The organism is Streptomyces sp. NPDC017993, from assembly GCF_044328065.1.
Taxonomy (GTDB): Bacteria; Actinomycetota; Actinomycetes; order Streptomycetales; family Streptomycetaceae; genus Streptomyces.
In genome coordinates this window covers 1-57671 of record NZ_JBIRGO010000031.1, presented here as the reverse complement: position 1 = coordinate 57671, position 57671 = coordinate 1, and the positions used below count along the sequence as shown (strand labels likewise).

Sequence of the window (57671 nt, the reverse complement as noted above, 5' to 3'; positions counted from 1 at the left end):
TGCAGTGGAGACAGCTGCCGGTCAGCCGGAGGATGCATGCCGGTACGCCTGCCTCGCCCTCGACCAGCTGGAGATCACCTGGTACGCCACGGGCATGGAACGGGTCCGGGAGGTGCGCCGAGCACTCGCCCCAAACCAACACGAGCAATGCGTGCGCGACCTGGACGAGCGGCTTTACGGATGGGCAACGACGGTCAGCGCGCTCGCTCGTTGACCTGGTGATCGCCTCCGGCAACAGCGCGTGCTGGGATGGCGGGATGACGCCGAGACGGAGCTGGCGTTCATGGCCCGTTTCGTCACCGATCAAGGGCATCATGTCTACGAAGGGGATGCCCGGTTCTTGATGCCGTTCTGCGAGCAGTACCACGTGGGCGAGGATCTGGCGTTCACGCAGGACGAGTGGGGCCGCCTGCCGGGCTGGACCAGCTTCCGGGGCGCGGACCGGGAAGACTTCAACGCTCACCTCGGGGCCGCTGTCGACCAGTTCACCCAGCTGCTCGGGCCCCCCGCGCTGGACATCGTTGTGGAAGAGGCAGATGTGTCTGGTGGGCGGCGTTACGTAGCCTGGCGCTGTGCCGGCAATGCACTCGTCGTCGGGCAGGGGCCGGAGCCCCTCTGCTTCTTCGGCGGCGAGGAAGGGCGTGTATGCATCGGCCCGCTGGGCTCGGACGAGCGGTTCCCGCCTGGGGCCGAGCTGGGCGCCTTCCTGCAGTTCTGACATAGCGCCGAAACCCGGCGCGAAGGTCCTTAACGCGCTCGACCCTCTGCGCACCGAGACAGGCCACAAGTGAAGGCCGCCATGCGACTGTCGCCAGCGGCCGGGCGAGGGCGTGAGCCGCGCTGCTGGTCCCTTCATGTCCTTGGGCGTCGTGGCCGATGGCCGATGACGAGCGCACGAGTGGTGGCCGAGGCGTACCGGCCACCGGTCCTGGCCGATTTGCTGCGGCGCTGTGATGGCCGTTTCCGGCACACAGCGGATACGTCCTGCTCACCGGCGGGGATCCGGGTGGGTAAGCCTTCGGGTATCCGCTGTGAGGCGATCTGGCTCGGGGTGTCCGGGACGGAAGCAAGGCCGGGTATGGGCGTTAAGGAAGCAGGCTCGCTGGAGCGGTGCCAGAGGTCATCCTGGCCGATCCACAGCTGTCCGACCGATGGATGCTCCCGCGGCCAGGCCTCGGTCATGGCGCGGGGCCGCTGGCACGCGGTCTACCGCAGTTACTTCGTCGTGCGTCACCATGTGGCCTGACGAACCGTTGAGGAGGGGGCCGTTGTGGGCAAGCACGAGAAGCCACCGCCGGAACCATCGCAGGGGAAGCCTCCGCCCGGGAACTCAGACGGGCAGGTGCCGCCTCCGCCTCCGTCCGACGGCAAGCACAAAAAGTAGAGAGTAGTGGGAATCGGTGTCCGAGTTCGTTGAGCAGCGTCGGCGCCTGACAGCCGAGATGGAGCGGCGAGGTGCGTGGCCTGCCCGTTCTCCGTGGGTCCGCCAGGCTGCTGAGGCGCTTCCGCGGCACAAGTTCGCCCCAGAGAGGCTCTGGCGCTGGGACGGTCACGCCTATGTGCCAGTAGACCGGAGAACGGACCTGGAAGGTTGGGCCATCGAGGTCTATGGAGGACCGGACGCACCTGCGGTCACCCAGGTCACCGACGGCTTGCCGTCCTCGAGTCTGTCGTGTGAAGCCGTTGTAGTGGACATGCTCGACTCCCTCTTGCTGGAGCCTGGCCATCGTGCGCTGGAGCTGGGCACCGGCACCGGCCGCAACGCAGGCCTGATGGCCTGGCGTGCAGGGCCAGGGCGAGTTACCAGCATCGAAGTGGACGCCGAGATGTCTGCGGCGGCGCAGCAACGGCTGGTCGCGGTGGGCGCCCAGGTGGTGGTGGAGGTCGGCGACGGCGCCGCGGGCTGGACGCCAGGAGCGCCGTACGACCGCGTGCTTTCTACGTATGCGGTCGATCGCATCCCGTGGTCATGGGTGACCCAGACGCGGCCGGGCGGCCGCATCGTTGCTCCCTGGGGCCCCTTGGGGCATGTGGCACTCACCGTCGCCGAGGACGGCCGGTCCGCGACTGGGTGGGTACAGGGCTTGGCACAGTTCATGCCTGCTCGTGGCACCGAGGCAGGCCGGGACTTCGGCCAAGTGCGCGGGACGGGACCGGCGGACCACGAGCGGCCGGTGTTGCGGGACCTTGAGCCGCTGCGCGACGACTGGCACCTGCGATTCGCGCTGCGCGTCGCGCTGCCAGAGCTTCAGGTTACGGCGGCGGTGGACGACGATGGCCTGAACGCCTGGCTCCACGACGGTGTGACGTCCTGGGCGACGCTGTCAGCTCAAGGGGACGGCAAGACCGTCGCGCACCAAGGGGGGCCGCGCCGTCTCGCCGACGAGCTGGAGCAGGCATGGGACGTGTGGCTGGCTGAGAACAAGCCGCAGCTGTACGACTACGGCATGACTGTCACGGAAGATCAGCAGTACGTGTGGGTAAGGGACGGCGCTACAGGCCACGGTGGCGGCTGGAGCGCACTCCGCCGGCCACGGTGCCAGGGTCGCTGACCCCTGACGCTCCTCCCGCACGGCTTGGACGCTCTGCTCCAGCGTGGCCATGAGGGTGCGGAGAGCACTTGATCTCCGATCGAAGAATGCGGACGTTCGCCGGTTCACCTCCGCTCGCGCGGAGACCGCAAACCGGCGAGAATGACGTGCACCATGTTCGTCGGTTCACCTCCGCTCGCGCGGAGACCGCTTGCGGTGGGCGCGGTATGCGGCGAGGGCCGACGGTTCACCTCCGCTCGCGCGGAGACCGCCCTTTGCGACCTGGGGTGTCAGGAGCGTTTTGCGTTTTCTTGACTCAAGGAACAGGGGCTGCGCACCTGTGTGAATCTACCCGGGAAAGTTCGCTGTCGAGCGGCCCCCGGTAGGGCAAGAACCACCGGGGGGCGACGATCAGCGGAGTTTCGGCCGGCGGCTAGATGTAACAGGCCGCATTCAGCTCGCGCATCAGTCAGCCTCCCCACGCGGAGAGTTCCGTCAGTGCCTGGGACCCCGGCTCACCTCCGCTCGCACGAAAAGCCCACCGCGACCTCGGCCACCGGTTCACCTCCGCCCTGCGCGGAGAGCACGCGCTCTTCGTCCACACCTGCACCGGGTCGTCCGGTTCACCTCCGCCTGCGCGGAGAGGCCGGTGCGTACGATGCCGCTGTACATAGGGCCTCCGGTTCACCTCCGCCTGCGCGGAGAGGCCCAGCGCCCGTACTGCGCCTCGGTCAGCCACCGCGGTTCACCTCCGCCTGCGCGGAGAGGACCCCTTCGCGACCTGCGGCGTTAGGGGCGGTTTGCGTATTCTTGTCTCAAGGAACTGAGGCTGCGCACCTGTGTAAATCTACTCGGGCAAGCTCGCTGCCGAGCGGGTTTCGTAGGCAAGGAGAACGGGGGCGGCCGTCAAAGTTCCGGCCGCCGACGGGCTAGATGGCAGCGGCGCCACGCGCAGAGCTCCGTCAGGCCTGGCGGGCCTTCGGTACGCCTCCGCTGCACGTAAAGCGCCCTCGGCAGTCTTTTCCTTGTCGCTACGCCACAGCCACGCCGGGTGTGCTGGCTGGTGGGCCGGGAAGCGCGGACTGACGGACTTACTGTCGGCTTCGCTGGGAGCCAATGCGAGGCCGCAACCCGTACCGGACCTTGGCTACGCCTTGTCTTGCGCTCCATAGCCGCGCACCCGATCGCATGAGCGTCCAGCCGCTGCCCTCGTACGGCATGAGTTCGCCGACGCTGAGCTGTCCCAGAAGATGGGTTAGCTCGCCTGCCATCCGTAGGTCATGCTCACGCTCGCGTTCGTCCGCGCTTGCGTACCCGTCGGCGCGAGCGGCGAACTCCTCGTAGGTCAGCTCACCGAGGCGACGCCGGTGTGCGAGCAACGCCTCACTTTCGACGTACGCGTCGGAGTACTCCTTGCCGAAGCTGCGTCCGTACTCGCGCACCCTCTGACGCTCTGCCTCAAGAATCTCGGGACTGATCTGCCGCTGCCGGAATGAGGCGATCTCGTCGGCGCGAGACAGGAGCCAGCTCAGAGGGGATGGGCACAGGAAGATCCCGAGTCGCTCGTATCCTTGCCATTGGCAGTGCGTGTATCCGACGGCTTGTGCAACCCACCCGTAGCGTTCGCCAGTGCTTGTGTTTGGGCCAAGGTTCTTGGACTCGATGCCGAAGGCGGGGTCGGCATCTTGCCAATTCTCCGGATCACGGGGCCTGAGCACTGCGTCTATTCGAGTCCTTTCGCCGGTCCAATAGCGCCCCGACACCTGCTCCTCAATGTGGAACCACTGATTCATCTCGTTGAGGACGAACGCGGCAAGTGCCTTCTCGTCAGGGAACTCGCCGGGTTTTGGCAGCAACGCCTTCTGTCCGTAGTGCACTTGACCGACTGTACGGCGACACGGCACCGAGCGGGTATGGGACGGTGCCCACCGGCTCACCTCCGCTCGCGCGGAGAGCACGGCGCCGGCCAACCTCGGCGCCCTACAGGCTGGCCATGGCCAAGGTGGTGACCAGCTGCCCGGCCTCAAGGTGGTGGGTGAGGTCGAGGCCGCTGTCGATCATGGTGAGGACGGCGTGATGCCGGGCGGCGGGGACGGCGGCGATCTGGTTGCCGTCGCGGTTGACCCTGATGGTCGCCGGCTTTTTGCCTGGGTGGGTCAGGGTGACCGGCCCGTCTCCGGTGCCCGGGCCTACCCGTGCAAGAGGGATGGTCACGGGGCGGCCTCGCAGCAGTTCGTTGAGCGGGTTGGCCGGCTTGCTCACGTAGTCGAGGAGGTCCTCGACCTCGTACGTGTTGGCCTTGTACGCGGTGATCCAGCCGTCGATCTGCTGATCGGCGAGCCAGGTGCGGAGCTCGCCGGAACTGATGCGGGCATCTGCCGCGGCGCGGCCGATCTGGTGGGCCAGGCGGCGGGAGGTGATGCCGGAGGTGAGCAGGGTGATCGCCTGCTCGGTATCGACGCCGTGCCGGATGTGCCAGGCCGTGTGTGCGAACAGGCGGGGCGTGGTGGGGGTCAGCAGGGGGTGGGTATTGACGAGGTTGACCAAGGCGCCGGCTGTCCAGCTGATCGCGTGCTCGAAGGCCTTGCTGATGCTGTGCACGGCCTGCTCCAGCGGCCGGGGATCGGCTGGCAAGCTGTCAGGCATCCAGGTGCGGGCCAGTTCCGGGATGGAGGTGCCGGAGATCCAGTCCCGGATCGCGCCGCTGATCGGCACGTCGGCGGCGAAGCCCCCGTTGCGTGTCCCGGTGAACTTCCAGCACCCGAAGGTCTCGGGCATCACCAGAAGGCTCTCGAAGACGTCTTGCTCGGATAGGAAGCTCAGGGTCTGCTCCAGCGGCCATTCGGGCGGCCCCAAGAAGACACTGATCTCGTCCAGGGTGTCTGCGGGGACCGCTTGGGCGACCAGCTGCTCCGCGAGGCGCTGGGCGATGCTGTCGAGGAAGCGCGCGGATCCGATGCTGGTACCGGTGCTGGCCCAGCGACGCGCGGAGCCGGGGTCGGTGGTGTCGTAGACCATGGCGACCTTCTCCGCGAGCGCCATCCAGCGGGCCGGGACCGACTCGTCATCGGCCTGTTCCATCGCGAGCAGTGATCGCACCGGGTCCAGCCGGTAGCCGGGTGCGTGGAGGGTCTCGGCATGGGTCTGCAGGACGAGCCACACGAACGCGGCGAAGTCGGCCGCGACAGTCCCCAACACGCCGAACAGGTTGTCGAGGGAGTGCTGCAGCTCCCGCTCAGCAAGTGCAAGGGCCCACAGCGCTTCCTCGCTGAGCAGTTCGGAAGTGACGGTGAGCTGCTCGGTGTCGGGGGTGAGTGTCTCGAACTCCGCTGGCCGGGGCGGGTAGGGGCGGGTGAGGATGACCCACCCCTCGCTCTCACGCCCCGCCCGGCCGGCCCGGCCGATGGCGTTCAACAGCTCCGCAGGACTGAGGCTGCGCTGGTTCCCGCGCGTGTGATCACCCTCGACCGTGTGACTGATGATGACAGTGCGTACCGGAAGGTTGACGCCGTCAGTGAGGGTGGTGGTGCTGGCGATGGCCAGCAGGTCCCCGTCGCGAAGCCCTTGTTCGACGGCGTGGAGGACGTCGTCGGGAAGGTCACCGTGGTGGAAGGCGACGCCGTGGCGGGTGCAGTCGACCAGGGGGTGCTGCTCGCCGAGGGTCTCGGCCAGGAACTCGGTGAGCGCCGCCGCCTCGGGGCGGACATCCAACCGCTTGGCCATGGCGTACGCGGCGTTCCTGGCGATGACTTTGCTGGCGACGACCATCAGGACGCTGCCCGCACGGGTCAGGGCAGCGGCGCCGGCGGCGAACACCTCGTAGTCCGAGATGCCACCGGTCAGCTTGGTGTCCTTGTTCCACTGCCAGGCGTTGGGGGAGGCGTACGCCCTGGTGCCGACGCCGGGGATGGTCAGACCGAAGGTGCCGCTGGTGGCGGTCGGCCGGACGTCGAGCCGGGAGGCCACCGGCACAGTGGCCCGGGTGGTGGAGGAGTGGTTCTTGCTCGGCTTGCGCCGGGTGCGCTCGGCCTGACCCTTGAGCAGCTGCGGGTACATGAGGCCGTGCAGCCGCCGGGGGCCGCGCCAGTCGTCGGTGAAATAGATCTCCTCCGCCGGCCGCGTCGGGTCCAGCCACGAAGCCAGGGCAGCCCGGTTGCCGACAGCGGCGGACAGCAGCACCAGCCGGATGTCGGGGCGGGTTCGCAGGAGGGCGAGCAGGCTCTCTAGCACGAAGCCGCGCCGTCCTTGCGTGAGGTGGTGGGCCTCGTCGACGACGATGAGGCTGACGTCGTCCAGCGCTCCGCCTGGGTTGTTGCGGATAATGTGCATGAGCCGTTCCGGGGTCACAACGTCCACGTCCCCGACGAGGGACCCGCTGCCGTCGGCGAGCGGGAAGTCCGGTTGCTCGGCGACGAGCTTGCGTTCCATCAGCCGCAGCCGGCCGCGCAGCGCGGCCCGCATCTCCCGGCCGAGGCTGCGCATCGGCGACACGTAGACCACGCGGCCGGGCTTCTGTGCCAGGTGGGAGCAGATGACCAGCTGGGCCATCAGCGTCTTGCCTGCGCTGGTGGGCACGCTGATCAGGCTCCGGCCGGTGCCGGGGGCGACCGGGTTGCCCCGCTCCAGGTTCAGCAACTGGCGCTGCGGGCGCCACAGGGTCATAACCGGCGGGTGGGACACCGTGAAGGTCCGGGCAACCGCATCCGGCGTCCCCTCCGGAAGCAGCGTGTACAGGCTGCTGGCGGCCATCTCGCCGCTCAGACCGAGAAGGTGGGCCGCGACCCACCGGGCGGTCGGGTCACCGCGGCCGGCGCGCCCGTCCAGCACGCTGCCCAGCAGGTCCTGTGCGTCGTGTAGACGGTCCAGATCGCCGAACGAGAGGAACAGGCGGAGGAGGTGGACCGCTTCGACGACGGCTTCGGCGGGTCCGTACATGGTGCCCGCCAGCGGTTCGTCGTTCATCAGCGTGCGCAACTCCGCGAACTGGCGGCGCCAGGCGGACAGGGCCCGGTTCAGGTCAGGCCGGTCGAATGCCAGGAACACGACGCCGGCCTCCAGGGCCAGGGTGTCGAGGTGCGCCGGGAGCGAGGAGGTGAAGTGCACCAGGTTCTTGACCTGGCGGTAGACGGCGGTGGCGTTGGGCTCTTGCTCGCACCTGCGGTACCCGGCCTGGGCGGCGAAGGCGATCCTCAGCCGCTCGGTGGGGGAGTGTCGCTCGTCGGCCAGGGCTAGGTCCATCACGTGCGCGCTGACCGCGAGGGCCTGCCGGATCCGCATCGGGTCGAACCCGGGCGTCTCGGGCTCGACCGCGGCCAGTCCGTGCAGGAGCCACGCCGTCGCCAGCACGTCGTCCGGGATCTCTTGGTCCCTGCCGAAGGCGGCGATCTCCAGTTGGGTCATGGCCGCCAGCAGTTCCTGCGCCGAGGGCAGGACCCCACCGGGGCGGTATTCGCCGAGGGCGGTCGCGAGTACAGCCGGATCTAGAGTGCGGTCCACACGTACTCCCTCACCTCATGGGCGAAGCCCTCGAGGTTGTCGATCGCCACCACCAGGCCCTGCAGCGCGCCGGGGTGCCTGTGGGTGGTGAAGTGCTCGTGCGCGAGGTGGAAGGCCTTCGTCGGGATCGCCGTGGTGTTCAGCGCGACGCTAACACCGCCGCCGGCCGACTCCTCCTCATCGACCCACTGCTCGGCCAGACTGCCCACGAACTCCCGGGTGTCGTCAGCGAGCAGCTTGTCGCCCCAGGAGAGCATTCCCAGGTAGGTCGCACCCTTGGTGCTGAGCTGCGTCCAGCCCTTGCGGATCGCCCCCTCCGGCCGGTTCACCTTCCCGGTGTACTTCTTCATCTCCCACAGACGGAAGGAGAAGCCCCGGGCCGTACCGCCTTCCCGGTAGACGATGAGTCCGTCGCCCCCTCCGTCGTTAACGGCGGCCTTCGGCGGTCCGAGGATCTCCACGGCGCGCGCTGGATCCTCGGGTAAGTCGCGGGTCAGGAGGTACCAGAGCCACTCGCCCACGTACCCGGCCAGCCCGTGGTTGCCCTCCTTCTTCGCGGCTGCCGCTTCGAAGACAGGCTCCGCGAAGGCCTTCACCAGGACGTGATCCGTCCCGGTCAGCTTCGCCCCGTTCAAGGTGGCCTCGCGCCACTTTCCGTAGGTCCGTGCGCGCCCGCCGGTGCGTTCCCGCATGATCTCGTCGGCGACGATCCACCCGGCGGCCGCCCGGTCCTCGGGGCTGCCGCTGAGGGTCACGACGAGCTCCCAGCGGCACGTCTGGTCGACTCCTCGGGGCTCCCGTCGTACCAGGTCGGCCACCCGCCCACCGACGGCCTTCGCTCGGGCCAGCGCCTGCGCGGGCGAAACGTCCGCCACCCGAACCCCCTGCTCGTCCCAGACCACCCGCACCGTACCGGTTGGGTGCAGGGGACCGAGGCAGACCTCGGCAGATCACCCTATCGAGCGGTCCGCGCCGGTCCTGGAGGGGGCCAAGGACGTGTTCGCATGCCTAGTAGTGCTTTGTTAGGACTTCTCGAGGCTAGCCGTCGCGTAGACGATGACCTCGTAGTCGCGCATGTAGTTGGTGTATCCGTGGTGCACGACAGAGTGATCGAAGGTCTCCTCCAGCATCTACTCGAGTACAGCGGGGCGCTGGGCGCCGCTGCCCTCAGAGATCGCCCGGACAAGTCCTAGATGCCAACAGCCGCTTTCAGTTCGCGCATCAGTCAGCCTCCCCACGCGGAGAGTTCCGTCAGTGGCTGGGCCCCGCTCACCTCCGCTCGGGCGGAGACGCGGCGGAGATGTCCGCCGTCTTGTCGAGTGCCGGCTCACCTCCGCTCGCGCGGAGAGCACTCGGCGTGCACCGATCCGTACACGCTTCCGTACCGCGGCTCACCTCCGCCTGCGCGGAGACCACCTCGACGGCTCCTGTGGCGCCGAGGGCTCGGGCGGTTCACCTCCGCTCGTTAGGAGACCACCTCCAACACCGCTTCCACTTTCGCCACGATTACGGTTCACCTCAGCCTGCGCGGAGACCACGAGGTACTGTCCTGGCGATCACTTCGTAGGGCGCCTCGATGGCACTTGGCCCGAGGTCTTGGGAGGGATGGGCAAACAAGTGGACGGTGACCTGCGGCGTGAGGCTGTCGTGGCGCTCGGAGAGCTTGGACAAAGTCACGATTACCGTGACCGGGCGGATGCTGGCCACGGTCTGGCAGGGTTCGCCGAGATGCAGGAGGCGCTCGGTCCGTTGCTGGAGCTTGTGCTCGACCCAGGTGACACCTTCGTCACACGGCGGACCGCGGAAGCCTTGCTTCGGCGACAGGACAAGGCCGGGCTGGCGATAGTCGCCTCCGCACTGGCCGTCGCCAACTCGAATCACAGCGAGTGGATCCACACCGCCATCCTCGATGTATTCAGCATCTTCTCCGAAGACCGGGAAAAGGCGCTACGGCTTTCCGAGGAGATGTCGCGGGACACCGATGCCCGCGTCGCCCTGGGCGCCCGTCAGCTGCACGAGATCCTTACAAAGATCATTCCTGTTCTTCGCCCCGCATAGCGCCGGGCCGACCACTGTCGTGAAGGGGCAAGCGCTCGACGGCAGAAAGGTGTCGTTGAGTGACGGCGAAACGGTGGAGCCGGTCGTACTCGTCCTCGACGAGCCCCCACTCAGGGAGTCCAGCCGGTCGTACTCGTCCTCGACGAGCCCCCACTCAGGGAGTCCATACGAAACCTCCTGCGTAAGTTGGCTGACCTCGACGCCGCGCCACTCAGCAGCGACATGTCTCATGCAACCGTAGAAGTCAGCCACTACTCCGTCGAGATCAATGCCGAGCACAAATGCTCGTTGAGCAGCCACTATGTTCCTCCGGGTCCCCGCGTCCCCGAGGTCAAGTATGTGCCCCAGGTGCCGTTGTTGCGCGTTGGCCCAGCGACGGGCGTTGCTCATGACGCGCACCCGACACGTGCCTCCGTGATCCCTCATGCCTCTATAGCGGCTCGCTTCCGCTAGCGCGGAGAGGACGGCCCAACTGGGCTGGCTTCGATGCCCAGGTCGGTTCACCTCCGCTCGAGCCGGAGAGCACCTCTCTACAAGCCACAGGGCGCCGATCCCATTCAAGCTCGACGCTGTACGGCTCACCTCCGCCTGCGCGGAGACCACGTGCCGCCCTCGCCCTTGATCTGTGTGCGCAACGGCTCGCCTCCGCCTGCGCGGAGACCACACGGACTGGCCGCTGCTGTACGTGTTGGGGTACGGCTCACCTCCGCCTGCGCGGAGAGGACCCCGGAGAGTTCGAGTGGGAGGCTCGCTTCTCCGGCTCACCTCCGCTCGCGCGGAGAGGACTCATGAGGTACAAGATCTGAGCGGTCGACGCGCGGCTCACCTCTGCTCGCGCGGAGAGCACTTGACCTTGATGTTCCGCAGCACAGCCGCGGCCGGCTCACCTCCGCCTGCGCGGAGAGCACGCCCGCAGAGCTTGGCCGAGGAAATCGTTGGGCGGCTCACCTCCGCCTAAGCGGAGAGCACGACCGCTACCGCATCGCCTACCGCGAGCTCCCCGGCTCACCTCCGCCTGCGCGGAGAGCACCTCGCGGCAGAGATCCGAACCTCAGGGCTCGCCGGCTCACCTCCGCTCGCGCGGAGAGGACTCCTCCGGCGCAGGGATTTCGTCGGTCGGCGCCGGTTCACCTCCGCTCGCGCGGAGAAGGCCGTCGAGATCAAGTGCCGCGACAAGATGAAGGCGGTTCACCTCCGCTCGCGCGGAGAGGACTGCCCATCCAAGGTCACCACGATTCTGGCGACCGGTCCACCTCCGCTCGCGCGGAGAGGACGCTCTCGTCATGGTCGCCACCGATGCCGTCTTCGGTTCACCTCCGCTCGCGCGGAGAGGACGGACGGAATCGACATCGTGGACGTAGGCCACACGGTTCACCTCCGCTCGCGCGGAGAGGACGCGAGGAACGCGGCAACCGTCTGGCCGACGGGCGGTTCACCTCCGCTCGCGCGGAGAGGACGAGCCCCCGCAGCCGACCTACGACGGCGACAGCGGTTCACCTCCGCTCGCGCGGAGAGGACCGGAAGCTGGTCATGTTCAGCGTGGGGTCCGGCGGTTCACCTCCGCTCGCGCGGAGAGCACACCGCCGATCATGACCCCGATGATGACCTGTGCGGCTCACCTCCGCCTGCGCGAAGACCATGGCAGCTCGGCGCCCCGCCGCATCCGCCTCGACGGTTCACCTCCGCCTGCGCGGAGAGCACCAACGAGCCCTGCCAATCCCTGTCTGACGGGCCGGCTCACCTCCGCCTGCGCGGAGAGGCCCCCTGCTAGCTCGCGTCCCAGCTGATGAGGATCCCATCCCGCCACCAGCGTCGCGGCAGTCACCGAGATCATCGGCATGCACGCAGGCAGTTGTCGAGTGGGCACCTCCGCTCGCGCGGAGAGCACCGGCGGGCACCGCGCAGGCCGGCCAACGTTGCCGGTTCACCTCCGCTCGCGCGGAGAGCACACGTGGATGACCCGGGCCACCTCGGGGATCCGCGGCTCACCTCCGCTCGCGCGGAGAGCACCGAGCGAGGAGCCGCTCATGGGGCGGGTGTCCCGGTTCACCTCCGCTCGCGCGGAGAGGACTTCATGGCGACGAGGCCGCCGCGGCTCATGCCCGGTTCACCTCCGCTCGCGCGGAGAGCACTAGAACCCCGACTGTGGTCGGTAGACCATCGGCGGCTCACCTCCGCCTGCGCGGAGTACACCAGGGCCAGGAGGCCGACCCGTTCTCCACGTCCGGCTAACCTCCGCCTGCGCGGATAACACGACGGAGAGGGGTCCGAACCCCCGACCTCACCCGGTTCACCTCCGCCTGCGCGGAGAGGACCGGGCCCGCCCCTTGTCGGCGTAAATGATCTCCGGCTCACCTCCGCTTGCGCGGAGAGGACGGGTATGCCGCCGTCTCGTACGTCCCGTCGGCCGGCTCACCTCCGCCTGCGCGGAGAGGCCCCGTTCTCCCGGACCGCCGCACCGTCGGTGACCGGCTCACCTCCGCCTGCGCGGAGAGGACCACCATCAGAACAGCACGGCCCGGACGACCCGCGGCTCACCTCCGCGTGCGCGGAGAGGACTTTGCGACCTGCGGCGTTAGGGGCATTTTGCGTATTCTTGACTCAAGGAACTGAGGCTGCGTACCTGGGAGAATCTACCCGGGCAAGCTCGCTGCCGAACGGGTTCCGTAGGCGAGGACAACGGGGGCGGCCATCAGAGTTCCGGCCGCCGGCGAGTTATATGCCAGCTGCGCCACGCGCAGAGCTCGTCAGTGCCTGGCGCGCCTTCGGTACACCTCCGCTGCACGTAAAGCCCCCTCGCAACACCGGAGTACCCCAGCCGTAGACGATGGCCGAGGTCGCTACACCCTCGGCTTGCGAGGCTTTGTCCACTTGCCGTGTGGCCGGCTTCGTTCCTGGGCCAGCATCGCCGCGTCGAACTCTGCCTTGCTCGTCACGGCTGGCGGTTGAGGTTCGAGCACGGCCATAGACGATCGCCACGGGACAGCCGAGGCCCAGCCGACCAGAGGCATGGTCTCGTCATAGTGGGAGGCGAACTCAGCACTGATGAGGGCCGGCATCTGATAATTGAGACCTCGCACGTGCTCCATGAACGCCGTCGGGACCAGGACGTGGTGCGCTTCCACGTAGTGCGGGAAGTCCTGACGCCAGAGCCAAGCGCCGTCCGTCACCAGCGATGAGCATCCCAGGGAGTGACGGTGCGCGCTTCCGCTGACGACGTCGCGGCCCGCTTCCATGACGTCGATAAGGACGTGACCGGCATCCAGATATGCCACCAGATCCGCCTCATCCGGCTCGCCCGCAGGCCGAATCACATCGTGTATGGATCCGTTCGGCCTGCCGGGAAGACTCTCGAGTTCGTCATAGAACCCCAGCAACCCCAGCACCGCGCCTCCTTCACTCCCACCCCGCCACCAGCGTCGCGGCAGCCACCTAGATCATCGGCACGTAAGCAGGCGTATGTCGAGCGGTTCACCTTCGCCTGCGCGGAGCACGCCTTCCCTGTCGAGAGGAACGCCACCGCCAACGGTTCACCACCGCTCGCGCGGAAAGGACCCGACATCACCACCGTTCGCATGCGCCAGAACCGGCTCACCTCCGCTCGCGCGAAGAGGACTCCTGGCGCCCCTCCCGCTCGCAGGCCAGTGCCAGTTCACCTCCGCTCGCGCGGAGAGGACTTGCCGCTGAGGTAGCGGTACACCGAGTCCGGCGGTTCACCTCCGCCTGCGCGGAGAGCACACGCTGGGCACGCCCAGCTCCTTGGCCAGAAGCGGCTCACCTCCGCCTGCGCGGAGAGCACTGGGTCTCCCAGTACGGGGGAAACCGCCGTACGGTTCACCTCCGCCTGCGCGGAGAGCACGTCAAGCCGTCCTTGACGCCGTCGCGGTACGCCGGCTCACCTCCGCTCGCGCGGAGAGCACTGCTTCTCGTAGGCGAGGATGAACTCCTTGGCCGGTTCACCTCCGCTCGCGCGGAGAGCACCTTCGCGACCTGCGCTGTTAGGAGCGATTTGCCTTTTCTTGACTCAAGGAGCGGGTGTTGTGCACGCCCCTGAAGTTACCGCTGACGCCGGCAATGCGGGGGCTCCGGAGCGGAGCGAGGGTCGAGGCGTATGCGTGCGGCGTAATTCACGCCTGTAGGTGGCGTCCTGGGCGCCCCGCCCGGATCTTCCAGGTACCCAGCACAGTCCTTACGTCCTCCGAGACCCTGTTCTGCTCTGTCTCGTCCGCCCACAAGTAGGCATCGTGCTCGTCCGGGGAGAGTCGTACGGTCGTGGCGACGTTCGCGGTGGCTGCGAAGGTGAACTGGCGGGCACGTTTGCCGGAGCCGGAGGTGTAGTCGAAGTGACCCAGGTAGCTCTCGACGGTGACCAGCTGCAGGCCGGTCTCTTCCTTCACCTCGCGGTGAAGGGCCTCGAGCAGGCCCTCGCCGCGGTCCACGCTGCCCGACGGCAGTTCCCACAGGCCGCCCATGAAGTCGCCGGCGGCACGGCGCATGATCAGTACCCGGCCCTCGGGGTCATGGATGGCGGCGCCCACGACGTACTTGGTGATGCTGTCCCGGTCGGCGGCCGCGATGAGCTCGTTGGTCAGATCCGTCCCGAGGGTGAGGGTCACAGGAGGTCCTTGTGGTTGAGGGCGACTTTGGTGATTGCCGCGGCGTAGGCGTTCGCGAGCGGGAGATCCTGTTCGCGGTGCCACACCGGGAGCTTGATCGTGGTGCCGTGGACCGGACGGGCGGCAGGATAGTCCTCTGCGGCGAATCCGTCGGTTTCAGCGTATGCGGGCAGTAGGGCGCCCGGTCGCTGAAGCAGTGGATGATCTGCCACGGATCGGGTGGAGCCGGGCACGTCGACCTCGCGTGCGCCCTCGGCGTGCCGATGATGCGGCTAACCTCCGCCTGCGCGGAGAGCACGACCGCCGCCTTGTCCGCACCACAGCGCAGGCCGGCTCACCTCCGCCTGCGCGGAGAGCACACGGCCCCTGCAACCCCACCGAGGGCCGGCCCCGGCTCACCTCCGCCTGCGCGGAGAGCACGACGAAGGAGGCGGCGCCTGCCGCCCGGGGCGCGGCTCACCTCCGCCTGCGCGGAGAGCACTACAACACCGTCGGGGACTACGCGGTCAACATCGGCTCACCTCCGCCTGCGCGGAGAGCACTACAACACCGTCGGGGACTACGCGGTCAACATCGGCTCACCTCCGCCTGCGCGGAGAGCACGACGTCACATGGCGCCACCCCGGTATCGCCTACGGCTCACCTCCGCCTGCGCGGAGAGCACATGTCCAACTCCTCGCCAACGACCTCCCCGTCCGGCTCACCTCCGCCTGCGCGGAGAGCACGTCGTGTGCGCCACGCCGAACTGCTCGGTGGCCGGCTCACCTCCGCCTGCGCGGAGAGCACGACGACGCCGCGGACTGGGCTGTCCCCGGCACCGGCTCACCTCCGCCTGCGCGGAGAGCACGGGCTGAACCCACGGGGAGGGCTGCCGCCGTCGGGCTCACCTCCGCCTGCGCGGAGAGCACCCGGCCGTATCAAGCCCCTCGTACCGCACGTCCGGCTCACCTCCGCCTGCGCGGAGAGCACGGCTCCTCGCCCTCATCGCAGCTGGCGTCAACCGGCTCACCTCCGCCTGCGCGGAGAGCACCTCTCCTTGCCCACCTGGATCCGGTAGTGCTCCGGCTCACCTCCGCCTGCGCGGAGAGCACCTGAGCCAACTGGGGCCGGCGTCGACAAGTTCCGGCTCACCTCCGCCTGCGCGGAGAGCACCCACAGGTCGCGTGTCGGTGGCGCCTACGAACATGGCTCACCTCCGCCTGCGCGGAGAGCACCCCTTCGCGACCTGGGGCGTTAGGAGCGGTTTGCGCTTTCTTGACTCAAGGAGCAGGTGTTGTGCACGCGCGTGAATCTACTCCTGCAGCGGGCAGCGCGGGGGCGTTGTCAGTGGCTGCTGCTATGCCTGTTGGTGTCACAGCGTCGTGATTGGGGTGGGCATGCCGGAGCGAGTGGTCGATGCGAACGTGTGGGGTAAGGAACGAGGTTTGGCTCGTCGGTATCCGTTGATCTGCCACCTGCTGGATACCGCGGCGGCGGCGGGCGTGCTGTGGGATCGCGTTTTGACGTGTTCGGGTAGGGCCCGCCTGGCGGAGGCCGCCGGTCTGCCGGAGGCGCGGTTGCGGCGTTTGGTTGGTCTCTGGGCCGGCTTGCATGATGTCGGCAAGATCATTCCTGTGTTTCAGGCGCTGGTGCCGGAGGCGTACGCCGCCCTGAAGCCCGAGGCGGATTACGCGCATGCGGCCGGAGCTGAGCGGGAGAAGTTCGGCCACGACCTGGCTACCCAGTGGGCGCTGACCTCGTTGTTCGAAGCCTGGGGCTATCCGGTGTCGCGTTCGGTTCAGCGGTCCGCGCATCATCAGGTCGCGCAGCTGCTCGGCGGGCACCACGGTTGTGTCCATCGCGCTTTGGATCCCAGGCACTTGAGGAGTCGTGAGGCGTACGTGCCGCAGCTGGGGGGCGCCGGCTGGGAGGCGCAGCGGGTTGCGCATGCTGAGGCGGTGCGCCGGTTGGTGGGTGTGGGCGCGGAGGACGTGGTGGCGGGGCCGTTGCCGGCGCAGGTTGCGGTGGTGGTGTTGGGGCTGGTGGTGGTGGCGGACTGGCTGGCGAGTCAGGAGGGGGTGATCAGTCCGCGGTTGCCGGTTGAGGGTTGGGCTGCGGATGAGGTGGGGCTTGCGGCGCATTGGTCGACGGCTGTGGCGGAGGCCGGTGGGTGGGTGGCTGAGGCTGGGCTGGGGGTGGCTGAGTGGCCTGAGAAGCCCTTTGGTGAGCAGTTTTCGTTCGCGGGGGCCAATGAGTTGCAGGCGTCGGTCGCTGAGGGGTTGCCGGGGCTGGTGGATGGTCCGGGGTTGTTGCTGGTGACGGCGCCGACGGGGGAGGGGAAGACAGAGGCGGCGTTGTATGCGGCGTCGGTGATGGGGCGTGTGTCGGGGGCGTCGGGGTTGTTTTTCGCGCTGCCGACGATGGCGACGGCGGATGCGATGCATGGTCGGGTGGCGGAGTTCGCGGAGCGGAATGTCGCGGGTGATCGTGCGTTGACGTTGCTGCACAGCATGGCGTGGCTGAGTGAGACGTATGCGCAGCCTGGGGCGGGTGGTGATGGTGAGGGGGGCTTGGCCAGTGATGCGCAGTCGGAGTTGTTTGCGGGGCGGTGGTTGAGGGGGGCGAAGCGGGGTCTGTTGGCGCCGTTGGCGACGGGGACGATTGATCAGGCTTTGGCTGGGGTACTGCCGGTTCGGTACAACGTGCTGCGATTGCTGGGGCTGTCGAACAAGGTCCTGGTGGTGGATGAGGCGCATTCCTATGGCCCGTGGATGCACAGTCTGCTGGTGCGGCTGCTGGAGTGGCTGGGGGCTTGTGGCGCTCCGGTGGTTTTGCTGTCTGCGACGTTGTCGGGGCGTTCGGCGTCGTCGTTGGTGGATGCGTATCGGCGGGGCTGTGGTTTCGGTGAGCCGTCGGAGGTAGCGCCGGTGTACCCGGGGTGGCTGTATGTCAGCGGTCGGAGCGGGGTGGTGTCGGTTCCGTGTGCGGTGGGTAGCGCGCGGGCTCGGGACATCGAGGTCCGGACGGTGCCCATTGCGGGGGATGCGCCGGTGGGTTCTGTGGCCGGGCGCGGGGTGGCGGTGGTGGAGGAGCTGCGGGAGTTGGTGGCCCGGGGTGGGTGTGCGCTGGTGTGCTGTACGACGGTGGCCGAGGCGCAGGAGATGTTCCGGTTGCTGCGGGAGGAGTATCCGGAGTTGGCGGCGGAGGAGGATGGGCTGCTGCTGTTGCATTCGAGGTTTCCGGCTGCGAGGCGGCTGGAGATCACGGAGGCGTGTGAGCGGGCGTTTGGCAAGCCGGGGGTGGGGCGTCGGCGGCCGCCGGTTTCGGTGCTGGTGGCGACGCAGGTGGTGGAGCAGTCGCTGGACCTCGATTTCGATGTCGTGATCAGTGATCTGGCGCCGTTGGCGCAGTTGCTGCAGCGGGCAGGGCGTTGCATGCGGCACGACCGAGTGGGGCTGAGTCTGGGGGAGGGAGGCCGGCCCCAGTGGGTGGGTGAGGCTCCGCGGTTGACGGTGCTGGAGCCGGTTGATGCGCAGGGGCGGGTGGGGGCTCCGAAGCGGTGGGGTGCGGTGTATCCGGAAGCGTTGCTGACGCGGACCAGTCATTTGCTGCGGGAGCGTGGCGGGAAGCCGATCGCTGTTCCAGGGGACGTGCAGGAGTTGGTCGATGCGGTCTACGCCGAGGATTTCGCTGACCGGCTGGAGAGCGCAGTCGACATTGAGCGGTTGGAGCGGCAGGACGCCGAGCGCGTGGGCGCTGTACTGGCGGAGAAGAAGCTGGCGCAGATGGCGCTGGTCAATCCACCGAGGGGCATGGTCGACCTGTCGGAGTTGAGCTGTGACGGAGCGTTGGTGGACGAGGCTCTGTTGACGACGCGCCTGGGAGCGGATTCGGAGCGGGCGGTGTGTCTCTTCGTTCAGCCGGGGGGCGCGCTGACGCTCGATCCCGAGGGGGTGTCGCCGGTGCCGGGCTGGGGGCGAGGCGGTCGGGTTTCTGTGGCGGAGGCGCGTGTGGTGATGCGTCAGACGGTGCCACTTCCGGGGCGGTGGCTGCGGGGGAGGGGCGCTGACCAGGAGGTACCAGCCTCGTGGAGGCGGCAGGCCGCCCTGCGGGAGTTGTGCGTGTTGCCGATGCGGCCCTCGCGAGGAGGGTGGGCGTGCCCGGTAGGGGACCGATCAATTTCGTTCACAAGAGAAGGAATTGAGTCTTCCCAGTAACGCTTCTCCTTAGCACTTCTATTGTGTGAAAAACCCTCTTGAGGGGACGCTGCAGCGCCCTGAGAGGGGTGTCCGCCCTGCCAGCAAGGAGGACGTGGCGCAATCACTTCCCCCGCCTTCGCGGGGAGCCGACCTGTGCAGGCGTTGCGACGTCTCCGTAGCACGGGTCACCCCCGCTCTCGCGGGGAGTTCGCCGTTGAGCCTACTGAAAGCTCTCGCAGAGAGGTGTCATGTCTGCTGACCTCTACGATCTGCTCACGGAGCGGGCCTTTCCCGTCCGGTGGGTGGATCCGACACCCGCCGATGAACGGCCGGATGCTGTCTCGTTGCGCGAGCTGTTCCTGCGTGCGCATGAGATCAGTGCGCTGGCGGTTTCGCTGCCGCCAGCCCTGTCCGGCCTCTACCGGGTGCTGTACGCGCTGACCGCCCGGGTCACCGGTCTCGATGCTCCGGAGGAGGACTGGCACGAGGCACGTTTCCGCGTCCTCGACGCGGGGTCCTTCGACGCCGAAGGTGTCCACCGCTACTTCGCCGGGGTCGCGGACCGTTTCCGGCTCTACGATCCCGTCCATCCTTTCCTCCAGGACCCGCGGCTGACCACGCAGTGCGACAAGCCCGCCGGGATCAACAAACTCGTCGCGACCAGGCCCTCGGGATCCAATCACGCCTGGTTCGAGCACACCGCCGACGCCCGGCCGGTTGCCGTCGCCTCGGCGCAGGCGCTGGAGCACCTCCTGGTGTGGCGGTACTACGGGCCCTCCGGCCGCTGCGCGACCCGCACCGTCAGGGGGACGAAGGAAGCCAATTGCGCGGCCGGCCCGCTGCGCACCGCGCTGTCCTACCACCCGCTGGGCGGCACGTTGTTCGAGACGTTGCTGGCCGGGCTGCCCGAGCCCGACCGGGCCGGCCGCTACGTCCGGGAGGCCGACCCGTGCCCGTGGGAGCGCGATCAGCCAACGGACCCGCTGACGCTCAAGGGCGTGGTGACCGGTCCGATGTCGAAGCTGGTGGGCCACAACCAGCACGCGCTGCTCTTGGTCCCCGACCAGGCGGGTGCACATGCGGTGGATGCGTACATCACCTGGGCCTACCGCGAGCGCATCGCACGCGACGACGACTACCTGATCTGGCAGACGAGCCAGGCCGGCAACGCCTACGCCCGCTACGCAGATTCGTGGCGTGGTCTGTGGCGTGACCTGGACGCCTTGCTCCTGAGCGATCCGCCCGGGGTGGAGAGCCGCAGGCCGACGGTGTTCCGGACCGCCGTCGATCTCTTCCAGCAGGAGGGGCTGCGCATCCAGGCTCTGGGCATCGACCAGGACGGCCAGGCCAAAGACACCCAGGTCGTCTCTGCCATCACCGCGCCGGTGCTGCACCTGATGGAGGAACGCGACCCTGAGCAGGCACGGCTGGTAGGTCAGCTGCGGCTGGCGGGGGAGAGATGCGGACAGCGCCTGGAGCGCGCCGCGAAGGTCGCTTGGGCCCAGTACAGCAACTCCGAGGTCCGCGACTGCGCGTGGTCGGCAGCTGCAGCTGCGCGTTACTGGCCCGAGGCGGAGCAGGAGTTCTGGCAGCGCCTGAACGAACGCCGCTTCGAGGGCGCCCCGCAGGCCTTCCGTGCCCGTGCGGAACGCATCTACGACCACCTCACCGACTCGGCGTCGCGGACCGCGCGGGGAGCCCGAGCGCGGGAATCGGCGCGTATCGAGCTCTACGGCGGACGCCCGAAAAAGAAAGCGACCGCCTCGAAGTCCCTGCCTGATGGAGGAGAACGATGAGCAGTCCACCCGCCACTTTTGCCGAGCAGCAGCCGTCGGCACCCGAGCAGCGTGCGCAGGCCGGGCCCTCGTCGTGGCTGGCCGAGGCCCGTGACTTCGTCGGCGCGATCAGCAGGGCGACAGCCAAGGATGCCGGCGCGCGTGCTGCATTGCGCAGCGGCGTCGGCAAGCGGCTCGACGATGTCCCGCGAATGCACCGCATCGTCGCGCCGCTTCTTCCCGGCGCCGTGCTCCATGACGCGGACGCCCAGCGCGCTTTCTATACCGTCGCGGCTTTGATCGCCGCCTACCACCGCAGGGACCCGGCGGACGGTGGCGGCAAGGAAGACGCAGCCTCGGAGGATGCCGCACCGGTCGAAGAAGGCACGAGGGACGCGGGCGGGATTCCTGCGCAGCGGGCCGATCGCAGGATCCAGGCTGAGCGGCAGCGAAGGGAGCGGTTCGGGGACAGCCTGGGACTGGCCTACGCGGTGGCGGTAGCCCACGGCGGGCGCAAGGGCATCCGCGAGAGCGCTGCCGAGACCCGCCTGAATCTGCTGTGCAAGCAGAGCACTGCCGGGCTCCACCGGCATCTGCCGGCCGCGGTACGGCAGCTGTGCGACCGCAGCGGCCCGCCGGACTGGGCCCGGCTGCTGGTGGACCTGCGCAACTGGCCGCAACAGCGGCGGCGGGTGGCCCGCTGGTGGCTGCAGGACTACTACCGGGCCCTGGCCACAGCCGACCTGGCCGCCGCCCGCGAAGCCGACGACGACGCCCCGCAGCCGGCAGCGCCTACCGGCCCTGCCGCCTGAACTGCCACCTACCCCGAGCACCCTTACGCAAGGAGACGACATGACCAGCACTACGCAGCTTTCCATCGCCGGCAGGTTCATCGACTTCCACGTCCTGCAGAGCGTCCCCTACTCCAACCTCAACCGGGACGACACCAACTCCGTCAAGACCGTGCTCTACGGCGACCGGGAACGCACCCGGGTCAGCAGCCAGTGCTGGAAGCGCGCGGTCCGCCGATACTTCCAGCGCAGCATCGGGGAAAAGGCACTGCGCACCCGCCGCATCGGTGAGGCCGTGGAGCGGGAGCTGCGCGAAGGACGCGGCTGGGAGACAGGCCTGGCCCGCCGTGCCGGCCAGCACATCGCAGCCGGCAGCAGCATCAAGGCCGACCCGCCCTCGCAAGAGGAGCCCGCCTGGAGCACCAACGCCATGGTCTACGTCCCCGAGGCAGCGATCACCGAACTCGCCGACCTGGCCGAATCGAACCGCGACGCGCTCGAAAACGCCAAGGACATGAAGAAGGGCGTCAAGAGCGTCCTGCCGCAGGCCGACATCGACACAGTGCTGCGCAGCCGCAACGGCATCATCAACCTGTTCGGGCGGATGCTCGCCGAGATCGACGGCGCCGGCGTGGACGGCGCGGTGCAGGTCGCGCACGCGGTGACCACACACGCCACCGACGTCGAGGTCGACTACTTCGCGGCGGTCGACGACATCACCGATGCCTGGCGTGACACCACCGGCAGCGCCCACATGGGCAGCGGCGAATTCAGCGCAGGCACGTTCTACCGCTACGCCACCCTCGATCTGGCAGATCTCCTGCGCAACATCGGCGGTGACATGGAAGCCGCCAAGACGCTGGCCACTGCTTTCGGCGAGGCGTTCCTGCTGTCCCTGCCGGAGGCGAAGAAGACCTCCACCGCCCCCCACACCATCCCCGACCTGGTGCACATCAGCGTACGCTCCGACCGGCCCCTGTCCTACGCCGCGGCATTCGAGACGCCCATCGCCGCCGACCGCACCGGAGGGTTCGCCCAGCCCTCACGCCAGGCACTCGGCGAATACGCCCAGGCCGCAGGCCGGCTGATGGGCCCCCGCGGCCTGCGGCACGCGGGCTGGGCCAGCCTCGAGGACAAGGACCTCACAGGCCTGGGCGCCCGCAACGACTCCTTCGACGAACTGATCACCAGCGCCGTCACCGCCGCACTGAGCGAGGCAACCGCGTGAGCGCCACCGACACCGCGGCGCCCGGACTCCTGCTGCACCTGGCCGGACCCCTGCAGTCATGGGGCACGCGCAGCCACTACAACGAACGCGACACCGCCACCCACCCCACCCGCTCCGGCATCATCGGCCTGCTCGCCGCCTGCCTGGGCCGCAAGCGCGGCGAGAGCACCGAGGACCTGGCACGCCTGTCACTGACCACCCGAACCGACCGGCCCGGAGTACTCCTGCGCGACCTGCACACCGTCGGTGGCGGCATGCCCCCCAAGGCCACCGTCACCACCGCAGAAGGAAAGAAGCGCCCCCCGGACAAAGGCACACTGCTCTCCTACCGCTCCTACCTGGCCGACGCCGCTTTCACCGCCTGCCTCACCGGAGACCACGACACGCTGCGCACCTGCGAACAAGCCCTCAGCTCCCCGCACTGGCCCCCCTACCTCGGCCGTCGCTCCTGCCCACCCGAAGGCCCCCTCCTCATCGGCCTCCTGCCCGACCCCTTGCGCCACCTCGTGCAACTGCCGCTAGCGCGGAAGAACTCCCCACGCGACGTCCACATCCCCTTCCACTCCGACGCCCCCCTCCACCATCTGGCAGCAGCCCGGCAGGAAGGAGAGCAGCAGGACGACGAACTGGAAGGCGCCACTCCCGTCAGCGACATCAACGACGACCCGCACAGCGACCGGACCTACCGAGCCCGCGCCCTCTACCACCGCACCCTCACCCACCCCGCCAGCCAGTGCGCAGGCATGGGCACCGCCTACCTCAACGCCCTGACCACCTACCTCGACGCCCTGCCAGACCAAGGAGCTGCACGATGACGGCTCTGTGGCTCACCCGCATCCAGCCCAACCTCCGCCACCGCGACGCCCGCCGAGACCTCAGCAGCGCCGTCGCCATGCACCACCGCATCATGCAGCTGTTCCCCGACGGCCTCGGCGCCCAGGCCCGCCGCCAAGCCGGCGCCCTCTTCCGCACCGAGGACACCGGACCCACCCCCGTCGTCCTCCTCCAAAGCCAACTGCGCCCCGACCTCGACCAGCTCCCCACCGACTTCGCCAGCTCAGTCACCAAAGACCTCAGCCCCCTGCTCGACGCCCTGCGCCCCGGACTCCCGGTCAGGTACCGCATCATCGCCAACGCCGTCCGCAAGCCCGGACACACCACCCGTGCCGCCACCGGAGCTCCCGCCGTCATACCGCTGACGGGCGCCGAAGCCGACGAATGGTGGCAGCGCCAGGCAGAGGAACACAGCGGCCTGCACCTGAGCACAGCGCACTCCACCCCCCTCGACAGCGCACGCGGACAACGCGGCCAGGACCAGCGCCGCATCACTCACGCCCGCACCCAATTCGACGGCGCCGCAACCATCAAAGACCCCGACCTGCTGCGCCAGCGGATCCTCGACGGCATCGGCCGTGGCAAAGCCTACGGCTGCGGCCTGCTCACACTCGCACCCACCCGGCAGGCCGCATGAGCACCCACGCCACCGCCCGCCGCAAACTCGCCGCGCCCACCGTCTCCATGCTTCCCCGCACGGCCGACTCCCTGTCGTTCCTCTACCTCGACATCGTCCGGATCCAACAGGACGACACCGGCGTCTGCGCCGTCGTCACCACCGAACAACGCGGCACCGAGATCGTCTACCTGCCCACCGCAGCCCTGAGCTGCGTCCTGCTCGGACCCGGCACCAGCATCACCGCACGGGCCCTGGCCACCCTGGCGCGCCACGGCACCACCGTCGTCACCAGCGGCGCCGGAGGCGTCCGCACCTACAGCGCCACCGTCCCCAACTCCCTGAGCACTCGGTGGCTGGAGACCCAGGCCCGAGCCTGGACAGACGACAACGAACGCCTCGCTGTTGCCTGCCGGATGTACGAGCAGCGATTCGGCGCCGGCACAGTGCCCCGCGAAACGTCCCTGGCTCGACTACGCGGCCTGGAAGGACAACGCCTCAAAGCCCTGTACAAGCTCCTCGCCCAACAACACCGCATCGGCCGATTCAAACGCGTCTACGACCCAGCAGCCTGGGACGAACAAGACCCGGTCAACCTCGCTCTGTCCTCCGCCAACACCTGCCTATACGGCATCGTCCACGCTGCCATCGTCTCCATGGGCTGCTCGCCAGCACTCGGATTCGTACACAGCGGCAACCAACAGTCCTTCATCTACGACATCGCGGACCTCTACAAGGCCGAACTCACCATCCCCCTCGCATTCACCCTCCACGACGCGCCCCACCCCGAGCAGGCCGCCCGTCGGCACTTCCGCGAAGGCCTGCGCCTCTTCCGCCTGATGCCGCGCATCGTCTCCGACGTACAACGTCTCCTCGATCCCGCCGACGCAGCGCACGAGCCCGAAGACCTGGAAGAAGAACTGGTGGACCTATGGGATCCCGTATCCGGAGTTCTGCCTGGGGGCGTCAACTACGCAAGGAGTGCCGAATGAGAGTGGCCCTGTCAGGTGGTGTCTTGTGCCATCAATGATCACGCTGGCTGTCACAGCCGTCCCTGATCACCTGAGAGGCGCACTGACACGCTGGCTCTTGGAGGTGACGCCTGAACTCTACGTCGGCACAGTCTCAGCCAAGGTCAGAGATGAGCTATGGACTGTTGTTAGTGCTTGCACGGGTGACGGCGTCGCGGTGCTGACCTATCCAGACGACAACGAACAAGGCTTTTCTCTGAGGATGGCCGGGCAGCGTCGCCGCCGTCGCCCAACAGACTTCGACGGGCTCACACTCATAGCCGCCAGTTCAGCAGGACCACGCCTCCAGCGAGATAACGAAATTGCAAAGCCGTTATGAATCCGCAGGTCACGAAGGGTGGTCTCCGCGCGAGCGGAGGTGAACCGAGATCGACGGGAGTGACGGGAACATCGCCGGTGTGGTCTCCGCGCGAGCGGAGGTGAACCGCATTTCAGCCGCGTCACCGTTCCCGCCTTCGAGTGGTCTCCGCGCGAGCGGAGGTGAACCGCCGCTGTGAGTGCCGCATCCGGAGGGGCCTGCGTGGTCTCCGCGCGAGCGGAGGTGAACCGCCATGTACTCTAAATTCGTGGCCACCATCGGAGTGGTCTCCGCGCGAGCGGAGGTGAACCGGACCAGTACTGCTGTCGGGCAGTTCAGCGGGCGTGGTCTCCGCGCGAGCGGAGGTGAACCGGGGTCGGTGAGGATCATCCGGACGGTGCAGGTGTGGTCTCCGCGCGAGCGGAGGTGAACCCCATTCGCCAACTGCCGTGCATGGCAGGGCTGCGTGGTCTCCGCGCGAGCGGAGGTGAACCGGTCAACTTCCTTAGTGTCCCCGCGCCGAGGAAGTGGTCTCCGCGCGAGCGGAGGTGAACCGTGCACTGCCGACCGCCCGAACACCCGCTCTGCGTGGTCTCCGCGCGAGCGGAGGTGAACCGACATCTCCGGTAAGCAGGTACTCGGGCCGATCGTGGTCTCCGCGCGAGCGGAGGTGAACCGGAGAGCAGCGGAGCACATCGCCCGCCTGTCGTGGTCTCCGCGCGAGCGGAGGTGAACCGGCGTCCGCGACCTTGCCCAGGGCCTCTGCCAGGTGGTCTCCGCGCGAGCGGAGGTGAACCGGCGATCAGTTCGCTGAGGGTCGTGGCGAAGGAGTGGTCTCCGCGCGAGCGGAGGTGAACCGGCAGCCGATATGAACGCCATCGCTACGTGGGGGTGGTCTCCGCGCGAGCGGAGGTGAACCGAAGGCGGCGCGGCGTATCGGTCGGATCCAGCAGTGGTCTCCGCGCGAGCGGAGGTGAACCGTCGAGGAGATCCAGGCCGTCGCCGCCCAGGCAGTGGTCTCCGCGCGAGCGGAGGTGAACCGGCCCGCGACACGCACTCTTCGACCTGGCTGCCGTGGTCTCCGCGCGAGCGGAGGTGAACCGGAGTGGGTCTTCACGGACCGCCTGCCCATCCTGTGGTCTCCGCGCGAGCGGAGGTGAACCGAACAAGGGCACCGACCTCGTCCTCCTCGACCTGTGGTCTCCGCGCGAGCGGAGGTGAACCGTTGTCAAAGTCCCTGATCCGGGAGGGGCGGGCGTGGTCTCCGCGCGAGCGGAGGTGAACCGTCGCCCCGACAGCGTGACGGTTGCTCGCTCGGGTGCAGCTTGGAATGTGTGGGCAGGGGTGCCACCAGGCGATGAGCCGGGCGCCCGTGGGGGAGTGGTGTGTGCAGGCAGCAGGGTGTTGCCTCAACCGAGGCAGGCCGACCTGTGTCCGAATACCGCCCCTGCGTGTGATTGATTTTGATTCGGTGAAGGGTCATTGTCAGAGGCTGCTCCTACGATTTTCAGTTATGGCTAACGGCGTTTTCCACACCGGCTATGGCATCAAAATCGAACTCACGCACGCAGATCTGGGTCATCCAGACCGCCCGGAATTACTCAGCGAGATCACCCGACCAATCGATCAGCGAGACCGCGAGCTGCTTCAGTGCCTTGAGCACCACAGGCGGGGTGTGTGCAAGGCGGAGGACGAGGACCGTTCGCCGTGGATGGCGATTCGGCGCCGGACCGTGGACGGCCGCACCATCCTGGTCGCGGCTCACCTGCCGGTCCGGCAACGCCCCACGGCAGAAGAGAGCGCGAAGCACAAAGCGATGAAGGAGCGCATTGCCCGCGCGGCGGACCGGCACGGGCTCACGGCCGAAGTCGAGGCACGCAGCACTGACGGGAAGGTGCGCAACGATGTCCTGGTGACCGGTGGCGCCGAGAGGATCGGCTGGGAGGCCCAGTACTCGCCGATCACCGCCAGTACAGTGCGGCGTCGGTCTCAAGCGGCCGCGGACCTCGGCATCGTTCCACTGTGGGTCACCAACAGTGATCGGGCGGCGTTGATCAACCGGGCTCCATGGGCGCGCGTGGATGACTTCTCCTGGAAGGAGATCTCCTCGCCCCGCTCGATGCTCGTGCGGGGCGGGGTACGTCATCTCCAGGCCTGGAAATGCACCCCGACCGCCCAACGTCCTTGCCCGGCCAACGGATCCTTCTGTGGTCGCTTTCACGCCCATTGGGAACTGCCCGCGCTCTGCATTCCCCAGAAGCCGCATACAGAGGTCGACCAGCTCGTCGTTACCAGCGCTGACGGCGAGCACGTCCCCATGCGCATCCCCAGCCAACGAGACCCGCGCAGAGTCACGCGCGTCTGGGTGCCGGCCGGCGACCGCGACGAGTGGAGGGAGATGTTCGGCCCGGACGACGACTCCACACAGGATGAGCCCGAAGCGCCGCAGAGTGAGTTGACCTTCACCGAGGAAGCCCTGGACAGCACCTGCCGCTACGGCGAAGAGAACAAGGTGTTCAACGACCGGCGGCCCCGCCGCGACACCGCGGACGGCGCCGGCCTGCACACCTTCAGCGACGTTCCCCCTCGGCTCTTCAAGATCCCTCAGCAGCGCGAACAACGCCTCGACGCGACGTCACAGCAACGTCAGGCGGCCGCGGCTCTCTACGGATGCGAGGTCTGGCACATCGGCCCGTGCGCGGGCTGTGGGGACGCCATCCACCGCTACGGGCCAGGCTCCGGGCATGCCTGCCGCACCTGCCGAGAACGGATCTCCCGCCCGGGGATCTGAAGCCAGGGCTGTGACGCTCCCTTCGGCAGGGACGAGCCAGACAAGAGGGCTGGCATGAGGTTCAACGCTTGCCACGTATAGCCCGAATGACCGCGGCCACACCCTCCAGAACGACTGCCCGATGGCGAGACTCAGTACCCTTCACCGCGAAATGTGTGATCAACACGGCGGCGGCAGCCACAATAGTCACCACGCTCAGGGCGGTCAGCATGCCAGCCATCATCGGGTCCATGCGTTGTCCTCTCGGTGGCCGCACTCGGGCAGTGCGGCATCGGGCACGAGGACACAGCACGGACCGCAACCGGCTCTATGCGTACCGGACTGACCGGACAGAATCTTCATCAGAGCAGGTCACAGGGGGAGCTAAATGTGCGGTGACCGGACCTGCCGGACGAACGCCGGATGCCGGACAGGGGGTTGCTGATGCGGGACGACTTCCAGACGCCAGGACGCAGGGTGCTGCATGAAAAGCTCCTCGCGCTGGAGCAGCAGGCCAAACGCGGAGGCTTGAAGTCTCGAAACGAGGCGATGCGGATTGCCCAGGAGCGTGCCGCGTACCCCAAGCTGAAACAGCTAGCCCCATCGGCCGTGAGTGACTGGTTCAAGGGCATGGCTCCCCCGGAGGATTTCCCTGCAGCTCTGGGCCTTGGTGGCGGTGCTCCTTGAGTGGGCTGGCGGCGCCCCCGACCCCACCTTGGAGGGTAAAAACTGGTGGCCGCGCCGGCAGTCGCACTGGAAGGACCTGTGGAGCGCCGCCAAGGGCGACGTACAGTCGACAGAACCCGTTGCTTCGCGGCCGCGCCTAGGATGGCCGATCGCGGATGTGGATCCGATCGAACAGCTCGAGGTGCACCCCGCCATCCAGGCTCGCCGCACGGCTAGCAGCCCCAACAGCCAGGTCAGGAGTTCCGGTGTCATGCCGAGGCGTTGGAACGGATCGCGGCGACGGCCCGGTGCCCCGCAGGTCGCCGGGCCGGACGGCTGACCGCGGCGGGCCGAGGCTTCAGCCTCCGGCGGCAGGCGAGAGGCCGGGGAGCCGCGGTTCCCTCTTCAGACCGCCGAGGCTCACGGCCTGCCGCTGGCCCGTCACGGGAAGGAAGGCCGCCAGGTATGCGTCGGCTGCGTGGACGGGTGCCGGGAGGGCGTGCGTCCGCGCTTCCTGGGGAGCAGGGGAGGCAACTGATCGGCCGGCCGGCGCGCTCAGGCACTGGCCTCCGAGAAGCTCGGAGTGGGCGTCGGAGGCGACCCTGGTCGTCGCCGAGCGGCCGAAGACGCGCCTCCCCCCGGTAATCGGGCGACTGCACTGCGCCGGCCGACCGGGGTCGGGGAGGGCCGCTCCTGCGGAGCCGGACGATGAGCTCGGCATGACCGCACAACAACAGACTTCGGGGTGACAGAACATGACGAGGAAGGGCCGGTCTCAAGTGGCGGGCAGCGAAGGCCAGAGGGAGACGGGGAGGGGAAAGCGGCGTATCCCATTCCTCCTGGCAGTGGCGGGGAGCGCCTACGCGATCGACCTCTTCAGCAAGCTGATCGTGGTGGCGCGATTGGAGAATCACCCCCCGGTCGAAGTGATCGGCACCTGGGTGACATTGGGGGTGAGACGCAACCCTGGCGCCGCGTTCGGTATCGGAGGGGCGACGACCATCCTGTTCACGGTCATCGCCGTGGCCGTCGCCCTGGTCGTTGCCCGTTTGGCGCGCAAGCTCTACAGCGTCCCCTGGGCAATTGCGCTGGGGCTCCTGCTGGGCGGTGCGCTCGGCAATCTGACGGACCGCCTCTTTCGCACGCCAGGCCACTTCCAGGGCGCGGTGGTCGACTTCATCGCTGTTCGGGGTTTCAGCGTGATGAATCTCGCCGATTGGGCGATCGTCTGCGGCGGCGTCCTGATCGTGTTCTTCTCCTTCCGAGGGTGGGAGCTGGACAACGCCGCTAGGGGAAGCTTGGCGCCGGCGAGTCTGCCCTCGAGCCCTTAGACGGGTAAGTGATACAGCAACCGGGAGGGGAGACTCGGGCTGCTGTTTGGCGGTCGGGGACCGCCTACCGACTCTGGACTGCTTAAAGCCGTCTCTTCAGGCGATGGTGGGCGTGGCTCGTCGGAATCGTGCCAGGCAGTGCCAGACCTTCTTGAGGTCCTGGACGGCGTATCGGCCTGTGCGGGCTGCATCTCCGATGATCTTGGGATCGAGCCGGCCGCCAACGATCGCGGCGCCCAGGTCGATGTACCGCTGTCCTCGGTAGTCCGGGTGCTGTCGCAGCTCATCGACGCTGATCCGGAAGCCCGCGTGCCATTCGATCGGACACGGGAGGCGGCGGGCCGCGGATTCGACTGGCGTGCCGCCATAGCTGGGACCCAGCACAACTGCCTCCACGTCGCGCGCGAACGTGACCGGTCCGTGGATCTGTGCCTCGATGTGACCGTCGAGGAGGTCCAAGCCGTCGGCCTCGGCCAGCGCGATGAGGGCGCAGCGGGTGGAGGTGCCGAAGGCGGATGGCTCGGTGGAACTGTCGGGGTAGCAGAACGTGGCTCGGGCAAGGGCCTGGGAGGTGAGCCTGAAGTACGAGGAGCCGAACCGTGGCGCGCCGCCGAGGGGGTCTTGACGGTGGTTCAGGGCGCCGTAGCCGGGGCGTTCGTCAGGGGTGGCGTGGTCGTATGCGCCGGCGAAGATGCGGCTTTCCCAGTGGCATCGGTCCCCGCCGGGGTGAGCGGTCAGGCCGCCGTTGCTCGTGCCTGTCACGAACTGTGAATGGTAGATGCCGTCTTCCGCCATCCTGGCGAGGATCGGTCGGTCTCCTGCCAGACGGTAGGGGTGAAAGTGCATCGTCTCACGGGCAGGTCAGGAGCAAGAGGGCTGCCCGTGAGACGGCCGCGACATGTCGCAGAGTGTCGGGTCAGAGCTCTTTGATCAGCCGTGTGATCACTCGCACGGGGAGGTGTGGGTACAGGATCCTCAGATGCCGCACGATAGCCGCATCACCCTTCTCGTGCTGCACTTGGCGTACCTCGTCGATCACCTCTGCGCGGAAGGTCTCGTACGTGCGGAACGTTCGGTAGAACCAGTCGCGCTGTCGCCTGCGTTGGTTGTAGACCGGGCCTGCCCCGAACAGGGCGAAGGAGAGCAGAAAGAGGGCGTTCCCGGCCCCGGAATGGCTATTGATCGCGAAGGCCACCGACGCGTAAAGGCCACCGACCGCCAGAAGCATCAGCAAGGCCGTCAGCGGATATATGCGCTTCGGCTCACGCATGCTCATGCCGTGCCCTTGGGCCATTTCCCAACGGGGGGGCCAGGGAAGTCGCTGACGTCCAGTGCCTCCCCCCTGACGCGGTTCAGCTCCTCAATCTGGGTTCCCAAGACTGCGAGCGCGGCCATAACCGCTGCGCCTATGGCCGCGGCGTTGAACCCTGCTTCTTCCAGGAAGATCCCGCAAGCGGCGAGAGCTCCCACGCCGGACATCAGCGCGCCGATAGCTGCGACCGTACCGACGATGGCCTTCGCCAGGATCACGGCCAGCGCGCCGTAGAACACGAGCCCGGTGGAGGCGCAGATTGTGCAGGACAAGGACACCTGGTCCGCGATAGTCCCGATCCGCCCTGCAGCCGAGGACTGTCCCCGTACCGATGCCAGGTAGAGGTCGCCTGCCTCCCCTTTCCAGTGACGGGGAGCTTGCAGGGCCTTCCAGTCCGTCTGCCCCTGCACCGCCGATGCGGGGATTTTGACCTTGTCAACCCAGTCGGTCGACATTTGGAAAAGCGTTATGGGAGCCGCCGCAGCCTTCAGTGCATCGTCAATCTTGTCGATTACCCATTTCGCCAATTCCTTCATCTTCTCGGCGATCCATATGATGGCATCGCCTATTTTCTGGGGAATGTACCATTGATCGCCCGCCTTCTGTGCCGTCGGAACGAGTTCCTCTTTCTTCTGGGATAGCTTGTTCACGCCGGACTTCAACTCGTCTGTCATGGCCTGGTACTGCGAAAGACTGAAAGTAGTCATGCCGCCCCCTGTTTAGTATGTGCCCTCGACGTGCGCCTTGGTGTCTTCTTCTTGGTTATCGTAGGCAGTCGCGTTCTTGATGAGGGCATCGGCTATTTCTTGCGTGCGCTGCTGACCTTCTTTGCATCGGTCAGATATCTCGTCGACCGCAGTCTCGTAAGCCGAAAACACGAACTGGAATATGCCTGCCTCAAGGCGTCCTATGCGCAGTACCTCTACGGAATTGTGAAGATTCCCCAGAGCATCGCTCTGTTCATCCCACATACGGGCTTCGGAGCGCAGCACATGGGTGACTGTCTGGATATCGGGATTTGCCACGAGGTACTCCAGTCAGAGGTTGTTGAGGCGCCTGGGGTCGCGGAGGACGGCCATCGCCTCATCGATCAGGCCGTCAAGCTTCCGCCCCTCTCCCTCTGCCCGCTCGGAAACGCTGCTGCGGGCCAGGGCGGAACGCGCATCAGTAAGCGCCTCACTGAGGGCCCGGTTGATCTGGATCACCGATGCTTTTGCAGCCCAACTCGCGTCCACGTCACAGGACGCAAGGGATGCGGGGGTCAGGGTGATCGTTACGCGGCCGGCCGGATCCGAACCCGACGCCTGTGCTCCTTGGTCGAGAGCGATTTCGAAGTTGCCTGCAGCGCTCAGAGAGGAAATGGCATCTTCCACGAACTGGTCCAGCGGACGAGAAATTACGTACCGCGTGTCCCGCTCCTCCCGGCCAGGTGTCCCGTGAGTCTCGGCGCGAGACGCCGAGGCAGTACTCATATGCCCCGTTCCCGAACTTGCGTCCCAGGGGCCACTGGGAAGATTCTGTGACCAGGTGTCCATGAGTTCAGAGTGTGCATTGTGGGCAGCGTCGGCCACCGCCGTCCCGAGACCGTCGGGCTTACAGCGCTTCCCCCAGTCCGAGGCGGCCGTTATGTCCTGCGGGAGCCCGTCGCCGTCCACCTTGACCCGCACTGCGCCCTGCGCGTCCGATCCTTCCGCCTTTTCAGGGCGGCTTCCTTGGAGACCGGAAAGCAAGCCTTGGAGCTCAGCGGTATAACTCTGGAACTGCTCCAACTCCTGGCGGAACGCATTGTTCATGCGGCTTCATCCCCCTGCATGTCGGTATGTTTCCACGCGTTCGCATGCAAACTCAACTTGTCGACCGTAACAACGCCCACTGTCAACGCGCAGCGTCAACTTGATGCATGATCGCAAGGTTTCAATACCTTCACTGCATGGTCACATGAATGGTAGAAAATTAAATGGCCCGGTCAGAGGCCAGTTTCGCTGAAGAATGGGCGACGCCGACAATCCTCAGGCAGTCCTTGGCGCACCTGTTGCGCAAGCGCCGCTGGCTTCGTCGTGCGCGTCGCTCTCGCGGGCGAGCATTAGCAGGGTCAACTGAGGCCGCTGCTTCAGGTTCGTGGGGAAGCTCGGCTCCATCGCGGAACCGCCAACCCAGCCTCATCTGTCGTGGCGATGCGGGCGTCAGGCTTCGGGCCGTCCGATGCGCAAGCCGCCCAGTTGAACGGCTCGGGACTATCTCCATGCCAGGTCGTAGAGCCCTTGGTGGCCCACGTTCGGCGCTCTCACGGCCAGCCATCCGTGGCCGCGTATCTCGGCTTCGGCGTCGATCCCGTCCGGGTGCACGGACAAGTACTCGCATGTCGTCATGGCACTGGCTGTGCCCTCATGTGGCTCGGCCTCGTCGTACGCCGGATTGAAGCCTTCGTCGTCGACGGCCCGTGTCTCCCACGGCAGCGGCTCACCCTCCCACTCCGGGCTGCTCTCCCGCGCGTACCGGCGCCGAATGTGTCCCTCTTCGGCGACCACCCAGATATCCGCTCCGCCTGCGGTGTCTTCGAAGAACATCTGCGCGTGGCCGCAGCGGGTGCTGAGCCGCTCCACAGCCCCCATCATGTCCTCCCAGTCCCAGCTGACGGCGCTGTCGAGATTGCCGAATATCAGGCGCCAGCCGTTGACTTCAGGTGTGACAAAGACAGGGACAGCGTCAGGCTGGGCCGGCAGTTCGTCCACCTCAAGCCCCTCATCGAAGGTGACCGGAACTCGGTCATGGAGGCCAAGCGCCGCAAACAGACCTTCGTAGCTCTCACCCGGAACCACGTACCACCAACTGGTCGGAAGGTGGAACGGCGGCTTCTCATCGCAGGCCTTGAGCAGCGCGCGGCGCGCCAGCAGCTTCCTGTCCTGCTCTCCCAGCCGGTCTGTGAATCCGGCCTCCAGCAGGGCACCCAGTCGGTTATTGCTCATGATCCAAGAGCATAGGGCGCGCCGCTGACAGCCGTTGGGGCGTGTCTATCGGGTCAGCCCGTGGCCCATGTGGCCGGCAGCAGGAGGCCTGGCCACCGCGGCGAGCGTAGCCAGGGCAGCGAGCATCGGACGCTGCGAGGTAACGCGCCACAGCCCAGATATTGGCTCTGTGGCGGTCAGCCCGACGCACCCACGGCCCCGGCCAGTGCGCTGGTCGGGCCCGTGACAGGAAAGGGAGTCGCTGACCGCGTTCAGGTAGGCGAAGAAGCTGGCGTCCGACGGCCGGGCGTTCTCCGGCCACCGAGCGGCCGCGGCCCTACGAGGTCGCCCCACCCCCGATAGGTCAGCCCCTCCAACGGAAGGCCTTCCGCCGTGAGGCATGCCGTCGGCCTGTGCCAGGTGCGGCAGTCGGTGCAGTTCCAGTCCGTGCGCAGCGCCGGAACCGTCGCCCCTGAGCTGCACCAGCAACAGCGGCGCGTCACCTCGAACCAGCCGCCGGGCATGGTGGCGACGCACCTGGCCTCTCGGCGCAGTTCCTCCGGCGGCGGGGCGTGTGCGGCGTCTCGCCGGGGGCCGCAGGCCGGCGTAGGGGTCCGGGCAGTCGTCATGACGGCGTGGTGCCGCAGATGCCCGAAGCGTCACGTATCTGGCGCCGGTGGGCGGCGAGTTCCCCTGAGTGGCCCGGCGCACCTGGGGACTCGCAACCGCCTTCGTACGAAGGCCACGGCCTGAACGTCAACCTTGGTCCCTGATCAACTCGAAGTTGCGGCGCAGCGTGATGCCACACCAGCACTGTGATCGGCGCAGCGCATCGGTATTGCTGACAGCAAGCCGGCCAGCAGCCCCCGGCATCTGCCCTGTGAGCGGCCGTGCCGCGGCAAGCCAGATCGGCGCATGCGTTGGGGGAGACGGAGATACACGTGTTGAGGGCATCGCAGATGTTCTTCTGTCGATCGGCGGGGCCATCGCTACCGTCGTCACTCTGCCGTTCCGGGCTGTGGCTCGACTGTTCGCAGGCGCTTCGAGTTCTGCTCATGGACACCACTGACAGGGATCAGTCCGCGCGGCGACGCGCTGCAGCGCCCTGAAGCCCGTTGCCTAGCCTCGCTGCCTCGGCTGAGGCGATGCGAGGCGTTGGCCGGCTGTCAGGCTGAGGGAGCGGCCTTGAAGGTGTGGGTGCGGTGCCATAGGTAGTACGGTTCCCGCTTCGGCGTCCACCAACTGACGGTTTTCGCGACGAGACGTTCGTTGATGTAGGCCGCGACTTCCGGGATTTCGTTTGTCAGCGGGCTCACCTGGATGGCTCCTTCGGGGGCCACGGTGACGTAACCGTGTTCGTAGAGGGCGTCGCAGCCGAAGGTGCAGGCCAGCATGGCGATATTGGCCAGGTCCCGCTTCTCGTTGTCGCTGCACAGGGATCGTTTCTTGATGTGCGCGGCTATCAGAAAGGTGCCGGGCAGGTTTCGTCCGCAGAGGGCGCAGTTGCCTGTCGAGCTCTGCAGGAGGCGTCTTTTGAGTGCGGCCTGCTCTCCGCGCTGGGCGCGTTGGGCGGTGCGCTCCAGTTCACCGTCGAAGTCGGCCACGGCGGTCTCTTCGTCGGGTGCGTCTGCAGGGCCAACTGCTGCTGCGGCGGAGTCCAAGGTGAGCAGGGTCTGGAGGGCTTCACCGTCTTCCTCCTTGAGCACGGATATCCCCATGATGTTGCGGTTGGGGTTCCATTGAAGAAGGGTGCGGATCTCTTCGATGGGGATGTCGAAGCCGCGGGTGCCGGACAGGGCGTACATGTACTCCCAGGTGCTGCCGGCGTGGTCGGTGCCCCACAGGCGTGTGGCCAGTTTTCGGTTGTGCCACATCAGCGCGACGGTGCCGCCGAAGTAGATGCGCTTGTCGCCGCTGAAGAACACCCAGTCTCCGGGGCTCATCTTGCTGATCCGGGAGACGTTGACGTTCTTCTTGCCCGGCACGATGCCCCACATCTGGGCCCGGCCGTCTGGGAAGAGCTGCTTGAGCTGGTCGACGGTTGATGCGTTGAGCAGGTCGGCGTGGTCGTCGAAGACCACGGGGCTGACGATGGTGTCCTGGTAGTGCTGGTCGACGTCCTTCTCCGACCGGCGGGCCGGCTGCATCACGATCCGCATGACGTGGATCATCCCCCCAACTGTGTGTACTTGTCCGCGTTGCCCCGTGCCAGGTGCACCGGGTACTTGCGGCGATTTTTCTCGATCTTCTCGGCCAAAGCCTCTTCGAGGTCGACGTCCAAGACGTCCGCCAGCCTGAGCAGGTAGGCCAGGACGTCCGCCATCTCCTCACGCACGTGCTGGGAACGCTCGCTGTTCTGCATCACTTGGGCGGACTGCTCAGGCGTCAGCCACTGGAAGATCTCCAGCAGCTCACCGCTCTCGCCTGCCAGCGCCATCGCGAGGTTCTTCGGCGTGTGGAACTGCTGCCACTCCCGTTCTACGGCGAACTCGGCCAGGGCTTGCTGAAGGGACCTCAACGTCATGGCTACAGGAGTACCAGACTCCACTGACACCGCGTCATCCCCCAAGGCCTCTGCTGAGGCTGTCAGTTGAGGTTGATATAGATCACCTATGTATCTCTATGGGGGAACGGTGGCCCGAGGTGGCACGGCTCGTGGGCGATGAGGCGTTCATCGACGCGGTGGAGCGGCGCTTCGTGAAAGTCTTCGGGGTCGCTCCTGGCCGGGAGGAGGTGCGCAGCTGGCGCGTGAGCTGGCCTGCCCTCACCAGGATCCTTTGTGACGCCGGCTTGGATGCGGCGCAACCTGCTGCTGGAGTACTCGCTGCCGGCCACGGGAGAGCGGGTCGATGCCCTCATCGTCGGCAGAGAGGTGAGCGGGCGTCTGTGTACGGTCGCGATCGCGTTAAAGCAGTGGACCCGTGCCGATTTCCACCTTGAGCGGCCGGGCATGGTCCGTACGGGGGAGCGCATCGTTCAACACCCTGCCCGTCAGGTCGGCGGGTACGTGGACTACCTGCAGCAGTGGGTGAGCCGCGAGGAGTTCCCGCTGACCGTCCGGGGTGCAGCTGTCCTCCATGATGCTCCCGCCGGCCTGATCGCCAAACTCCGCGCGTCGGCCGACCGTGGACCCGCCAGCGCCTACCTGGTGCTGGGACGCGACGACCTCACCCCCACCCCGTCCGCCCAGGACCTGGCCCAGCGGCTGGGCTGCGCGGACCTGCAGCCCGCAAGCCGGACGAAGTCGAACGCTTTCTCCAGGTCGAACACCGACCCTCGCCGGCGCTCCTGGAACGAGCCGGAGGCGTCATTGAAGGAAGTGACGCGTTCACCCTCATCGGAGACCAAGACCTGGCCCGCCAGGAAGTCCTGCTCGCCGTGGACGCCGCACGCCAGACGGGCAAGAAGAGCATCGTCTTCGTGACCGGTGGGCCGGGCACGGGTAAGACCGTCGTCGCCTGCCGCCTCTTGGGCGACGTGTCGGCACGATGACTTTGGTGACGGTGGGGGAGGTTGCGGCGGTTGCGGCGGCGGGGACTGACCGCGGGGAGGCTCGCCAAGTCGCTGCCGTTTCGGTCTACTTCTTTGCACGCGGGCCCCGGGGGCCGGCGAGTGCTGGGGACGGCCAGGCTGGGGTGGCGGGTCCGGCGGGGTCGGTCACCCCCAAGCCACTGGCCCGCTGAGCACTCCAAGGGCCAGACCAACCGGAACCGCTGACCTACTCTGGCCATCGCAGCGCGAGAAGAAGCGATGAGGTGGGGTGCGAAGGTTGCGTAGCGAAGTCGAAGCTGCCTGTACGCCTGTTGAACCCTTCACGATCGGGGTTTGTCGGTGTGCGGGTTCGGGTTGGATCCTGCCGCTGACTGGCCTGCTTGCAGAGGTCAGTGCACCGTCGTCTCGGGAGAGGTGCCTGAGCAAGACGGGGAACGCGGCGCGAGGGCGTCCGATGTCATAGGGCTCGATTAGCCTATAGATCATGGGACTTGGAGATGTCACGCGGTCGGGAGTTCTGGCCGCGGTGGGGGAGATCCGGCACCTGGGGCGCGATGCCTTTCGGCGACGGCATGGGTTCGGCCGGGCTACGGCGTACGAGCTGTTGATAGACGGAGATCGGTATGACTCCAAGGCTATAGCGGGCGTGGGACACCTGTACGCCACGGACGTTCTGCTGAGGTCGGATGACTTCAGCGGTGGTTCACACGAGGTTGAGCGCCGGCTGCGTGCACTCGGCTTCACTGTGACGGGGGCCAGCTCCATGGACGCGCCGGAGCCCTACGCGGCGCAGTTGGTCCTGCAGCCGCGAGGCGGCGCCCATGTCCAGGGTCCGAAGAATTTCAAGAAGTCGGTGAGGACGGGCGTCCCGATCACAGAGATCGAGACAGTGCTCGGGAAGCAGCAGACCAGCGTGCTCAGCGACCTGTACGCGGACGGGGTTGCCCGACTCTGGGGTGCTACCCCTGCCAAAAGAGTCAATGATCCGAAGGCGAAAGCCCTGAGGGATCGCCGTGTTGGGGATGATGTTCTTTTCTACGCCGACAAAGGCTTCATTGCTCGCGCCCGGATTTACCACCTGTTCCATAGCCCGGCGGTGGCCCGTGCGGTATGGGGCGTCGACCAAGACGGCTCCACCTGGGAGCACATCATGGCGTTGGGTGACATCGAGGAATTCTCGGAAGTTGTGCCGGCCGCGCCGATCCTCCAGAGCCTGAATGTTCCAGCACCGCTGCGCTGCCTCACCCTGCGGTCGGCCGAGGACTATCGCCGCATTGCCTACATGTTCCCGGAGAGGCGCTCATCGTTGCCCCTCCAGCCTTCATGCGAACGGCTCTCCGCTTCGAAGTCGATGACCGCACTCGACGTGCTGGAGCGCATCGGGGGTCTCAATACGCACCGCAACTCCGGGGGAGGAACTCCTAGCCGTCACCAACCGCTGGCCCTGCTGTGGACGATCTCCCGAGTCGCTGCAGGAAAGCCGCGTTTGGCTTCGTGGTCACGTTTTCGTGCTGAGGTGGGGCCGCTCTTGGCTGAATTCGGGCTGCCCAGCTCCAAGGTCACTCCCGAGTACCCCTTCTGGCATCTGCAGGGCAGCGGCTTGTGGGAAGTGCACGGTGTCCCTGAGGACGCCGGCGCCATGCCGCGGACCGGAGTTTTTGACACCGTTCAGCCGGTCGCTGGCCTTACCTGCGAGGCGGCCGAGATCATCAAGGACCCGGTCGCTCGTCTGGATGTTATTGCCAAGCTGTGCCGGACTTATCTAGAGGGCGTTGATCGGCACGCGCTGTTCGGCCGAGTGGAGCTGTCCGGGTATGAGACTGCTGATGGCGTGCTCACCGGCAATGCGGAGGCGACGGAGCAGGCTGTCGACGTGGAACGGGCGTCTGGTCCTGCGGAGCGACGCGAGTCGAAGTCTTCTCGTCTGGTTCGCGATGCAGCGTTGGCGCGGAGAGTGAAGGAGCTTCACAGCAACACATGTCAGGTATGCGAAGTTCGTCTGCAGTACAAGCGCAGCCCCTACAGCGAGGCCGCTCACATCCGCGGGCTTGGATCTCCGCATGATGGGCCAGACGAGCTGCCCAATCTGCTGTGCTTGTGTCCCAATCACCACACGCTCTTCGACGGCTTGGAGATCTACATCGACGTGGATGGCATCGTGCAGAGGACTCATGGCGGTGGGCCCCTTGGCCCGCTTCGGCGGCGCCCAGGCCATCCGCTCGACGAAGAACATCTCAGGTATCACCGGATGCTGTGCGCTCTAAGCGTCTGAATACGCGCTACTGCTCCACTCGACGAACTGCTGAAGTCCGCCGAAGTTCCCTGCCATGACGTCTCGACGCCTTCTTGGAGGCTGCCCGTGCCCCTCGCTCGTATGTCCGCACGTGCGCTGCACGAGCGCAGCCGCGCAGACTTGGTCGCGCACCTCACCGAGCAGTACCGCAGCACACTCTCCCAGGACCCGCCGTCCGGTGAGTGCGGTGCGTGGCGGAACAGCCTTCCAGCCCTGGCGGAGGTGCTGTGCGACGCCGGGCTCGATGAGGTCGAAGTACTGATTGAGCAGAAGTTACCTCTTACCAGCCTGCGCGCCGACGCGGTCTTGGCCGGCTCGCACCCCGAGACCGGCATGCCGTCCTACGTCATTGTGGAGCTCAAGCAGTGGAGCGAAGCGCGCCTTGTACCGGATTCCGAGGACCTGTGCCTGGTCCGCAAAATGGGAAACCATGCAGCCCTGCACCCTGTTGCGCAGGTGCGACGTTACTGTGACTACCTACAGGATTTCACTAATCTCCTGAACGACCGTCAGGACGGAGTTTCCGGCATCGCTTACCTGCACAATGCAGATGATTTGGATGTCGACCAGCTGTTCAGGCTTCCCGATGCGAAGGCACAGCTCTTCACCAAAACGACCCGTGGCGAACTCATACGGTATCTGCAGACCCGCCTGTCCGCGCTCGACGGGGCTCTTGAAGCGGATGCTCTTCTGGAGAGCCCTGCCGCCCCTGGTCGGCAGCTCATGCGCGCTGCGGCGGATGAGATCACGCACGGCGGCAAGTTCCTACTGTTGGACGAGCAGCAGGTGGCAGCGTCCTTGGTGAAACGTGCAGCTGCCGCCGCGCGCCGAGCGGACCAGAAAGAAGTCATCGTGGTCTCGGGAGGTCCCGGATCGGGGAAAAGTTTGATTGCCCTTCACCTTATGAGTGACCTCAGCAGGTACGGCAGAACTGTCGTCCACGCCACCGGCTCAAAATCCTTCACTACGACGCTTCGCCACGTAGTCGGCGAGACGAACAAAAAGATCCCCAAGCTATTCAAGTACTTCTTCGACTTCGACATTGCTGAACAGAACGGACTTGACGTCTTGATCTGCGACGAGGCGCACCGCATACGCCGCCATTCGGCAGGAGAGGATACGCCGGCCACATTCCGCAGCGATCGCAGTCAGGTTGAGGAACTCATCGACGCGGCCAGAGTTCCGGTCTTCCTGCTCGATGAGCATCAAGTGGTGCGCCCCGGAGAAATGGGGAGCGTCAAGACGATTGACCAAGCCGCCGATGCCCGAGGTTGCATCGTCCGGCACGTCAATCTGAACGACCAGTTCCGGTGCGGCGGGAGTCGCGCATACGAGAACTGGGTGCTTCGCCTCCTGGGACTGGACTCAGGGGGGCCGATCCCGTGGCAGCCGGAGGAGAACTTCGAGCTGCTCGTCGCAGACACGCCCCAGGAGATGGAGACCTATCTTCGCTCCCAGCAAGAGGCGGGTTACACCGCGCGCATGACTGCCGGCTTCTGCTGGCGGTGGAGCAGCCCGCGAAACGACGGGAGCCTCGTCGAAGACGTGGTCATCGGAAAGTGGCGCAAGCCCTGGAATCTCAAGGGTGAGCGTTCCGTTGGCGACGTCCCCTCATCATCGCTGTGGGCCACGGAGCCAGGGGGGATCGGACAGGTTGGTTGTATTTACACGGCACAGGGCTTCGAGTACGCCTGGAACGGCACTATCTTCGGCCCTGACCTGGTCTGGCGTGACAATGGCTGGCGTGCCCGCAAAGCAGCGAGCAGAGACGGCAGCTTGAGGGACGCGGAACCGGAGCAATTCGACCTCTTGGCGCGTAACAGCTACAAGGTGCTACTGACCAGGGGGCTAGCTGGCACCGTCCTCTATTCCACCGATCCTGAAACGCAAGCCATGCTGCGTGCACTCGTCCCTGGCCGGGCCGCTAAGGAAACCTGAGCGCAGCGGCTGCAGCCGTGCGCCGCGCAGCCGGGAGGCTTGCGCGGCGCTCGTTGGGATCACAGAGCACGGCAGACCGGTTGCAGCGGACGAAATGGCCTCGGACGAACCCGACTGGTCCCACCCTCCTCGATCAGTATCTTCCCGAAGTAATCCAGAGGTGGCCAACGCAGCAAGAGTGCCACGGCAGACTGCGGAGCGAGTCGTATGCAACGCTGCTTCGGAAAAAAGCACTTTGATCCGAAGTTCCGGGGTGAAGTGAAGAGATCGACGAGAGATACACCTGCCCGGCATGGTGTAGAGATCAAGGCGATACTTGTATCGAGAGAGGTCGAAGCCTTCGGCCTCTCGGCTGACGTGAATAGCCTTACTGGGCCTGGGCGTCACTTCTGGCAGATCTGCACCGGCCACTGCCTCCCGATAAAGGCCTGGCGCGACCTCATATAGCTGGGGGCCACCTGGGATTAGCATTGAAAACGACGGGTCCGGCGTCTGGTTGGTGCCGGACCCGCCATGGTCGTTACTGGTGTCGCTGGCCGCGCGTGGGGCTGCGGCTTGCCTGCCCACGCGCGGCCGACCCTCCTCGGCGCGGCCCTGCTGTGCAGCCGGGCCTACTGGCGCCACCGCTCGCGATGCAAAGCAACGCATGCCCGGTTGATGTCGTGTTTGGGAGAGGTCCTCAGCTTCTGTCCTGCCTTGCCGTCCCGAATGATGGTGAGATCGTCGGCGAGGACTATGGCGCCTCCATCGAAGAGGACGTGGCAGGTCGGGCAGAGGCAGAGCACGTTGTCGGTCGTGTCAGGCCCGTTGTGCGGGCTGCCGAGTGCCTGAATGTGCGCACCTTCGCTGTACTTGCCCCCCGGCAGCTCGACCGTCAGACCACAGATCTGGCAGGCGTGGTCGTGCCATTCCTTCACCTGCCGCTTCACGGCGCTGCTGCGGACGATGCGCTGGACGCTGGTGGTCACGCGCTCCGGGGTCCCGTTCCCGGCCGGCGGCTGCGTCGTGCTCCCGGCGCTGGGCGGAGGGTCCACGATGGGCAGCGCCTGCTGGACCGTCACCGGGATCGGCGTGTCCTGGTAGGACTCCAGCCGGAACTGCCAGATCAAGAAGCCGTCGATGCCCTGCGTGCTGCCGTAGCTGGTGACGCGGAAAAGGCCGTCGTAGCGGTAGCCCTTCAAAGGGGCGTACGGCGAGCCCTTGTGCGCTCCCCGGACGACACGCAGGGGGAGGCCTTCAAGGTGGCTGGTCACCAAAGCCGCGTTGCCACTGTCATCAAGGCTCTGGTCCGACACCTGGTTCCCGGAGCCATCGCGCCCGCCGTGGCCGGTGTAGACGATGACGTCTCCGAAATCTTGATCATCTTTGTAGCCGCCAGAAACGACGATGGACTCGGCACCATCCTTCTTGGTCCCGCAGATCCCTGCCTGGAAGGGGCGGTGGACACCGGCAGCAGCAGCGAGCTTCCGGGTACTGAACTCCTGACCAACCTGAACGTTGGGCACGTCACCAATCATGGCCACACCCTTGCACGGACTACTGACAACCAGTCATGGCAGGACTGGGGAAGCCCACCAGCGCCTGTAGACGGCGCTGAACGCTGACGCCCACCCTAAATAGCGGTAATCCAGACTCGAGTTCATGTCCTCGACACCACCTACAGTGGCCACGACCTGGTCGTATTCCTCGAAGGGCACCCGCCAGGAGGCCGTGCCCCCATTCGACGGCGCCGACTCTTCAGGGGGCTCCCCTCCGGGCCTATCGGGCGACTCCCCGGCTGTACGTCGCGCGTGAGGACCTTTGCGGCAATCGCCCTTGGTGTGGGTTGGCGAGGATCTGCTGTTGTGACGAGGGTCACGCTTGACGGTGGAACTCGCAACGAGGTTAACTCGCGCAGCTGTGAAGTTTTTGTGATGAAACGTGAACTCAGGGTGGGGACTGTGGGTTTGGGGTGGGGGCGCCGGATTCACGGTGCACGAAGAAGCATGACCAGACGCGGCGTGGCCGGCGTTACAACAGCGGCAGTACTTGCGTCACTTCCGGCGCTCGCTCTCGGGCCACCGCAAGCCCACGCAGTCAGCAAGACTCCGGCCAAGCCGCTGTCCGCGCTGCAGCGAGCTGCGGCAACCGGCGAGTCGGTTGAGGTGACATCCGAGCGCTCCGAGTACTCGCAGACCTTCGCCAACCCTGACGGAACGTTTACTCTCACCCAGTCCACCACCCCTCGGCGGGCGAGAGCATCTGACGGAACGTGGCAGGGAATTGACACCTCCCTCGTGCGCCACTCCGACGGCACCGTCGGTCCGAAGAGCGCCGTCGTGGACCTGGCCTTCTCCGGAGGAGGCGCCGGAACAGGCTTGCTGAAGTTGGGCAAGGACGAAAGAGCCATGAGGTTCGGCTGGCCGGGAACTCTGCCCACCCCCACGCTTAACGGGGCGACAGCCACCTACGCCGACGTCCTCAAGGACGTCGACCTGCAGCTCACCGCAACCGCAGAGGGATACCGCGAGGTCCTGGTCGTCAAAACCCCCGAGGCCGCGGACAGCCCGGAGCTGGAGAACATCAAGCTCACCGCCTCGGCGAAGGAACTGAGCGTCATCCCCGGAGCAGGAGGCGGCTTGCGCGCCGTCGACGCCGACGGCAACGCCCTCTTCACCGGACCGGCCGGGCAGATGTGGGACTCCGCAGGCACCACCGAGACCCCCGCACTCTCACGGAAAGCCACCACGACCGCAGGGCTGAAGACGTCGCAACAAGCGGCCGCCGCCGAAGGAACCCTCACCACGGACGACACCCGCCCGGGGGAGGGAGACGCCACCGCGGAACTGCCCGTCACCGTCGCCAACGGCGCCGTCTCCGTGACACCGGACCTGGAACTGCTACGCGGCAAGGACACCGTCTACCCCGTCTACATCGACCCACCTGTCGGACTCGGCGTGTCCGAGCGCACCAAACTCTCCTCCGACGGCGACAAGTTCTGGCAGTTCGACAAGCCCATGGGCGTCGGCAAGTGCGGCAACGCAGACGGCTATTACTGCGGCTCCGGCTACACCGACCGCATGTACTTCGAATTCGCCCCGACCAAGCTCAGCGGCAAGTACGTCATCGACGCCACCTTCCGGGCCCATGAGACCTGGTCGTTCAACTGCACGCCCTACTGGGTCGATCTCAAGCGCACCGACAACATCTCCGAAGGCACCCGCTGGCCCGGACCCAAGACCCTCGACCACATGGGCGACCGCTACATCTCCGCAGGACGCGACAAAAACTGCTCGCCAGCGCAGCCCGACACATGGGTGGAGTTCAACGACAACCCCCAGGAGAGCGACGAGAACCTCGCCTCCACGGTCCGCTCCTTCGCCGACGGCAAGATCTCCCGCCTCACCCTCATGCTGCGAGCGACCGACGAAGGCGAACCGCGAGCCTGGAAGCGGTTCGACTCCAACGCCGAGCTGAAGGTCAACTATGTGCCAAGGCCGGGCCTGCCCACCTCCGTCGGCGTGATCCCGGGGACGGGCACCACCGCCTACTGCCGAACCTCCGCCTCCGACCCGCTGACCGTCACAACGGCTACTCCCACCGTTCAGGCACGCGTCCAGACAAAGGTGCAGCCAAAGAGCGGCGAGGAAAGCGGCTCACTACAGGCCGAGTTCTACATGGAGCGCAAGCAGACCGACGGCTCATGGGACAAGGTCTGGAGTGACTACAAACCCGATGCAGGCTGGGACCCGGACGGCACCCTGGAAAAAGCCGCCACCGACAAGCGTGCTGACGGCGGCCTCTACCGGTTCAAATCCCGCACCCAGTCGCACTGGTACTACGCAGGCAAGTCCGGGGACCTCTTCTCCGCCTACTCCTCATGGTGCTACCTAAAGATCGACACCAGCGCGCCCAAGGAACCGCAGATCACCAGCGCCGGCCCCTACACCTCGTGCACCACCAACGTGTGCGAGCCCCACGGCGGCCCCGGGATCCCGGGAACCTTCACCTTCAAGCCCTACGCAGGCGAGACCGGCACCAAGGGCTACCGCTACCGCCTGCTGACGACGTCGAAGAAGAGCGCGAAAACCGTCAGCGGCGCCACCCCCACCGTCAAGGACGTCACGCCCTCCCTCCCCGGCACCCAGGTCCTCTCCGTCGAGGCCACCGACCTCGACGCCGACGGCCGCGTCCGTTACGGGCCGCCCGCCGAATACGTCTTCAAGGCCTCCCCGGCCGAAGGCAACACAGGCCGCTGGCACTTCAACGACGGCACGCCCGGGTCAACGGTGACCGTCGCGGCAGACAGCGCAACCGCAGGCAGCCGACACAACGCGACCCTCCACACCACAGGCGCAGGATGGTCAACACTCGCCCGCCGCGGCGCGCATGACTACTCACTCTGGATGGACAGCAACGACCCCGCCCAGCAGAAGGGCTACGCCGACACCAGCACGGCCGCACTCAACACCGGCGACTCCTTCACCGTCTCGGCCTGGGTCTACCTCACCGACACCACCACAAATCACGTGGCGCTCACGGAGCCGGGCGAGCACGCCTCCGCGTTCACGCTGTACTACTCAGCGGGCCTGCACAAGTGGGTGTTCAACCGCACCGACCAGGACAGCAAAACCGCCTCCTACATCCGCTCGATCGCCGACAGCCCCAACCCGACACCACGAGTGTGGACCCACCTCGCAGGCGTCTTCGACACCCAGCACGACACCGACCCCAAGAACGACACCCTGCAACTCTTCGTCAACGGAAGCCCCCAGGGACAGCCCGTCATCGCCAGCACGGTCACCACCTACAAGCCGTGGACGGCCTCCGAGGGACTGCAGTTCGGCCGCAGCAAGGTAGCTGACACCTACGGCGAGAACTGGCGCGGCCGCATCGACGAGGTCGCTGTGTGGCAGCGCCCGCTGAACGCCGACGAGATCCACCAAGAAGCAGCCCTCGAGCAGGACGGCGTCCCCGCCAACGAACTCGTCAGCCACTGGGACGCCACCATCGCCCAGGGCACCAGCGTCATGGAGAGCCCCGAAGACCCCGACGACCCCAGCAGCACCAGCTTCCCCTACCACCGCGGCCCGCTGAAGCTCTCCACGACCGGCGCATCACTGCAGGACGAAGACGGCCAGGACCAGTCCCTGGTCCTCAACGGCTCCACCGGATACGCCACCGCCGCCGGCCCTGTGGTCGACGAAACCGGTTCCTTCACCGTCTCCGCCCGCGTCCGCCTGGACTCAGCAAGCCTCGCCCAACAGCCCATCGGCTACCGCGCAGCAGTCGCCTCCCAGGCCACACCCGCAGGCAAGGAATCCTCCTGGGCCCTGTGGGTGGAAAAGCCCGCTGCCGACACCTACCTGTGGAAGTTCGGCCGCACCGCCGTCGACGCCACCGGCAAGGTCACCGACACCGGCATGGTCACCGCAGAGGAACCCATCAGCCCCAAAGAACTCAACAGCTGGGTCGACCTCACCGGGGCCTTCGACGCCAACGAAACGTTCACCAAGGACGACGGCCAAGAACAGACGGGCATGACCCGCCTGTACATCGGCCAGTTCCAGCAGCAACCCGAGGGCAAAGCAGGCTTCGCCACCCCCCAACAAGGCAGCGGAGACCTTACCGCCGGCAACGCTCCTCTGGCCGGCACCACCAGCCACCACCTCCCCGGAGCCTTGGCCAAACTGCGCGTGTGGACCGGCGCGATGACCGCGGACCAGGTCCGCTCCCAGGTCCTTGCGGTCCCCGACGACGCCTGAGCGAAGCCCTGCGTCGGTGGCAGCGCTGAGCTGCCACCGACTGCCGATGCACTAAGCAGCTCGCGCTCCACCACCTGACGCTGACCCTGCCTGCACCACAGGGCTGTTGACCTGCGCCCCGCGCCGGCGAGGCAAGGAGAACCCACATGCACACCGACCCGTCACGCTCTGCGGCCCCCACAAGGCGCCGCTGGCCCCGGCGCCTCGCCGTCGCCCTCAGCTTCACCCTCCTTCCGGGCCTGATCACTCCCGCGGCATTTGCCGACGCCCCCGACCCACTGGGCCGCCCCAAACTCACCGCCCCACGCGCAGCCGACGTCAAACGCCTCACCGTCAAACCCGACCCCCGCACTGCCGCCCAGATGCACAAAGCGGCGAGGGCCGACACGGCCGACCAACGGCGTGCCCGCACCGACCAGCAACGCACCACCACCTGGCCGACCGCCAAAAGCGCCCGACTCTCCACGACCCCGGCACGCACCAAAGCCAAGCCTGGCGACCTGTCCCTCACCCTGACCAAACCCACCGACCGGACCCTCCGCGTCGCTGGCACGGCCGACGTCGCAGTCCTGGGGCAGGACACCTCACGCAAGCTCGGTCTCAAGGGCGTGGTGCTCACCGCCACCGGACCGGCCCGCGGAGGCAGCAACCAGCTCGGCATCAACTACGCCCCCTTCGCCTCCGCCTACGGCGGTGACTACGCCGGCCGACTGCAGCTGATGAACCTGCCGGCCTGCGCCTTGACCACGCCGAACAAAGCAGCATGCCGCCACCTGAGCCCACAGCGCTTCACCAACCAGCGCGCCCGCCAGCAGCTCACCGCCCCTCTGAGATTCAAGGCGGCCTCCGGCGGCCAGCAGAGGGTGCTCGCCCTCGTCGCCGGCACCAAGTCCGGCGCCGGCGACTATAAAGCCACCCCACTCGGCGCTTCCTCCACGTGGGAAGCAGGCGGCTCCTCCGGCTCCTTCACCTGGTCCTACCCTCTGCGCACCCCACCGGCTGCAGCCGGGCCGCAACCGGACCTGAGCATCTCCTACGACTCCGGCACCATCGACGGGCGCACCGCAAGCACCAACAACCAGGGCACCACGATCGGTGAGGGCTTCGACCTCACCTCCTCCTACGTCGAGCGCAAGTACGGCTCCTGTGACGACGACGGCCAGGACGACAAGTTCGACCAGTGCTGGAAGTACGACAACGCCTCACTCGTCCTGAACGGCAAGGCCACCGAACTCGTCAAAGACGACACCACCGGCACCTGGCACCTGAAGAACGACGACGCCTCCCAGGTCACCCACCACACCGGCGCCGAAAACGGTGACGACGACGGCGAATACTGGACCGTCACCACCACCAACGGCACTAGCTACACCTTCGGCCTGAACAAGCTCCCGGGAGCCGGAGCCGACGACCGCACCGACTCGGTCTGGACCGTGCCCGTCTTCGGCGACGACACCGGTGAGCCCGGCTACAACAACGGCACCACATTCGCCCATCGCGACAAGAAGCAGGCCTGGCGCTGGAACCTGGACCTCGTCCAGGACACTCACGCCAACGCCATGACCTACTGGTACCAAGCCGAAACCAACAACTACGACAAGCTCGGCGACGACACCAACGGCACCCCCTACACCCGCGGCGGCTACCTCAAAGAAATCCGCTACGGCCAGCGCGCAGGCTCCCTCTTTTCCGCCAGCCCCGCCGCCTCAAACAAGGTCGTCCTCAGCTACAACGAACGGTGCACTGCAGCCGGCGCCGGCTGCGACTCCCTGACCGAGGACACCCGCGACAATTGGCCCGACGTGCCCTTCGACGCCGTCTGCAAGGACGACGTCAAGTGCACCGGCAACGTCGCCCCTACCTTCTTCACCCGCAAGCGCCTCACCAGCCTCACCACCTACGCCTGGGACGCTGCGGCCGCGACGCCCGCCTACACGCCAATCGACAACTGGGCCCTGAAGCAGCAGTACCTCGACCCCGGCGACACCGGCGACTCCTCCGACCAGTCCCTGTGGCTGGACGAGATCAAGCACACCGGCAAACACGGCACCGACATCTCCCTCGACCCGGTCCGGTTCGACCACGAATTCCGGCCCAACCGCGTCGACGGACCAAGTGACGACATCCTCTCTCTGGAAAAGCCCCGCCTGAAGACCATCACATCCGAAGCCGGTGCCCAGACCATCGTCAGCTACGCCGAAGCCGACTGCGTCGCCGGCCAGACCATGCCCAAGGTCGACCAGAACACCCGCCGCTGCTACCCCGTTTACTGGAAGCCCAACGGCGGCGCTGGTGACCCGCAACTGGATTGGTTCCAGAAGTACCCCGTCACTTCCGTCTCCACCACCGACCCCCATGGTGGATCCGTTGCCGTTCAGCACACTTATACCTACTCAGGTGGCGGCGCCTGGCACTACAACGACGACCCCTTCACCCCCGCCAAGGAACGCACGTGGTCCCTGTGGCGCGGCTACGAAAAGGTCACCCACCTCACCGGTGACCCCGCCGGTACTCAGTCCAAAACCGTCACCATCTACATGCGAGGAATGAACGGCGACCGCCTTCTCGCAGCCGACGGCAAGACCCTCGACCCCGACAAGCGCCGCACCGCCACTGTCAACGGCATCAAAGCTGCCGACATCACCGACAGCGAGCAATTCGCCGGCTTCACCCGCGAAACAGCGACCTACAACAACGCCGCCTACACTTCCGGCAGCGTCAACGAACCCTGGTCCAAGCGCACCGCAATCCAGCACAAGTCCTACGCGGACACAGAGGCCTACTTCACCCGAACCGGCGCCACCCACGCCCGCACCGCCATCACCAGCGGCATCACCCCCACCGACCGGGTACGCACCACCGCCACCACCTACGACGACCTGGGCATGACCCAGACCGTCGAAGACCGCGGCGACGACGCCAAGAGCGGCGACGAAACCTGCACCCGCACCTGGTACGCCCGCAACGATGACGGCCTGACCTCCCTCGTCTCCCGCACACGCACCACAGCCAAGACCTGCACCACCACAGACGCCGACCTCGACCTCCCCGCGGACAGCAGCCGCCCGGGCGACGTCATCTCCGACACCGCCACGGCCTACGACACCACCACCTGGTCCGCCAACCAGACACCCACCAAGGGCGACGCCCAGTGGACCGGCCGCGCCAAGGGCTACGACGCAGCCAACGCCCCCAGTTGGCAGAAGACCGCCACCACCACCTACGACACCCTCGGCCGCCCCACCCTCGTCAAGGACGCCCAAGACCACACCAAGGCCACCACGACCTACACACCCGCCGGCAGCGGTCCCCTGCTCACCACGGTCACCGGTAACGCCAAGGGCTTCGAAACCAGCACCACGATGGACCCGGGCACGGGCGCGCCCCGTAAAGCGACTGATCCCAACGGCCGAATCACTGAGACCGAATACGACTCCCTCGGCCGCATTGCCAAGGTCTGGCTCCCCAACCGCTCTCACATCGCCGGGAAGACCCCGAACTACGTCTACGGCTACCACCTCGCCAACAGCGACCTGCCCTGGATCTCCACAAGCACGTTGCGAGGCGACGGCAACGGCTACAACACCACCTACGAGATCTACGACTCGCTCCTGCGCACTCGTCAGGTTCAAAGCCCCTCACCCGTCGGCGGCCGTCTGATAGCACTCACCCTGTACGACTCCCGCGGACGTGCGTCCAGCACGCAGTCAGACATCTGGGACGAGAAGAACGCACCATCCGGTGCCCCCGTGCAGACCGAAGGCAGCCAGGCGCCCACTCAGACTGACACCACCTACGACGGCGCTGAGCGCCCCATCAGAACTGTGACCCGCAACTACGGCGTGCCGCGCTGGACCACAGAAACCACCTACACCGGCGACACCACCTCCACCACCGCTGCTACCGGCGGCCAAGCCGTCACCACCGTCACAGACGCCCGTGGGCAAACCACCCAGCGCCTCGACTACGACGGGCCCAAGCCAACCGGCACCAACTACGTCGCCACCAACTACACCTACACCCTGGGCGGACAACCCAGAACAGTCACCGGCCCTGTTTCGGAGACCGAGACCTCCAAGTCAACCTGGTCCCACACATACGACCTGTTCGGCCGTCAAACCGCTACTGACGACCCGGACAAAGGCAAGACCAGCACGGCTTACGACGACCTTGACCAGATCACCAGCGTCACGGACGCCGAAGACAGAACCCTGCTTTATGCCTACGACGAACTAGGCCGCAAGACCGGCACATGGCAGGGGTCCAAGACTGACGCCAACAAGCTCACCGCTTGGACGTTCGATGCCCTCGCCAAAGGCCAACCTGATTCCTCCATCCGGTACGAGGGAGGCGTAGCAGGCAAGGCATACGCCCAGAAGGTGACCCGCTACGACAGCCTCTACCAGGTCACGGAGCGCCAACTCGCTCTACCCGAAAGCGACCCCCTGGTGAAGGCAGGTGTCCCCAAAACCCTGTCCGCCGCCACTGGATACCGCCTCGACGGGACAATCAGCCAGGTTTCCCAGCCTGCAGTAGCCGGCCTGTCTGCCGAGACCGTCTCGTACACCTACAACGCCACAGGCCAGCAACTCACAGCCAAGGGCACCACCGGGTACCTGCAAGGCGCCGACTATGCCCCGGCCGGGGACCTACGTCGACTCACCCTCGGCACCAGTACCGGCACCTCGGCCAAGAGCGTCTACCTGGGCTACGACTATGAACCAGGAACCCGTCGGCTGACCCGCTCCTACGTCACCGACGACACCCACCCCTACCGACTCCAGGACCTGGCCTTCCGTCAGGACGACGCAGGAAACGTCACTTCCATCTCCGATGCCACGACCCTCGGCGGCACGGCGAAGAGCGACAACCAATGCTTCACCTACGACGGATACCGCCGTCTCACTGAAGCCTGGACACCGCAAACCGACGACTGCAGCCCCAGCGGACGCACCAACTCCAATCTCGCTGGCGCCGCACCGTACTGGAGCAGCTACAGCTACAACTCCGCAGGCCAACGCACACAACAGGTACAGCACGCCACATCAGGCGACACCACAACCGCCTACACCTATGGCACGTCCAACGGACAGCCCCACCCCCTGGCGAGCACCGAGTCCAACGGCAAAACTCAGAGCTACAAGTACGACAAAACCGGTAACACCACTCAGCGCCCGGGCCCCAAGGCCGACCAGACACTGCTGTGGAATGCCGAAGGCAAACTCTCAACCACAACGGAGCCTGCCCCCACGAACTCCCCCTCCACCACCGGCTACCTCTACAACGCCGACGGAGAACTCCTCATCCGGCGAGCCAACGCCGACGGCGAGACGCTCCTCTACTTCGGCGACACCGAAATACGGCTCACAACCAAGGGCGCAACGACAACCCTCTCTGGCTCCCGCTACTACACCGCAGCCAGCCACACCATCGCAGTGCGTAGCGCCTCGAGTGGCGCCCCCACCAAACTGAGCTTCCTGGCCGCTGACCATCACGGCACCTCCAGCCTGGCCATCGACGCCAGCACCTTCACCTACACCAAGCGCTACACCACGCCCTTCGGAGCTTCCCGCGGGACCGCACCCACGGACTGGCCCGACGACAAGAGATTCCTCGGGGCTCCTGCCGACGCCGGCACCGGCCTCACCCACATCGGTGCCCGAGAGTACGACCCCGCCATCGGCGCCTTCCTCAGCGTCGACCCCCTGCTGGAAACCGGTAAGCCCCAAACCCTCAACGGATACAGCTACAGTTCCAACAATCCGACGACCAACTCCGATCCGACAGGCCTCGGGAACGCCGACTGCATGACCGGCGTCATGCAACACTGCAATAACGGAGTTCCAGGCAGCGGGTCTGTATATCACCCCGAGAGGGAAAGGCACTCCGGCTGCTCCGTCGGGTGCTATAGCGGAGGCTCGTCAGGGACGGCATACACCAGCAGCAGTGGGAGCACCAACAGCGGTCACTGGGGCTCCTCCTGCAATCGCTTCAACTGCAACAAAAAGTGGATACCTGGGCCCCGAGGGGATGACGAAGACTGGCTCGGTGGGATCCTCACCGGAGTGGTCGATACAGTCACTGTCGGCTGCCAGGTATTTAAAATATTCGGTTCAGTTGATTGCGCCGGCGATGCCATGCGCGACGAAATGAGCGAAAATGGCGTAGAGGTAAATTCTTCCAATTTCTCCGACGGTCTTGGACTCGGAGCCTCCTTTGCGCCCATTCCTGGTGCCGGCGCACTAAGGGGAGGATCTGCGTTCCTCAAGGGAATGCGAGCGTTCGGCCCTGGAGTTGGTCCTGGCCCCAGGATTTTCGGAATCTCTCACATTAAGGGAGAGACCGTATTCGCTGGCCATGGTGGATGGAAGAAGCGCAGTGGGTGGACAAAAATACCTGAGGGGACAGAGCTGAATTTCTACACAAAGCACCCCTACGTGATCGGCGACAGGGCAGGCGCCGAGATCGAGGGTGGCGTGTACAAGGGAGCTGTGGTGGACAGATACGGCCCTGGAGCTCGTGTACGCAACTACAGCCTATTCCCTGCCGACGATACGATCCTTGTCCTGAACAGTTCGGTCACTGTGGACAGGAGAACTCCATTGAGTAAGCTGTTGCAGCCGAATATGGGGACGTGTCACTGGGCTGCCTGCAGAGGTCCAAGGGAATGATGTTGCTGCCTTGGCGGCGCGCAGCTATAGACTTAGTCAAGCCGCGCGCTGCCACGGCAGTATCAGAGCGAGGATGTACTTTAAAATGGCATATTATCCTGAACTCTCGCCTTACTCCTACCTCGGGTCCTCGGGATCCGCGCTCAATGTAGGATGGCTCAGTATCAGACATCCGTTTTTCCGGCGAGGTAGGGTGGAGGGCGACTTTCTGGAAAAGCTTCAACGCCTATCGCTTACCCCGGTAAATCGGACGCGAGGGCATCACGATTGCGAATTCTGCTTCCTGAGGCGGCGTAGCGAGATCACGATTGAAGCACGTGGCAAAAAAATGCGCCTCGGCTCGGCGGAATTGTGGGTTCCCTCCAGTGATGGGGTTCGGTATGCTGCACCCAACCTGATTTCGCATTACGTCTCTCGGCATTCTTATCTCCCTCCGCGTGAATTCATCGAAGCGGTCATGGCTGCACCCTAGCGGCCTATCGCCGCCGCCTTCATGGATTCTCAACTTACGTCCTCCATGTTGGCGGAAGGGGGGCTGGTGAGTCGTGAGCTCAGAGTGCACAACTGTGTGGGCAATGCGTTCACTCGTGGTTGTGGAGGGCCTGGTGCCGGTGGTCTTTGGGTGTGGTGCCGTAGGTGGTGCGGTAGGCACGGCTGAAGTCCGTTGGACGGGGGAATCCCCAGCGGGTGGCGATGGCGTGGATGGAGAGGGTCTGGAGCGCTGGGTCGGTGAGGTCGCGGTGGGCTGCCTCCAGGCGCAGGCGGCGGATCCACGCGGCGACTGTGGCGTCTTCGCCTTGGAAGAGGCGGTGCAGATAGCTGGTGGAGATGTGGTGCGCGGCGGCGACCGTGGCCGGGGTGAGGTGCGGGTCGTGCAGGTGCTCCCGGATGAACGCCTGGATGCGCAGGGTGAGGGTCCGTCGGTGGGTCTCCGGGGGGAGGCAGTTCCCGGCTTCGAGCAGGTGGGCGAAGAGGGCGGTGGTCAGATCGGTCAGGACCGTTCCCAGGCGGGGGCCGTCGGTGGGCTGGTAGAGGGTGGTGTCCTCGGTGAGCTGGGTGAGGAACCGCGCCAGGAGGGCGCCCATCCCTTCTTGAGCAGACACCGGCGCACCGACTATCCGGCGGGCCACGTCGCGCGGTAGCGGCACCAGGGCCTTGGGGATCTCCAGAGCCACCGTCGAGGCCAAGGCCTCGGCGCTGTGGACGTCGTTCGGCAGCGAGGAAGAGTTGATGAACAGGTCGAACGGCTTGTACTGGGTTTCCCGCTGGCTCCATACACCTGCGCCGGTCCCGCGTAGGACGAGCGATAGATGATAGGTCTCGGGGTCGGACTGCCGGATCAGCTTTGGTGTGCGCCGGAAGACCAGCGGCTGGAAGGTGAATGACCACACGCTGGCAGCACCGAGGTCCAGCACCCGCTGGGAAGCCCGGAAGTCATCGGCGTAGTCGCTGCGCAGCTCCATGGGGGCATGGGTACGCCCCAAGAGCTCGGCGAAGTAGTCGAACCGGTCCGGCCGAGGCACATCGTCACTGCGAAACACCATCTCGTTCAACAACAGTCTTTCCCCGATTCTGAAGCTGCGGTCAAAGGGTCCAGCAGGTGGCATCCGGTGTGCTGGGCGCTGCGGTTCATGCTGCGGCGGCCGCTTATGTCCGCTTTCATGAGGCTGATTCGCCCGTGGGTTGCGGGTTCAGTCCCCCTCGGGGATCGCGAGTGCCTCCATCATCGCCCGGTGCACACAGTCGCCCACGAGGCGGGCGGCGTCTCCGCTTCTCCTGTTGAGTGAGATACGAACGAAGGGCATGGGTCCTCCAGGAGGTCAGTTGGCCATCAGCTGCTGGGTTTCCGTGAGCAGGTCGCGGAGCCTGCCGAGCAGGTCGTCGGTGGGTTCGCTCCCGAAGGCGTCCGCCACCCGCTGCTGGACCGCCTCCCAGTGCGGCCGTCCCTCGGCCAGCTTCGCCTCGCCCTTGGGTGAGATGTGTACGACGCGCTGCCGGCGGTCGGCGCCCGCCTCAATCATGACCAGCCCGTCTCGGGCCAAGGGCTGCAACTCGCGGGTGCAGGTGGTCCGTTCCATTGCCAGGCGATCGGCGAGCTGGCTCACCATGAGGGGCCCGTCCTTGGCCAGTCGGGAGAGGAACGCGTAGCTCGTGGGCCGCAGGCCGACCTCTCCCAATGCCTGACTGTAGAGACGGTCGATCCAGCGCGTCGTCATACGAAGCGTGGTGCACACGCAGTCCGTCGTGGCAGGTTCCATGCAGTAAGTGTATTTACACCTATTGCATTGGCGCAAGACCGAGCCGCCTTGGCGGCGATGCCTCTGGAGATCTATCGTTCCGCATCCTGAACGTTCTGCGTATTGACGCGTGATGGTGCGTGACACGGCATGAAGAGGAGTCACATGGCGCCCCACGAAGGCACGTCACTGCCCGTTCGCAGCATGAAGGTGGCTCGCGTCCTCGCTTCGGCCGGCATCGCCGGTGAGGTACGCGTGCCGGCGGAGTCGACACGCAGGGCCGCCGAGGCTGCCTCGGCATCGGGATGCGACGTGGGTCCAATGGCCAACAGCCTCGTGTTCATCTCCGACGATGGGCCCGTTCTGGTTCAGAACAGTGGCCGGCGCAAGGTGGACACCACGGCACTCGCCACCTGGAGGGGGAGTGGCAAGCGTCGGCGCGCGACCCCGGAGCAGGTGCGCCAGGACACCGGACAAGTGATCGTGGGCGTGGCTCCCGGTCATCCCCGGGCACTTCCCACCGTGGTCGACGAAGCCCTGACCGACTACGCCCAGGTCTGGGCTGCCGCCAGAGTTCTTCGCAGGGTCTTCTCCACCACCGCGGGTGAACTCCTTCAGCCCACTGGCGGGCTCCTTCTCCCCGTCGGCCGATGAGCAAGGATTGCGTGGGGCCGGGGTTGAATCTGACTGGGCAAGTGGCCCTTGTCACCGGGGGCTCGACCGGGCTAGTACTCCAGTTAGAAATCGTTGCCTGAGCTGGTTGGTTTCGTTGTTCTGGGCATGGTGGGGGTGGATGAGGTCGGTGTGTGGGCGGCCGAGC

The 57671-nt window shown here is 66.4% G+C and carries 38 protein-coding genes, 1 pseudogene and 3 CRISPR repeat arrays (1 of these 42 running past the window's edge); of the genes and pseudogenes, 22 read left to right on the top strand and 17 right to left on the bottom strand.

Annotated elements, in window-relative coordinates; translation table 11 throughout:
- The 3 genes and pseudogenes from ACH4FH_RS35850 to ACH4FH_RS35840 form a co-directional block, all read left to right on the top strand.
- Nucleotides 1-214, top strand: a pseudogene (locus ACH4FH_RS35850) (transcriptional regulator); its annotated part reaches 38 nt to the left of the window's first position; the annotation flags it as partial.
- 69 nt (nt 215-283) lie between these two features.
- Entirely contained in the window at nt 284-718 is a 435-nt protein-coding gene (locus ACH4FH_RS35845; RefSeq protein ID WP_398560155.1) for a hypothetical protein, read from the top strand.
- Between the two features lie 976 nt (nt 719-1694).
- Nucleotides 1695-2552 carry a methyltransferase domain-containing protein gene (locus ACH4FH_RS35840; protein WP_398560161.1) on the top strand — a complete coding sequence of 286 codons (858 nt, stop codon included), beginning with the start codon at nt 1695-1697 and terminating at the stop codon, nt 2550-2552.
- A 1070-nt stretch (nt 2553-3622) separates the two neighbouring features.
- On the opposite strand, the gene ACH4FH_RS35835 is transcribed toward ACH4FH_RS35840, so the two are convergent.
- The 3 genes from ACH4FH_RS35835 to ACH4FH_RS35825 all read right to left on the bottom strand — a co-directional run bounded on the left by ACH4FH_RS35835 (nt 3623) and on the right by ACH4FH_RS35825 (nt 8902).
- Nucleotides 3623-4408, bottom strand: coding sequence for a hypothetical protein (locus ACH4FH_RS35835; RefSeq protein ID WP_398560154.1), 786 nt, complete (start codon nt 4406-4408; stop codon nt 3623-3625).
- A gap of 103 nt (nt 4409-4511) precedes the next feature.
- Nucleotides 4512-8027, bottom strand: coding sequence for a DEAD/DEAH box helicase (locus ACH4FH_RS35830; protein ID WP_398560153.1), 3516 nt, complete (start codon nt 8025-8027; stop codon nt 4512-4514).
- A complete protein-coding gene (locus ACH4FH_RS35825) occupies nt 8012-8902 on the bottom strand; it encodes a hypothetical protein (protein WP_398560152.1) in 891 nt (296 codons plus the stop codon). The genes ACH4FH_RS35830 and ACH4FH_RS35825 overlap by 16 nt, the downstream gene beginning before the upstream one ends.
- 742 nt (nt 8903-9644) lie before the next feature.
- Between ACH4FH_RS35825 and ACH4FH_RS35820 the strand changes: the two genes are divergently transcribed.
- Nucleotides 9645-10085, top strand: a complete 441-nt coding sequence (locus ACH4FH_RS35820; protein ID WP_398560151.1) for a hypothetical protein — start codon at nt 9645-9647, stop codon at nt 10083-10085.
- A 436-nt stretch (nt 10086-10521) separates the two neighbouring features.
- Nucleotides 10522-11844: direct repeats of the CRISPR family, unit length 29 nt; unit sequence CGGTTCACCTCCGCTCGCGCGGAGAGGAC.
- 1081 nt (nt 11845-12925) lie between these two features.
- Here the strand turns inward: ACH4FH_RS35820 and ACH4FH_RS35815 are convergent.
- Both ACH4FH_RS35815 and ACH4FH_RS35810 read right to left on the bottom strand, forming a co-directional pair.
- Nucleotides 12926-13471, bottom strand: coding sequence for a hypothetical protein (locus ACH4FH_RS35815; protein WP_398560150.1), 546 nt, complete (start codon nt 13469-13471; stop codon nt 12926-12928).
- 741 nt (nt 13472-14212) lie between these two features.
- Nucleotides 14213-14701, bottom strand: coding sequence for an NUDIX hydrolase (locus tag ACH4FH_RS35810; RefSeq protein ID WP_398560149.1), 489 nt, complete (start codon nt 14699-14701; stop codon nt 14213-14215).
- Between the two features lie 269 nt (nt 14702-14970).
- Nucleotides 14971-15915: direct repeats of the CRISPR family, unit length 28 nt; unit sequence GGCTCACCTCCGCCTGCGCGGAGAGCAC.
- Between the two features lie 162 nt (nt 15916-16077).
- Between ACH4FH_RS35810 and cas3 the strand changes: the two genes are divergently transcribed.
- The 9 genes from cas3 to ACH4FH_RS35765 all read left to right on the top strand — a co-directional run bounded on the left by cas3 (nt 16078) and on the right by ACH4FH_RS35765 (nt 28243).
- Nucleotides 16078-18897: a CRISPR-associated helicase Cas3' gene (cas3, locus tag ACH4FH_RS35805; protein ID WP_398560148.1), complete on the top strand. Its 2820-nt coding sequence runs from the start codon at nt 16078-16080 to the stop codon at nt 18895-18897.
- Nucleotides 18898-19127: 230 nt separating this feature from the next.
- Complete coding sequence (gene casA, locus ACH4FH_RS35800; RefSeq protein WP_398560147.1) at nt 19128-20675, top strand: type I-E CRISPR-associated protein Cse1/CasA; 1548 nt, start codon at nt 19128-19130, stop codon at nt 20673-20675.
- A complete protein-coding gene (gene casB / locus ACH4FH_RS35795) occupies nt 20672-21466 on the top strand; it encodes a type I-E CRISPR-associated protein Cse2/CasB (RefSeq protein ID WP_398560146.1) in 795 nt (264 codons plus the stop codon). The genes casA and casB overlap by 4 nt, the downstream gene beginning before the upstream one ends.
- A 40-nt stretch (nt 21467-21506) precedes the next feature.
- Nucleotides 21507-22673: a type I-E CRISPR-associated protein Cas7/Cse4/CasC gene (cas7e, locus tag ACH4FH_RS35790; protein ID WP_398560145.1), complete on the top strand. Its 1167-nt coding sequence runs from the start codon at nt 21507-21509 to the stop codon at nt 22671-22673.
- The gene (gene cas5e, locus ACH4FH_RS35785; RefSeq protein WP_398560144.1) at nt 22670-23488 is read left to right on the top strand and encodes a type I-E CRISPR-associated protein Cas5/CasD; all 819 of its coding nucleotides are present in this window, start codon (nt 22670-22672) and stop codon (nt 23486-23488) included. The genes cas7e and cas5e overlap by 4 nt, the downstream gene beginning before the upstream one ends.
- Nucleotides 23485-24144 carry a type I-E CRISPR-associated protein Cas6/Cse3/CasE gene (cas6e, locus tag ACH4FH_RS35780; protein WP_398560143.1) on the top strand — a complete coding sequence of 220 codons (660 nt, stop codon included), beginning with the start codon at nt 23485-23487 and terminating at the stop codon, nt 24142-24144. Before cas5e ends, cas6e begins: the two co-directional genes overlap by 4 nt.
- Nucleotides 24141-25115 carry a type I-E CRISPR-associated endonuclease Cas1e gene (cas1e, locus tag ACH4FH_RS35775; protein WP_398560142.1) on the top strand — a complete coding sequence of 325 codons (975 nt, stop codon included), beginning with the start codon at nt 24141-24143 and terminating at the stop codon, nt 25113-25115. Before cas6e ends, cas1e begins: the two co-directional genes overlap by 4 nt.
- A gap of 25 nt (nt 25116-25140) precedes the next feature.
- Nucleotides 25141-25473: a type I-E CRISPR-associated endoribonuclease Cas2e gene (gene cas2e / locus ACH4FH_RS35770; protein WP_398560141.1), complete on the top strand. Its 333-nt coding sequence runs from the start codon at nt 25141-25143 to the stop codon at nt 25471-25473.
- An 18-nt stretch (nt 25474-25491) separates the two neighbouring features.
- Nucleotides 25492-26738: direct repeats of the CRISPR family, unit length 29 nt; unit sequence GTGGTCTCCGCGCGAGCGGAGGTGAACCG.
- A gap of 227 nt (nt 26739-26965) precedes the next feature.
- Nucleotides 26966-28243, top strand: coding sequence for a hypothetical protein (locus tag ACH4FH_RS35765; RefSeq protein ID WP_398560140.1), 1278 nt, complete (start codon nt 26966-26968; stop codon nt 28241-28243).
- A gap of 61 nt (nt 28244-28304) precedes the next feature.
- On the opposite strand, the gene ACH4FH_RS35760 is transcribed toward ACH4FH_RS35765, so the two are convergent.
- Nucleotides 28305-28475: a hypothetical protein gene (locus ACH4FH_RS35760; RefSeq protein ID WP_398560139.1), complete on the bottom strand. Its 171-nt coding sequence runs from the start codon at nt 28473-28475 to the stop codon at nt 28305-28307.
- Nucleotides 28476-28666: 191 nt separating this feature from the next.
- Between ACH4FH_RS35760 and ACH4FH_RS35755 the strand changes: the two genes are divergently transcribed.
- Together ACH4FH_RS35755 and ACH4FH_RS35750 are read left to right on the top strand one after the other, a co-directional pair.
- Nucleotides 28667-28909 (top strand): hypothetical protein, encoded by a 243-nt coding sequence (locus tag ACH4FH_RS35755; RefSeq protein ID WP_398560138.1) that lies wholly within the window; start codon nt 28667-28669, stop codon nt 28907-28909.
- 734 nt (nt 28910-29643) lie between these two features.
- Nucleotides 29644-30219 (top strand): signal peptidase II, encoded by a 576-nt coding sequence (locus tag ACH4FH_RS35750; RefSeq protein ID WP_398560137.1) that lies wholly within the window; start codon nt 29644-29646, stop codon nt 30217-30219.
- Nucleotides 30220-30315: 96 nt separating this feature from the next.
- On the opposite strand, the gene ACH4FH_RS35745 is transcribed toward ACH4FH_RS35750, so the two are convergent.
- The 6 genes from ACH4FH_RS35745 to ACH4FH_RS35720 all read right to left on the bottom strand — a co-directional run bounded on the left by ACH4FH_RS35745 (nt 30316) and on the right by ACH4FH_RS35720 (nt 34497).
- Entirely contained in the window at nt 30316-31014 is a 699-nt protein-coding gene (locus ACH4FH_RS35745) for a DUF3626 domain-containing protein (RefSeq protein WP_398560136.1), read from the bottom strand.
- A gap of 121 nt (nt 31015-31135) precedes the next feature.
- Complete coding sequence (locus tag ACH4FH_RS35740) at nt 31136-31495, bottom strand: hypothetical protein (protein WP_398560135.1); 360 nt, start codon at nt 31493-31495, stop codon at nt 31136-31138.
- Entirely contained in the window at nt 31492-32238 is a 747-nt protein-coding gene (locus ACH4FH_RS35735; RefSeq protein WP_398560134.1) for a hypothetical protein, read from the bottom strand. Before ACH4FH_RS35735 ends, ACH4FH_RS35740 begins: the two co-directional genes overlap by 4 nt.
- 12 nt (nt 32239-32250) lie before the next feature.
- On the bottom strand, nt 32251-32556 hold the full coding sequence (locus ACH4FH_RS35730; RefSeq protein WP_398560133.1) for a hypothetical protein: 306 nt from the start codon (nt 32554-32556) through the stop codon (nt 32251-32253).
- 12 nt (nt 32557-32568) lie between these two features.
- Nucleotides 32569-33324, bottom strand: a complete 756-nt coding sequence (locus ACH4FH_RS35725) for a hypothetical protein (protein ID WP_398560132.1) — start codon at nt 33322-33324, stop codon at nt 32569-32571.
- Nucleotides 33325-33765: 441 nt separating this feature from the next.
- Nucleotides 33766-34497 (bottom strand): hypothetical protein, encoded by a 732-nt coding sequence (locus tag ACH4FH_RS35720; RefSeq protein ID WP_398560131.1) that lies wholly within the window; start codon nt 34495-34497, stop codon nt 33766-33768.
- A gap of 931 nt (nt 34498-35428) precedes the next feature.
- Here ACH4FH_RS35720 and ACH4FH_RS35715 point away from each other — a divergent pair.
- Nucleotides 35429-35545 (top strand): LPFR motif small protein, encoded by a 117-nt coding sequence (locus tag ACH4FH_RS35715; RefSeq protein ID WP_398560160.1) that lies wholly within the window; start codon nt 35429-35431, stop codon nt 35543-35545.
- A gap of 97 nt (nt 35546-35642) precedes the next feature.
- Here the strand turns inward: ACH4FH_RS35715 and ACH4FH_RS35710 are convergent, their stop codons facing one another.
- Nucleotides 35643-36647 carry a hypothetical protein gene (locus tag ACH4FH_RS35710; RefSeq protein WP_398560130.1) on the bottom strand — a complete coding sequence of 335 codons (1005 nt, stop codon included), beginning with the start codon at nt 36645-36647 and terminating at the stop codon, nt 35643-35645.
- The gene (locus ACH4FH_RS35705; RefSeq protein WP_398560129.1) at nt 36644-37000 is read right to left on the bottom strand and encodes a nucleotide pyrophosphohydrolase; all 357 of its coding nucleotides are present in this window, start codon (nt 36998-37000) and stop codon (nt 36644-36646) included. Before ACH4FH_RS35705 ends, ACH4FH_RS35710 begins: the two co-directional genes overlap by 4 nt.
- Before the next feature lie 255 nt (nt 37001-37255).
- On the opposite strand from ACH4FH_RS35705, the gene ACH4FH_RS35700 reads away from it, so the two are divergent.
- The 3 genes from ACH4FH_RS35700 (at nt 37256) to ACH4FH_RS35690 (ending at nt 42199) form a co-directional block, all read left to right on the top strand.
- On the top strand, nt 37256-37900 hold the full coding sequence (locus tag ACH4FH_RS35700) for a hypothetical protein (protein WP_398560128.1): 645 nt from the start codon (nt 37256-37258) through the stop codon (nt 37898-37900).
- Nucleotides 37901-38452: 552 nt separating this feature from the next.
- Nucleotides 38453-40240 (top strand): HNH endonuclease, encoded by a 1788-nt coding sequence (locus tag ACH4FH_RS35695; protein ID WP_398560127.1) that lies wholly within the window; start codon nt 38453-38455, stop codon nt 40238-40240.
- 102 nt (nt 40241-40342) lie between these two features.
- Nucleotides 40343-42199 carry a DNA/RNA helicase domain-containing protein gene (locus ACH4FH_RS35690; RefSeq protein ID WP_398560126.1) on the top strand — a complete coding sequence of 619 codons (1857 nt, stop codon included), beginning with the start codon at nt 40343-40345 and terminating at the stop codon, nt 42197-42199.
- Nucleotides 42200-42810: 611 nt separating this feature from the next.
- On the opposite strand, the gene ACH4FH_RS35685 is transcribed toward ACH4FH_RS35690, so the two are convergent.
- Nucleotides 42811-43716 (bottom strand): YDG/SRA domain-containing protein, encoded by a 906-nt coding sequence (locus tag ACH4FH_RS35685; protein ID WP_398560125.1) that lies wholly within the window; start codon nt 43714-43716, stop codon nt 42811-42813.
- Nucleotides 43717-44184: 468 nt separating this feature from the next.
- Here ACH4FH_RS35685 and ACH4FH_RS35680 point away from each other — a divergent pair, with 468 nt between their 5' ends.
- Nucleotides 44185-47943 carry a LamG domain-containing protein gene (locus ACH4FH_RS35680; protein ID WP_398560124.1) on the top strand — a complete coding sequence of 1253 codons (3759 nt, stop codon included), beginning with the start codon at nt 44185-44187 and terminating at the stop codon, nt 47941-47943.
- A gap of 146 nt (nt 47944-48089) precedes the next feature.
- Nucleotides 48090-54614, top strand: a complete 6525-nt coding sequence (locus ACH4FH_RS35675) for a putative adhesin (protein ID WP_398560123.1) — start codon at nt 48090-48092, stop codon at nt 54612-54614.
- Between the two features lie 581 nt (nt 54615-55195).
- Here ACH4FH_RS35675 and ACH4FH_RS35670 read toward each other — a convergent pair.
- Both ACH4FH_RS35670 and ACH4FH_RS35665 read right to left on the bottom strand, forming a co-directional pair.
- Nucleotides 55196-56170, bottom strand: a complete 975-nt coding sequence (locus ACH4FH_RS35670) for a helix-turn-helix domain-containing protein (RefSeq protein ID WP_398560122.1) — start codon at nt 56168-56170, stop codon at nt 55196-55198.
- Between the two features lie 264 nt (nt 56171-56434).
- Complete coding sequence (locus ACH4FH_RS35665; RefSeq protein ID WP_398560121.1) at nt 56435-56872, bottom strand: MarR family winged helix-turn-helix transcriptional regulator; 438 nt, start codon at nt 56870-56872, stop codon at nt 56435-56437.
- A gap of 129 nt (nt 56873-57001) precedes the next feature.
- On the opposite strand from ACH4FH_RS35665, the gene ACH4FH_RS35660 reads away from it, so the two are divergent.
- Nucleotides 57002-57505, top strand: a complete 504-nt coding sequence (locus tag ACH4FH_RS35660) for a YbaK/EbsC family protein (protein WP_398560120.1) — start codon at nt 57002-57004, stop codon at nt 57503-57505.
- Nucleotides 57506-57671 lie beyond the last annotated feature (166 nt).

Coding starts and splice junctions, on each gene's coding strand:
- ACH4FH_RS35845 (WP_398560155.1), top strand. CDS start 284: ATGGCCCGTTTCGTCACCGATCAAGGGCATCATGTCTACGAAGGGGAT.
- ACH4FH_RS35840 (WP_398560161.1), top strand. CDS start 1,695: ATGCTCGACTCCCTCTTGCTGGAGCCTGGCCATCGTGCGCTGGAGCTG.
- cas3 (WP_398560148.1), top strand. CDS start 16,078: ATGCCGGAGCGAGTGGTCGATGCGAACGTGTGGGGTAAGGAACGAGGT.
- casA (WP_398560147.1), top strand. CDS start 19,128: ATGTCTGCTGACCTCTACGATCTGCTCACGGAGCGGGCCTTTCCCGTC.
- casB (WP_398560146.1), top strand. CDS start 20,672: ATGAGCAGTCCACCCGCCACTTTTGCCGAGCAGCAGCCGTCGGCACCC.
- cas7e (WP_398560145.1), top strand. CDS start 21,507: ATGACCAGCACTACGCAGCTTTCCATCGCCGGCAGGTTCATCGACTTC.
- cas6e (WP_398560143.1), top strand. CDS start 23,485: ATGACGGCTCTGTGGCTCACCCGCATCCAGCCCAACCTCCGCCACCGC.
- cas1e (WP_398560142.1), top strand. CDS start 24,141: ATGAGCACCCACGCCACCGCCCGCCGCAAACTCGCCGCGCCCACCGTC.
- ACH4FH_RS35765 (WP_398560140.1), top strand. CDS start 26,966: ATGGCTAACGGCGTTTTCCACACCGGCTATGGCATCAAAATCGAACTC.
- ACH4FH_RS35760 (WP_398560139.1), bottom strand. CDS start 28,475: ATGGACCCGATGATGGCTGGCATGCTGACCGCCCTGAGCGTGGTGACT.
- ACH4FH_RS35755 (WP_398560138.1), top strand. CDS start 28,667: ATGCGGGACGACTTCCAGACGCCAGGACGCAGGGTGCTGCATGAAAAG.
- ACH4FH_RS35750 (WP_398560137.1), top strand. CDS start 29,644: ATGACGAGGAAGGGCCGGTCTCAAGTGGCGGGCAGCGAAGGCCAGAGG.
- ACH4FH_RS35745 (WP_398560136.1), bottom strand. CDS start 31,014: ATGGCGGAAGACGGCATCTACCATTCACAGTTCGTGACAGGCACGAGC.
- ACH4FH_RS35740 (WP_398560135.1), bottom strand. CDS start 31,495: ATGAGCATGCGTGAGCCGAAGCGCATATATCCGCTGACGGCCTTGCTG.
- ACH4FH_RS35735 (WP_398560134.1), bottom strand. CDS start 32,238: ATGACTACTTTCAGTCTTTCGCAGTACCAGGCCATGACAGACGAGTTG.
- ACH4FH_RS35725 (WP_398560132.1), bottom strand. CDS start 33,324: ATGAACAATGCGTTCCGCCAGGAGTTGGAGCAGTTCCAGAGTTATACC.
- ACH4FH_RS35720 (WP_398560131.1), bottom strand. CDS start 34,497: ATGAGCAATAACCGACTGGGTGCCCTGCTGGAGGCCGGATTCACAGAC.
- ACH4FH_RS35710 (WP_398560130.1), bottom strand. CDS start 36,647: ATGATCCACGTCATGCGGATCGTGATGCAGCCGGCCCGCCGGTCGGAG.
- ACH4FH_RS35705 (WP_398560129.1), bottom strand. CDS start 37,000: ATGACGTTGAGGTCCCTTCAGCAAGCCCTGGCCGAGTTCGCCGTAGAA.
- ACH4FH_RS35695 (WP_398560127.1), top strand. CDS start 38,453: ATGGGACTTGGAGATGTCACGCGGTCGGGAGTTCTGGCCGCGGTGGGG.
- ACH4FH_RS35690 (WP_398560126.1), top strand. CDS start 40,343: ATGTCCGCACGTGCGCTGCACGAGCGCAGCCGCGCAGACTTGGTCGCG.
- ACH4FH_RS35685 (WP_398560125.1), bottom strand. CDS start 43,716: ATGATTGGTGACGTGCCCAACGTTCAGGTTGGTCAGGAGTTCAGTACC.
- ACH4FH_RS35680 (WP_398560124.1), top strand. CDS start 44,185: ATGACCAGACGCGGCGTGGCCGGCGTTACAACAGCGGCAGTACTTGCG.
- ACH4FH_RS35675 (WP_398560123.1), top strand. CDS start 48,090: ATGCACACCGACCCGTCACGCTCTGCGGCCCCCACAAGGCGCCGCTGG.
- ACH4FH_RS35665 (WP_398560121.1), bottom strand. CDS start 56,872: ATGGAACCTGCCACGACGGACTGCGTGTGCACCACGCTTCGTATGACG.
- ACH4FH_RS35660 (WP_398560120.1), top strand. CDS start 57,002: ATGAAGAGGAGTCACATGGCGCCCCACGAAGGCACGTCACTGCCCGTT.